The following is a 57671-nucleotide window of genomic DNA, read 5'->3' on the forward strand; positions in this document are numbered from 1 at the left end:
TGCGCAGCACTGCTCCCGTCAGCGGCCAGCCCCTGTAGATGCTCATGTTGAGTGGCGCAGGCACAGCCTTTGCAAAGTCCTGCGTATCTGCCCCACAAAAATATTGGCTTACGGAGATCGCACTATGAAGCGTCGCAGTTTGATCAAGGCTTTCACCCTGTCAGCATCGATTGCCGCCATGGGTTTGACCTGGACCGTACAGGCCGCCGAGACCATCAAGGTCGGCATCCTGCACTCGCTGTCCGGGACCATGGCAATCTCCGAAACCTCGCTTAAAGATATGGCGTTGATGACCATCGATGAGATCAACGCCAAAGGCGGTGTGAACGGCAAGATGCTCGAACCGGTGGTGGTGGACCCTGCCTCGAACTGGCCGCTGTTCGCCGAGAAAGGCCGCCAGTTGCTGACCCAGGACAAGGTCGCCGTGGTGTTCGGTTGCTGGACGTCGGTGTCGCGTAAATCGGTGTTGCCGGTGTTCGAAGAACTCAACGGTTTGCTGTTCTACCCGGTGCAGTACGAAGGCGAAGAGATGTCGCCGAACGTGTTCTATACCGGTGCAGCACCGAACCAGCAGGCGATCCCGGCAGTGGAATACCTGATGAGCGAAGAAGGAGGCGGCGCCAAGCGTTTCTTCCTGCTCGGCACCGACTACGTGTACCCGCGCACCACCAACAAAATCCTGCGTTCGTTCCTGCATTCAAAAGGCGTAGCGGATAAAGATATCGAAGAGGTCTACACCCCGTTCGGCCACGCCGATTACCAGACCATTGTTGCCAACATCAAAAAGTTCTCCGCTGGCGGCAAGACTGCGGTGATCTCAACCGTGAATGGCGACTCCAACGTGCCGTTCTACAAAGAGCTGGCCAACCAGGGCTTGAAGGCGACTGACGTACCGGTGGTGGCCTTCTCCGTCGGTGAAGAAGAGCTGCGCGGCATCGACACCAAGCCGCTGGTGGGTAACCTCGCGGCCTGGAACTACTTCGAGTCGGTGGAGAACCCGGTGAACAAGAAGTTCGTCGCCGACTGGAAGGCTTACGCCAAGGCGCACAACCTGCCAGGCGCGGATAAAGCCGTGACCAACGACCCGATGGAAGCCACCTACGTAGGCATCCACATGTGGGCGCAGGCGGTTGAGAAAGCCAAGTCCACCGACGTCGACAAGGTGCGCGAAGCCATGGCCGGCCAGACCTTCGCCGCGCCGTCGGGCTTCACCCTGACCATGGATAAAACCAACCACCACCTGCACAAGCCGGTGATGATCGGCGAGATCCAGGCGGATGGGCAGTTCTCTGTGGTGTGGCAGACCGAGAAACCGATCCGCGCCCAGCCGTGGAGCCCGTACATTCCAGGCAATGACAAGAAGCCGGATTACGCCGTGAAGAGCAACTGATCCGAGGGGTGTCGACACCAGAGTGTCGACACAAACCCTGTAGGAGCTGGCTTGCCTGCGATGCAGACGACTCGGTGTATCTGAAACACCGCGATCGCAGGCAAGCCAGCGCCCACATTTGTCCGCGTAAGGCCGACCAATATGCCCACTGCCCTTTACCGTTTCATCGTCACGGCCTTGCTGTTGCTGCCTTTCGCAGCACAGGCAGGCGACGCCGACGACTTCCTCGCTGCCAACCCGACGCAACAAGCCAAGCTGCTCCAGGATTGGGCCGCCCAGCCCGACCCCGCGCGCATCGAACTGGTAGACGCCCTGCAACGAGGCCAGCTCACGCTCAACGGTGAAACCAAAACCGTACGCCTGAACAACCGCCTGCGCGGCCTGATCGACAACGTCCAAGCCAGCCAGCAACTGCTCGCCGCCGACCCCAAGGTGCGCTTGGCAGCCGCCAAAACCCTGCAAAAAAGCGCGCAACCTGCGCAACTCAAATTCCTCGACCAGCAGGTCGCCGCCGAAACCAACGAGGACGTGCACAGCGCCCTCAGCCTGGCGCTGGCCAACCTGCAGTTGGTCGACACCGACCCCGCCGTGCGCCTCGCCGCCGTGCGTTTGCTGGGCGGCACCGGTGACCCGCTGGCCCGTACGCGTCTTGAGGCGTTGCTCGCGCCAGGTGTCGAAACCGACGCCGCCGTGCACACCGCTGCCGAGACCAGCCTGGCGCAGGTCAAACGCAAACTGATGTTCGGCGAGATCCTCGGCCAGGCCTTCAGCGGCATGTCGCTGGGTTCGATCCTGCTGCTCGCGGCCCTGGGCCTGGCAATCACCTTCGGCCTGCTCGGCGTGATCAATATGGCCCACGGCGAGATGCTGATGCTCGGGGCGTACTCGACTTACGTGGTGCAGCTGATGATGCAGCGCTACGTGCCCGCCGCCATCGAGTTCTACCCGTTGATTGCGCTGCCAGTGGCGTTTTTTGTCACCGCTGCCATCGGCATGGTCCTGGAGCGTACGGTGATTCGCCACCTGTACGGCCGGCCGCTGGAAACCCTGCTCGCCACCTGGGGCATCAGCCTGATGCTGATTCAGTTGGTGCGCCTGGTGTTCGGTGCGCAGAACGTCGAAGTGTCCAACCCCGAATGGCTGTCCGGCGGCATTCAAGTGCTGCCCAACCTGGTGCTGCCGTACAACCGCATCGTGATCATCGCGTTCGCGCTGTGCGTGGTGGTGCTGACCTGGCTGCTGCTGAACAAGACCCGCCTGGGCCTCAACGTGCGCGCCGTCACCCAGAACCGCAACATGGCGGCCTGCTGCGGCGTACCCACCGGGCGGGTGGACATGCTCGCGTTTGGCCTGGGTTCCGGCATCGCCGGGCTGGGTGGCGTCGCGCTGAGCCAGATCGGCAACGTCGGCCCGGACCTGGGCCAGAGCTACATCATCGACTCATTCCTGGTGGTGGTGCTCGGCGGTGTCGGCCAACTGGCCGGTAGCGTCATGGCCGCCTTTGGCCTGGGCATCGCCAACAAAATTCTGGAACCGCAGATCGGCGCCGTACTCGGCAAGATCCTGATCCTCGCGCTGATCATTCTGTTTATCCAGAAACGCCCGCAAGGACTCTTCGCACTGAAAGGACGGGTGATCGACTGATGAACCAGCCATTGATGCTTACCGCCACGCAAAAGGCCGGGCCCAAAGTCACGATAGCGGTCGGCGCGGCCATCCTGATCCTGCTGCTGGCCCTGCCCGTGTGCTCGCTGCTGTCACCTGAACATCCGCTGCATGTGTCGGCCTACACCCTGACGCTGATGGGCAAGATCCTCTGCTACGCCATCGTCGCCCTGGCCCTGGACCTGGTGTGGGGTTACGCAGGAATGTTGTCCCTCGGCCACGGCCTGTTCTTTGCGCTGGGCGGTTATGCGATGGGCATGTACCTGATGCGTCAGGCGTCCGGGGACGAGTTACCGGCGTTCATGACCTTCTTATCGTGGACTGAGCTGCCCTGGTATTGGATGGGCACCGAACACTTTCTCTGGGCCCTGTGCCTGGTGGTGCTGGCGCCGGGTTTACTGGCCCTGGTGTTCGGGTTCTTCGCCTTCCGCTCGCGGATCAAGGGCGTGTATTTCTCGATCATGACCCAAGCCCTGACCTTTGCCGGGATGCTGTTGTTTTTCCGCAACGAGACCGGCTTTGGCGGCAACAACGGCTTTACCAATTTTCGCAGCATCCTGGGCTTCGGCATCACCGAGCCCGGCACGCGGGCGGTGTTGTTTTTTGCCACGGTGCTGTTGCTGGTCGCCAGCTTGTACACCGGCTGGCGCCTGGCGCAGAGCAAGTTCGGCCGTGTACTGACGGCATTGCGCGACGCCGAAAACCGCCTGATGTTTTGCGGTTACGACCCGCGCGGTTTCAAGTTGTTTGTGTGGGTGTTGAGCGCCGTGCTGTGTGGCTTGGCGGGGGCGTTGTATGTGCCGCAAGTGGGCATCATCAACCCCAGCGAAATGTCGCCGACCAACTCCATCGAAGCCGCTGTGTGGGTGGCCTTGGGTGGGCGCGGCACCTTGATCGGGCCGCTGCTCGGCGCCGGTGTGGTGAACGGCATGAAGAGCTGGTTCACCGTGGCGTTTCCGGAATACTGGCTGTTCTTTCTCGGGGCCCTGTTCATCATCGTCACCCTGTATTTGCCCAAGGGTGTCATCGGCCTGTTGAAGAAACGGGGTGAACAATGAGAGTCACTGCGACGGCGGAATTTATGCTCGAACCTATTCTTGAGCCGAACAAAGATGCGGGCAGCAGCCGCGATGCGATCGGCATCGGCCAGGCCGCAGGCAAGGGCCTCAACACCCGCCACGGCACCCTCCTGACCCTGGAAGACATCAGTGTCAGCTTCGACGGTTTCAAGGCGCTCAATGACCTGAACCTGTACATCGGCGTCGGCGAACTGCGCTGCATCATCGGCCCCAACGGCGCAGGCAAAACCACGCTGATGGACGTGATCACCGGCAAGACCCGTCCCAGCCACGGCAAGGCCTGGTTCGGCGAAACCCTCGATTTGACCAGCATGAGCGAAGTGCAGATCGCCCAGGCCGGTATCGGCCGCAAGTTCCAGAAACCCACGGTGTTCGAAGCCCTGAGCGTGTTCGAAAACCTGGAGCTGGCGCAGAAAACCGACAAGTCCGTGTGGGCCAGCCTACGCGCACGCCTGAGCGGCGAGCAGAAAGACCGTATCGATGAAGTGCTCGAGACCATCCGCCTGACGGCGTCGGTACAGCGCCCGGCCGGGCTGCTGTCCCACGGTCAGAAGCAATTCCTGGAAATCGGCATGTTGTTGATGCAAGACCCGCAGCTGTTGCTGCTGGACGAACCCGTAGCGGGCATGACCGACGCCGAAACCGAGTTCACCGCCGAACTGTTCAAGCGCCTGGCGGGCAAGCACTCGCTGATGGTGGTGGAGCACGACATGGGCTTCGTCGGCTCGATTGCCGACCACGTGACGGTGTTGCACCAGGGCAGCGTGCTGGCCGAGGGGTCGCTGGAACAGGTGCAGGAAAATGAGCGGGTGATCGAGGTTTACCTCGGTCGCTGACGCTGACGTGAACAGCTTTATGTGGGCGCTGGCTTGCCTGCGCTACAGGCGACTCGGTCTCCCCGTGGGACCACGGTGATGCCATCGCAGGCAAGCCGGCGCCCACATTGATCCGGTTCCCACAGGGAATTGAGGAGAACTCCAGAATGCTGCAAGTCGACAAGTTGCACCAGTACTACGGCGGTAGCCACATCCTGCGCGGGCTGTCCTTCGACGTGAACGTCGGCGAGGTCACCTGCCTGCTCGGCCGTAACGGCGTGGGCAAGACCACCCTGCTCAAATGCCTGATGGGTTTGCTGCCCGCCAAAGAAGGCGCGGTGAACTGGGAAGGCAAGGCCATTACCGGGCTCAAGCCGCACCAGCGCGTGCACGCGGGCATCGCCTACGTGCCGCAGGGCCGGGAGATTTTCGGCCGCCTGACCGTGGAAGAAAACCTGTTGATGGGCCTCTCTCGGTTTCCCGGTGCCGAGGCCAAAGCAGTCCCGGAGTTTATCTACGAACTGTTCCCGGTCTTGCTGCAAATGAAGCACCGCCGTGGCGGTGATTTGTCCGGCGGCCAGCAGCAACAGTTGGCAATCGGCCGCGCCCTGGCCAGCCGCCCGCGCCTGTTGATTCTCGACGAGCCCACCGAGGGCATTCAGCCGTCCGTGATCAAGGAAATCGGCATGGTGATCAAAAAGCTCGCCGCCCGTGGCGATATGGCGATCCTGTTGGTGGAGCAGTTCTACGACTTCGCCGCCGAGCTGGCCGACCAGTACCTGGTGATGTCCCGTGGCGAAATCGTGCAGCAAGGCCGTGGAGAAAATATGGAAAGTGAGGGTGTGCGTGGCCTGGTTTCTATATAAGTAAGAATCTAATCTTTAGCGTCCGAAGATAAGCCCAAAGCCATGAACCTGCCCGTTATCCCCGCCCTGTTCACCCCCAGCTGGCATGCCGAGCTGGAACTCGGCTACGCGCGTTTCGGCGACACCACGCGCCCGGTGATGCGCCGCCACCTTGGCCCGCTGCGCGTGCAAAAACACCTGTACGCCGAAGGCCCCGAGGTGTGCCAACACATCATCGTGCACCCGCCCGGCGGGATTGCCGGCGGTGATCGCCTGGACATCCGCGCCCATGTCGGCGCCAATGCCTGGGCGCAATTGACCAGCCCCGGCGCAGCCAAGTGGTACCGCGCCAATGGCCCGGCCTTTCAACAGCTTGAACTGACGGTAGAAGCCGGCGCCACCCTGGAATGGCTGCCCCAGGAAACCATCGTGTTCAGCGCCGCCCAGGCGGAACTCACTACGCGCGTAGCGCTGCAAGGCGACGCCCGGCTGTTTTATTGGGACGTGGTCGCCCTCGGCCGCCCCGCCAGCGGCGAGCGTTTTGACCTCGGCCACTTTCAATCGCACCTGGATATTCGCCGCGACGGCCAGTTGCTCTGGCACGAGCGCCAGCGCATTGTGGGCGCCGACGGTTTACTCGACTCCCCCATCGGGCTGGACGGCCAGCCGGTGTTTGCCACGCTGTTGCTCACCGGTGATATCGAGCCCGAATTATTGGAAACCTGCCGCGCCTTGCCCCATACGGTGCGCGGCGACCTGACCCAACTGCCCGGCTTGCTGGTGGCCCGCTGCCTGGCCAGTGAAGCGCTGCTGGCGCGGGCCTGGCTGATTGATTTATGGCGGCTGTTGCGCCCGGCGGTGCTGGGCCGTGAAGCCGTTTTACCGCGAATCTGGAGCACCTGAAGCATGGATTTAACCCCACGGGAAAAAGACAAACTGCTGATCTTCACCGCCGGCCTCGTGGCCGAACGCCGCCTGGCGCGGGGCGTGAAGCTCAACTACCCGGAAACCATCGCCTATATTTCCGCCGCGCTGATGGAAGGTGCCCGCGATGGGCGCACCGTCGCCGAACTGATGCACTACGGCACGACCCTGCTCAGCCGCGAGCAGGTGATGGAGGGCATCCCGGAAATGATCCCCGATATCCAGGTGGAAGCCACCTTCCCCGACGGTACCAAACTGGTGACCGTTCACCAGCCCATCCCGTGAGGCGCGGCCATGATTCGTGATGCAACCTGGCAAGACCTGCCGGCGATTCGTGACATCTACAACGACGCGGTACTCAACACCACGGCGATCTGGAACGAACAACCGGTCGACCTGGCTAACCGCCAGGCCTGGTTCAGTGCGCGCCAGGCCCAGGCCTATCCGATTCTGGTGGCGGTGGAAAACGATGAAGTCATCGGCTACGCGTCGTTCGGCGACTGGCGCCCTTTTGAAGGCTTTCGCTACAGCGTCGAACACTCGGTGTATGTGCGCAACGACCAACGTGGCAAAGGCCTCGGCCCGCACTTGATGCAAGCACTGATCGAGCGTGCCCGCAGCGGTGGCAAACACGTGATGGTCGCGGCCATCGAAAGCGGCAACCAGGCGTCCATCCGTCTGCATGCGCGCCTGGGTTTCATCAGCACCGGGCAGATGCCGCAAGTGGGCATCAAGTTCGGCCGCTGGCTGGACCTGACTTTTATGCAACTGACATTGAACCCGGGCGCCGAACCGCCCAAGGAGTGAGATCAATGAGTGCTGCACAACTGCGTCGAGTGAATGCTGAAAGTTTTGCCCATTACCGCCTGGGCTTGATCGAGCTGTTGCTGGACGCGGTGCAGCATGGCGCCTCGGTTGGCTTCATGGCTGACTTCGATGAGACCCAGGCGCGCGCCTATCTGAAAGGCGTGCAAGCCAGCGTGGAAGACGCCAGCCTGTTGCTGTGGGTGGTGGTGCGCGACGAGCAAGTCATTGCCAGCGTGCAATTGGCGCTGTGCCAGAAAGCCAACGGCCTGAACCGTGCCGAGGTACAAAAGCTGCTGGTTCACAGCAGCGCCCGCCGCCATGGCCTCGGCCAGCAATTGATGAACGCCCTGGAACTCGCCGCGCGCCAGCACAAGCGCGGCCTGCTGTACCTGGACACCGAAGCGGGCTCCGGTGCCGAGGCCTTTTACCAGTCGCTGCGCTACACCAAAATCGGTGAGTTGCCCGACTACTGCCAAAGCCCGGACGGGCGCTACACCCCGACCGCCATCTACTTCAAGACCCTGGGGCAACCTGCATGATTCCTGGTGAATACAAGATCCAACCTGGCGACATCGAGCTCAACGTCGGCCGGCGCACCATCACCTTGAGCGTGGCCAACAGCGGCGACCGACCGATTCAGGTGGGCTCGCACTATCACTTTTTCGAGACCAACGACGCGCTGACCTTTGATCGCGCTGCGAGCCGTGGCATGCGTCTGAATATTCCGGCGGGCACGGCGGTGCGGTTTGAGCCGGGGCAGAGTCGCGACATCGAGTTGGTGGATTTGAGCGGCGGGCGCCGAGTATTCGGCTTCGCCGGGCGGATTATGGGTGACCTTTAGGGCCTCATCGCGAGCAAGCCCGCTCCCACAGGGGAATGCATTCCAAATGTGGGAGCGGGCTTGCTCGCGAAAACGATTTCACATTCAACACATTTTTTCTCAGGGCTCACACACATGAAAATCAGCCGCCAAGCCTACGCCGACATGTACGGCCCCACCGTCGGTGACAAGGTCCGCCTGGCCGACACCGAGCTGTTCGTCGAAGTGGAGCAGGACTTCACCGTCTACGGCGAAGAAGTGAAATTCGGCGGCGGCAAGGTGATTCGCGATGGTCAGGGCCAGAGCCAGTTGCTCGCCCATGAAGTGGTGGACACGCTCATCACCAACGCGCTGATCATCGATCACTGGGGCATCGTCAAAGCCGACGTCGGCCTGAAGAACGGCCGCATTCACGCGATCGGCAAGGCCGGTAACCCGGACATCCAGCCCGGCGTGACCATGGCCATCGGCGCCAGCACCGAAGTGATTGCCGGTGAAGGCATGATCCTCACCGCCGGCGGTATCGACTCCCACGTGCACTTCATCTGCCCGCAGCAGATCGAGGAGGCGCTGACCAGCGGCGTCACCACCATGATCGGCGGCGGCACCGGCCCGGCAACCGGCACCAATGCCACCACCTGCACCTCAGGCCCATGGCATTTGGCGCGCATGCTGCAGGCCAGCGACTCGTTCCCGATGAACATCGGCTTCACCGGCAAGGGCAACGCCAGTTTGCCGGAGCCATTGGTCGAGCAGGTCAAGGCCGGCGCCATCGGTTTGAAGCTGCATGAGGACTGGGGCACCACACCGGCCAGCATCGACAACTGCCTGAGCGTTGCCGACGCGTACGATGTGCAGGTGGCGATCCACAGCGATACGCTCAACGAGTCCGGCTTCGTCGAAACCACCCTCGCCGCGCTCAAGGGCCGCACCATTCACACCTACCACACCGAAGGTGCCGGTGGCGGCCACGCGCCGGACATCATCAAGGCCTGCGGTTTCCCAAACGTACTGCCCAGCTCCACCAACCCGACCCGGCCGTTCACCCGCAATACCATCGACGAGCACCTGGACATGTTGATGGTCTGCCATCACCTGGACCCGAGCATTGCCGAAGACGTGGCCTTCGCCGAAAGCCGCATCCGCCGTGAGACCATCGCCGCCGAAGACATCCTGCATGACCTCGGTGCGTTCTCGATGATCAGTTCCGACAGCCAGGCCATGGGCCGCGTCGGTGAAGTGATCACGCGCACCTGGCAGACCGCCGACAAGATGAAAAAACAGCGTGGCGCCCTGCCCGGTGACGGCCCGGGCAATGATAATTTCCGCGCCAAACGCTACATCGCCAAGTACACCATCAACCCGGCGATCACCCATGGCATCAGCCATATTGTCGGCTCGATCGAAGTGGGCAAGTGGGCCGACCTGGTGCTGTGGCGCCCGGCTTTTTTCGGCATCAAGCCGACCCTGATTCTCAAGGGCGGCGCGATTGCCTCAAGCCTGATGGGCGACGCCAATGCGTCGATTCCCACGCCGCAGCCGGTGCATTACCGCCCGATGTTCGCCAGCTTCGGCAGCGCGTTGCATGCCACCAGCCTGACCTTTATCAGCCAGGCGGCGCAGGACGCCGGGTTGCCCGAGGCCCTGGGCTTGAAGAAGCAGATTGCGGTGGTCAAGGGCTGTCGCGACGTGCAGAAAACCGACCTGATCCACAACGATTACCTGCCGGATATCGAAGTGGACCCACAGACTTATCAGGTCAAGGCCGATGGCGTGTTGCTGTGGTGTGAGCCCGCCGAGGTGTTGCCAATGGCCCAGCGCTACTTTTTGTTCTAGCGAAGACAATTCAGCCCCGAAGACGAACATGACGGTTCTTCTGCGGGGCTGAATACACCGCGCCTGGCTCAAGTATCCAGCGCGCGCGACAGCCTTACACGACCTGTGCTTTGATCATGGATTCGGTGTATCCATAATCCATTCGCAACTCGGTGCCCGCCGGAATGTCTTCAATCGCAAATACCGCCGTCAAAACAAACCCCTTTCGCCGGGTTGTCGCTTCAGGTCCCATGCCCAGCCACATATCCGCCTCGACATTGAATGGCACGGCCTCGACGTTATAACCGCCCGAGGCCTGACGCAGCGGCTTACCATCCGCATCATATTCAAAGTTGGTGTTGATTCTGGAGATAATGTTATCCCCAGACAGGTGAACCAGCGGCTCGCCAAGCGCCAGATCACCGAGCGCCGGTCGACTGCTCACGAGCATGGTGTAGGTCTGACCGCCCGGGCCAAAAAAACCAGAGGGCAGCACCGTCCCGCCGTAAACGCCGACTATTTCTCCTTTGCCGATACGCCTGTTGGCCACCACCATGTTCTGCCCGATCAGCGACTTCTCTTCAGGCACCTTCATATCCTGTGCAGTGAACGTACGCAGTTGCAGCTTCTCTTCATAACGTGCGCCCACCTCCTCATACCCTTCAAACTTGATGTAAGGCTTGACTTGATCGGAGGTGTATTTAGTAGCGGAATCCACCAGTTCAACGCGGCTTTGCAGTTTTCGAATGCGTATCGGCCTGCCCTGATAGTCCCTGAGTGGGTACTTACCGTTATTCGCTCGGTTATAACTGCCGATGGGATTGGGGGCGGCCGTGAAATGAACTTCACGCCTCATGAACCTGAGTTCGGCCGCCGTGTAAGGCACCATAGGCAAGGACTCGGCCGCGTCTTCAAACTCATCCTCGGAACCACCCGGTTTCATCCCGCCCGCCGTGCGTGGTCGCTTCCAAACCCCCGCGCTATCGGGCTTGGCGATGATCGCGCTGCTGACCAGCACAAACGGATTATCCGGCGCCTGCACCCACAACAGGTAATGCTCGCCTTCCCCATCGGGCATGCTCGCAACAAAGTACTGTTTGCCCTCGAACTCGATGGCGCGTGCCTGTGAGAGCTGCAACGCGCGCGCGCTGCTTTTGCCGGGTTCAACCAGCACTTCAAGCGGTTCGCGTGGCAACAGAATCTGTGCGACCTCGCGTCGGCTCAGTGTGTCGATCAGTGCGCTTTCCTTGATCGCGAGCTGTGCCTGCAGGTCATCGGCTTTCGCCCTGTAGATCTTCTCGGACAAGGTCTCGGCCACGCGACGCTCATGCAGCGCGGCCAACTGCTGATGATAGGGCTCGCTCTGTGCATCAAATTGCGCGCGGTACTTGTGGGTGACGTAGTCCTGCCAGAACTCTCGGGACAACAGCGCCTGATACTCCTGGGTAGAGTTATCCCGTTTGATGATCTTTTCATACGCGGCATCCAGCATCTGCGGTGTGACCCCGCCCAGGTCGGTGAACCTGACGCTCTGCGGCTGCCCCGGCAATTGCAGCCGGTCCTTGAGGCCGTAGCGATACGCCAGCCTGATCTCCACCTCTTCAGAGAGGCGTGTGACATGGGGCAACTTATCGGTCATCGACACCGTTGGGTCATTGACGATGGCCTCGCTGCGCTGGATGTCCTGAGACGCAAGCGTGTCGACTTCATGCAAACGGAACAAGCCTTTGGACAGGTTCGACAGCTGCGCCGCTTGCGCCTGCCCCGTGGCCTGTGTACGCGCCCTGTAGATCAGCGTTGCGACTTCCAGGTTGCTGAACGAGAACGCCGCGCGATCACAACAACCGGGCTCGCCGGCCCGGTCGAACAACTCGTTGCGGTGGTTTTCCGATTCCGGGGTGTTTTCGCTGATGCTGTCGATCACCTCCCAGACGCGACGTTGCAAGTCGGCATGCCCCGGGCCCGCAGGCTCCAGCCGGTTGAGAATGTCGAAGAACGGCCCTGCGCGCTCATTGTCGTGCAGCACCTGCCACTGGGCTTTTTTGGCTGACACCTGGTCCTCGCCGAACCCTTGGGTCCAACGCAGCAGCGGCTGCTGCGTACCCGCGTCGCGCACACGCGGGGTGCGAGTGGTGAGCGCGGTGGTCACCAGGGTGTTCGGATTGCTCGCAGAGGCCAGCCCCGCCCGTTCAAGGCGCTGGTTGTAGGCCCTGACCTGTTGCAGGGTGTCCGGGGTCAGAGGGTTACGGGAGACCCTCGTCAGGTTATTAATACGGGCCGTTTGCGCCAATTGATCATCCGGTGGCGCAATGACTGAGGCCGGGATAGTGGTGATGTTGTTATTACTGAGTTCGATCTGATCCAGCAACGGTTGCTCACCCAAGCCGGTAGGCCAGGTATCGATGCCGGCGTTTCCCATACTCAGGGAACGCATGTCAGTGATCAGGCTGAAGTCGGGCGCAATGCCCAGCGAGTTATCGTGCAGCCATAACGCGCGCAGCCTCACCCGTTGCGACAGGATCCGCGCCGTTTCCGGGGTGAGGCGAATCCGGTTGTTATGCAAAAACAAGCGGGTCAGGTTGTGCATTTCATCCAGGGCCGGCGGCAGCACCCTGAGCTGATTATTCGACAGGTCCAGCCACCGCAGATGCCGATAGCGTGTCAGGAAGCCTTCCGGCGAAGCGCTGAGCCCCATGTTGCTCAATTTCAGCGAGCCAACATGGCTGAAATCAACGTCCAGGTCCGGCAGGCTCGGCAACATCAGGCCGCTCAGGTCCAGCTCCACGCCAATCTGCTCTCCGTCATTGGCAAGCATTTGCGGGGTCTCGCGTCGCCAGCACGCGAGAATACGCTGCTGAGCCTGATAGCGGTCCTCAAGGCCGCCTGCGTTGACCTGTCGCTGGCCCGCACGAACGTAGCGTTGGTGTTCGCCACCCCCCGAAAACGCCCAGGCATTCAACTGCTGTTGCAAGGTGTTGAACGCTTGTTCGAGCCTGTCCAGTTCTGCGTCGGCACCGGCCCCCAAGCTCCAGACCCACTTTCTGGCCTCTTGCGTACGCTTGTTTGGGTACAGCCGTCGGAGTTTTTCGAGCCTTGGGTTACCGCTGTCAAATGCGCCATCACGGGCGCTTTTCACCAAGTCAGGTAGGGCCTGATTCACACGTTGCCAGTAACCATCAAATTTCTGCCAGTAATCAGCCGCAAATCGATTGCCCTCAAGCAGGGTGACGCCATTGAGTTGGGCACTCGCCTCTAGCTGCTCATCTGCCGGGTTGAGGAGTTCCTCGGGCACTTCGCGTAAAAGGTTATGGCTCAAGTCGACAACCTCCATCCCCGCGCGGGCCCGCAGTCCCTCTGGCCACGCATCCAGCTGCGTATTCCTCAGGTTCAGGCGTCTCAATCGAGGCATGGCACTCACATCCGGTGCAATGCTCAGCGGGTTATTGGCGAGGTAAAGCGTTTCAAGGTTGCCCAGGGTACTCAGTGTCCTGGCGCTGTGTGGGGTTAAGCGGAGGGTGTTGGACGTCAGGTCCAACGACGTCAGATTGTTCATTGCACCAATAGCGCCGGGCAGCTCGGTCAGCCTGCACCGGCTGATGACCAAGTCGTTGAGCCGGGTGAACTTTGTAAGGAAAACATCAGCGCTACCCGACCACTTGACGCCGACGAGCTCAAGTTTTTCGATAGAGCTGAAATCGGCGCTCAGTGTCGGCAGCTCCATCGCGCCATCCATCAGCAACCGCATGGGGCCCTCAGCCGTACGCTGCCAATGACTCAAGATCTGCCGGGCGATGCCAGACGCTCGGGCATCCACCGGGCCCGCAGCGGGTTGCGGTGTGTTCGCCTTAACCCAAACCTTCAAGTCCCTCTCCAGCGTCTTGAGCTCAGCTTCCCGAAGCGTCAGCCCACCTCGCACATCCGCACCCAATGAGGCAATCAAGGCAGTGACCTCGCTCTCTCCCATCGCGGGGTACAACTTATGGATCCGGGCCTTTACCGACGCCTCTGAAGGAGCAAAAACACCGGCCACCCGTTGCCGAAAACCACGACCACCGCCCAACAGGCGCAGCGTAGGGTCCACGGTCGGTTTGCGCACCGGGTGCTCCAGCAACACCGTACGCAGCTGCGCACGTGACAGCGGCGCTCGTGCAATCGCAGCTTTCATTTGCAGCGCGTCGGTGAACCCCAGGGCCTGGCGTTCAGTGGCAGACAACAGGTCCCAGGTCGCAGCAAAGAAGTCCCGCGGCTGGGTCGCCTGGAACAAACCGTTATCCATCTGTATCAGGGACCTGGCCATTCCCTCCGGGGCGCCAATCGCATCCAGCAGCAGCCCCTGCGATGAATACTGGCGCAGTTCCACCCGTGTCCCCCGGTGCCAACCGGGCAAGGTTTCCAGCGTGCGCAACGCCAGGCGCTGGCTGTCGAGGTTCGCCAGAGTGTCCAGTTGCAGCCCTTCATAAGCACGGGCTACGCGAGTTTCCTGTTCACACCATTTCGCCTGTTCGGCCTGTGCTTCGGGCAGCAGCCCGGTATTGCGCAAGGTCTGCACTTGCTCGGTGCTCAGGCTCTTGAGCAAGTGCGCCGCCATCGAGGTGGGCAAATCCGGATAGTCCGCCTGTAGTCGCTGCACATCGGGATCAGCCGATGCGGTCAACGCCCGGTAACGCTCCTCCGCCAGTGGACCTTTATAGGTGTCCACCGTGTCGCCCAGGTACTGGCGTAGCTTGCCCGCCCGCACATGCAGTGAGTCTTCGGCACTTCCAGGGATGTCGTTAAGCGTCGGGTCAACGCCTTGCAAGGTGTTCAACACCTCTTTAAGCAACTCGCCACGCGCCAGTTGGTCATCGTTGAAAACGACCACCCGCGTCGCAGTGTGCGGCTCCGTTTCCCAGAGTACCCTGGCGCCGCTGCCGAGCACGCGAAAACCGAGGTTTTGCGGCAACATGCCTCGGCGACGCATCATGTTCATTTGCAGCGCCAGATCAGCCTTGGCGTAGATGGCCGGGTCGCTGCTGCGCATCTGTTCAACAAAGGTCGTGAGCGCCTGATGGGCCTTGAAGTGCTGAATCGAATCCTCCAACAGCAAGGGTACCGGCTCATGCTCCACAAAGGTCTGGCGCAATGTGTCCTCTTCGACGCCGCTGGCCAGCCGGGCCTGCTCCAGCGTTTCGCGGCCAAGCCCACGCTGCTCCAGCCCCAGGCGCCTCATCAGGGTCGGTTTGTCCCAGGTCAGGGGTTCCTCGACTTCATGGCTCCAGGCGCCGGCGTCGTTATGTTCCAGTTGCGGTTCATACGCCCCCGGCCGATTGGGGTGCTGGATCCGGTACTGGCCGGTGTCAGGCTCTTGCCGAACCTGATAATAGTCACCCTCATGGGGCAACACTGTTTGCCCGTTATGCTGATACAGGCCCAATGCGTCTGGCTGGGCGTCTGGCCCCAGGTTGACCGGCACCTTATAGGGCGCCATATCCGGGTTCCACAACACCTGTTTACCGCTCGGCAGCGTGACCGGCTTGAGGTTGTCGACGATGCTCGCCCATTTGATTGCGGGCAACACCTTCGCGCCGGTGCCCAGCATCGCCGCATTGAGTGCCAAGCTGGACAAGTGCGCCCACAATGTCTTCAGATCGTTTCGCTCGTAGGCTTCGATGCCTTCATACACTTCAGTGCACATCTGCGCCGCGCCCACCGCCAGCATGATCGGCCCCAGCCCCGGCACCACGAAGGCGGCGAGGTTGAACACGCTGATCACCGCGTCCAAATAACTCGACAGTCGCTCCATACGCGCCTGACGGTCCTCATCCCCGGTGGGCACCGCCACGGCGCGGGCGTCCGATAAAATTTTGCGCACCTGGGCCGCGCGCAGTTGCTCCCATAGGTTGCCGTTGATTGCCATCTCATCCAGCGGCAACTTCACCGGCCTTGATGCCAGCGGGTAATCGCCCGCTGCGCCATTGCCGTTGGCGGGTTTGTACAACACATCAAATTGCTTAAAAACGATGCCCTGCTCGCGCTGGGGCACGAACCGGCTGAAGAAGCGTCGATACGAAGCACTGTGCAGGCGGGCCCTGAGGTCCGCCATAAACTCCGCACTGGAGGCGTACTCCCTGAGTGGCTGCTGTGGGTCGTTGGGGATGAACACGACCAGGCGCTCGACACTGTCACTGCCTTTACGCGCCGGGCCGATCAGCACTGGCCCCACCAACACACTGCCAAACACCTTCAATGCGGCAAACGTCACAGGTTTACCGTCGAGTGTGGCACTGGCGGGGTTAGTGATGACCTGTTTGATCATGCGGTACGCGTCAGCGCTGATGCCCCACTCGGTCTGGTGAGCCGCCACCTCTGCGCTCAGCGCCAATTGCTGGCGTTGGTGCTCTTGCAGCTGCGTTTCAAGTGCGCTGCGCTGGGCCGTGTCGTCCGGTTGGACAATGGCCTTGATGTGCTGCTGATACAAATTGCCTAAGTCCAGGCTGCGGCACACTTGGGCAAATTCATGGGGCGCGATGGACAGGGCCTGGGAATTGACCGCGTGGAAGGTCGGGATGACTTCGCCGTCGTACGAACTCCAGCGCGTTATGACCTGGCAATCGTTGCAGGCACTGGCGTGCTCTTCATCGGGCGCGAAATTGGCCAAGGCCGCCTCAAGTAAAGAAACACCACGGTACTCATAACTCAACGCCGAGTCGTTCTGCTGCTCAAAAACAAACGCACCGAACAGGTCGTCGCGACTTTTAAACCCATACTTGCGGGCGAAATAGACGTTCTTGACGTCCACGTCCAGGTTGAAGCGTTGTTTGATTGCGTCTTTAAGCAGCTGCTCGGCAAAGGCGCACGCGTCCTTGATGTCGCCGAGGGTGTTGTCCACCTGGTTCAAGGTTTCGCGGTAGCGGGTATGGCGGGCGGCCAGCTCAGCCTTTTGCTGAGCCGTGGCGGTCAGGTACCAGCTGGGCAGTTCCGTATCATGGTTGGCGAGTTCTTCCTGGCGCTGGGTGGAACCCTGGGTGAACCACGCGGGTACACGGTCCTTGAGGAAGTCGTAATGCACGCCCCGAAGGTCAGCGTTGAAGGTGCCTTCGGGGGTTGAGGTAACGGGTTGTTCTGACATATCGGGCCATCCGTGACGGGTTTGAAAAAACCAGCCTATCGAATGGCACTTGCGGTGACGCCTTAGGTATTTATCGCCTTCTCAGAAATACTCACGCGCATTGAATGCCGCCGGCACCTTGCCAATATCCCTGTTTCAATTCGCGGGTAAAAGGCTGCTGATCGCCTGATCGGTGAAGGTACTGAGCAGGCGCTGGTACTGCGCATCGATACTGGCAAACGCCCTGTCGTATTCCTGTTGGGTCATCACATACCCCGGTTGGCTCGCAGGGCCCGTGCGCCCCAGTAGCGCGGATGTACGCTGGATGGTTGCGCGCAGCGCCTCGCGCGCCTGCGCCGACAACGCGCCCGTATCGAGCCACTTCGCCAAGGCCGTTTCCAGGTCAATCAACGCTTCGAATTTGTCGCGTACCGACGAAAACGCTTGCTGGTGGGCGCGTTGCAGATAGTCGACCCACATGGGTTGTTCCAGCAGATTGCTCCGCAGCAGTTCACCCTGCTCCAGTGCCGTCACCCGTTTGAACGCATTTTCGACCATCTGCGCTGTGACATAGTCCTCGCGAAACGCCATGCTTTTGGCTTGCCACGGCAAGTTCAGTCGAGTGGCCAAAGGCGCGGTATAGGCCAGATAAATTTCAACCTCATCTATCGGCAGAATTTCGAGACCATCGGCACCGTACTGAATAATCGGAGCCCCGGCGGCGTCATATTGCGGGTACTGCACGCCTTGCGCCTTGAGCTGCTCGACCCGGTCATGGGCAATCCTGCTCAGCTCATCCAATCGCCATTTGCCTCTGGCCAGGTTGAACACACTCCGTTGCACGACACTGGCATCTTCACTTTCATACGCAGCGCGCAGCAGCACTTCAACACCCATGGCATTAAACAGCTGGGCGCCCGCGTCCACACAGGCCGAGGGATTTCTCGCCATACGGAACAACTCGTCACGCAACTCGGCGTCTTCGCCCATGGCTTCCAGCATTCGCCAGACCTTTGCAGTCAACTCCGGCAGTAACCGGCCGCTATCGACCTTTGCATCCCCCGAACGCCTGAGGAGGCGCAACTCATTAAAAAAACCCTCGGAGCCGAATGTCTGCTCAAGGTGGTCCCATAGCCGTTGTTTGGAGCGCCACTCGTCCTGCGGCACACCGGTGTTCCACAAACGACGATCAAATTCACCCCGGGCAGGAAACTGGCGCTCCGGGTCGTAACCCGCCGCTTCGATGTACTGCTTGAATTGCGCCAGCAGATCGGGGGTAACCAACCTCTCGCGACTGAGTAAGGTTCGCGCGACAATCAGGGCATTGTCTGAACCCGGAGCAAACACCGGAACCCGGTTGATTGGGTTATCCCTCAGGTCAAGGTTGAAGTCACGCGGGCGCGGAACGCGAAAGACTCCGGCGGGCCATTCATGAAGGCCGGTGTTGCTCAACCACAGAGTGCGCAGATTCTTCATACCGCTGACATCCGGTGCCCGCTCCAGGGGGTTGTCTCTCAAGGACAGCGCCTCCAGCCGAACGGCCTTACCCAACAGCACAACGTCTGCGGGCTTCAACGTGATCAAATTGCTTGCCAGATCCAGGCTGCGCAAATGCGGCATATCACCAATGGCCCGGGGCAACTCGGTCAACTCACCGCCATCCAGGCTAAGCACGCGCAAGCCACGGAAGTTGACGAGCAAACGGCCGATATCAGCATCGGTCACATGGCTGGAGATCAGTGTTAATCGAGTGACGCGGTCAAAATTGGCCGGCAGGTCCGGCAGCGTACGCAGTTGCTGCTGCAAGTCGGCTTCGACCCACTCTATTCTCTGCCCCACATATTGACCGTTAGCGTCGTAATGACGCGGGCCGACTTCTTTCAGTGCGTCGTGCAGGGTGTCATAAATGGCGCGCTTGGCTTTCAAGGCTTTGCGATCCGCTTCGCTGAACGGCTCGACCCCTTCCGTGTGCGTGGACAGCCACCGGCTCATCGTCGACTTAAAGTCCGTGCGCTCTCGCTCCAGGCGCTTGAGCCACTGCTCATCGAACCAACCTTGGCGCTGGCGCAGGGCAACGACTTCGTCCACGGTCAAATCGGGGTAAAGCGACAGAATGCGTTCTCGAACGATCTGGTCCAACACGTTCCCCCCACGCCCGGATAATGGATAGCCTCGACGACCAGCGGCCGACAATGTCGGATAGCGCGGCTGTTTTTTCGACTGCATGCCTAACACGTTGCGCAATTGCGCGCGCGACAGGGCTTTTTCGGTGATCAACGCTTTGAGCTGCTCGCCCTGCCCCACGTCAGGTAAACCGATTGCATTGCGATGAGCGTCGGGCAACGCATGCTGCAGTGACCCATACAAGCCGTTGATGCCATGCAGGTCCTGCCCTCGTTCATCCTTGGCTTGATACTGCCCCTCGTCCACCCGCACCAACACCTTGCGCTCGGCGGCATCGGCCGATCCAAAGCTGGCGCGCAACTCACCTTCCAATCGTCCCTCACGCACTTCCAGCCGCAAGCCATTACTCCAGCCAGGCACGTTGGCCAGGCTATTGAGCACCAGGGCCTCGGTGTCCTTGTTGGCCATGTCATCGAGATAGAGCCCTTCATAGGCGTGGCTCAGGCGCATCTGCTGTTGCGCCAGTCGGGCTTTCTCCAAAAGGCGAAACGGTAGGTTTTGGGTGCGCTTCATGGTCGCCCGTTCGGACGGTGTCACGTCTGCCAGCAGTTCTCGCGCCAGGCCGCTGGGTATAGAGCTGAACTGGTTCTGGACCAGCATGATCGCGGTGTCCGACGGCGGCTGCTGCTCAAGGTAGATACTCTTCATCAGACGCGAACGAACGTTGATCGCATGCTGTTCAAGCCGTGACCGCAAGGACGCGGTGCGTGATTCGGGCGTGCCGTCAGAGCGACCCACCAAGTCCATGAGCTGGCGCTCACTCAAAAACTCGATAACGCGCTTGGGCAACTGCCCGTTCATTAGCTCGCCACGGTGGATACGCAACGTGTCGGACGCTAGCGCCTGGCCATTGCCGTACTTGATCGATGGCCCATCCAACGCGGCATTCGAAAAAGCCTCTATCGCCACGTTTGAAGGCCACCTCGGCATCTCCACCATCAACGACGCGGCATAGCCGCAAAGGTCGCTGCTGAGCGAACCCAGGCGTATGCCCTCGGCAACGTTCACCGCATCGCGATACGCCCTGAACTGGCGCAAGGTGTCGAGCAAAATCGCGGGCGTCGCCTCGCCCTCTACATGCACACGACGCAGCACATCTTCACTCACATCCGCGACACGTCGCACCTGTTCCAGTTCAGCATCGCTGAAACCGTCTGCCAACGGGCCCAAGCGCTGCATCAGCGATGCGCCTTCCCAGGTCTGCGGGCGCTCCAGCTCATGGTTCCAGAGGCCGCCGCCATTTTCCGTGAGGGTCGGCTGATAGGCCTCCGGCCGCGAGGGGTGGACGATGCGGTACGCCTCGGTCACCGGGTCCTGGCGAACAGCGTAGCGCCGGCCCTGCAACGGCAAGACCGAGGTACCGTTGACCTGGTACAGACCCCGTTCGTCGACCGCAACGCCGGAAGGTATCGGCTGACGGTATTCGTAGGAGGACACATCAGGTTTCCATAATCGCTGTTCGCCGCTCGGCAGCGTGACCGGCTTGAGGTGGTCAATGGCGCTCACCGATTTGATCTCGGGCAACACCTTCGCGCCTGCCCCCAGCATCGCCGCGTTGAGGGCTACGCTGGACAAGTGCGCCCACAGCGTTTTCAGGTCGCTTTGCTCGTAGGCTTCGATGCCTTCATACACTTCAGTGCACATCTGCGCCGCGCCCACCGCCAGCATGATCGGCCCCAACCCCGGCACCACGAAAGCGGCGAGGTTGAACACGCTGATCACCGCGTCCAAATAGCTCGACAGTCGCTCCATACGCGCCTGACGGTCCTCATCCCCGGTGGGCACCGCCACGGCGCGGGCGTCCGATAAAATTTTGCGCACCTGGGCCGCGCGCAGTTGCTCCCATAGGTTGCCATTGATAGCCGTCTCATCCAGCGGCAACCTCACCGGCCTTGATGCCAGCGGGTAATCGCCCGCCTCGCCATCGCCGTTGGCGGGCTTGTACACCACATTAAATTGTTTAAAAAAGACCCCCTGCTCGCGCTGGGGCACGAACCGGCTGAAGAAGCGTCGATACGAGGCGCTGTGCAAGCGGGCCCTGAGGTCCGCCATAAACTCCGCACTGGAGGCGTACTCCCTGAGCGGCTGCTGTGGGTCGTTGGGGATGAACACGACCAGGCGCTCGACACTGTCACTGCCTTTACGCGCCGGGCCGATCAGCACTGGCCCCACCAACACACTGCCAAACACCTTCAATGCGGCAAACGTCACTGGTTTACCGTCGAGTGTGGCACTGGCGGGGTTAGTGATGACCTGTTTGATCATGCGGTACGCGTCAGCGCTGATGCCCCATTCGGTCTGGTGAGCCGCCACCTCTGCGCTCAGCGCCAATTGCTGGCGTTGGTGCTCTTGCAGCTGCGTTTCAAGTGCGCTGCGCTGGGCCGTGTCGTCCGGTTGGACAATGGCCTTGATGTGCTGCTGATACAAATTGCCTAAGTCCAGGCTGCGGCACACTTGGGCAAACTCATGGGGCGCGATGGACAGGGTCTGGGAATTGACCGCGTGGAAGGTCGGGATAACTTCGCCGTCGTACGAACTCCAGCGCGTTATGACCTGGCAATCGTTGCAGGCACTGGCGTGCTCTTCGTCGGGCGCGAAATTGGCCAAGGCGGCCTCAAGCAAAGAAACACCACGGTATTCATAACTCAACGCCGAGTCGTTCTGCTGCTCAAAAACAAACGCACCGAACAGGTCGTCGCGACTTTTAAACCCATACTTGCGGGCGAAATAGACGTTCTTGACGTCCACGTCCAGGTTGAAGCGTTGTTTGATTGCATCTTTAAGCGGCTGCTCGGCAAAGGCGCACGCGTCCTTGATGTCGCCGAGGGTGTTGTCCACCTGGTTCAAGGTTTCGCGGTAGCGGGTATGGCGGGCGGCCAGCTCAGCCTTTTGCTGAGCCGTGGCGGTCAGGTACCAGCTGGGCAGTTCCGTATCGTGGTTGGCGAGTTCTTCCTGGCGCTGGGTGGAACCCTGAGTGAACCACGCGGGTACACGTTCCTTGAGGAAGTCGTAATGCACGCCCCGAAGGTCAGCGTTGAAGGTGCCTTCGGGGGTTGAGGTAACGGGTTGTTCTGACATATCGGGCCATCCGTGCAGGTTGGAAAAAACCAACCTATCGAATAGCCGTAGCTGAAAAGCCCTAGATAGTTATGCGGCTCAGAAATGTTCACGCGGGTTGAACGCCGCTTTCTGCGCCAGTTCCTGCCACAACGCCTTGACCTCCTCGTCGCTGCTTTTGGGCATCACGGCCTTGAGCTGCACGAACAAATAGCCGCGCTGCCCGGCCTTGTTCAGCAAGCCATGGCCCTTGGCGCGCATGCGCTGGCCGTTCTGGCTGCCCGCCGGCACCTTGAGGTTGATCTTGCCGGTGAGGGTTGGCACCGCCACTTCCGCGCCCAGCGCCAATTCCCACGGCGCCAGAGGCAGGTTGATGATCAGGTTTTCGCCATCCACCTCGAACTTGGGGTGCGACGCAAACTTGATGATCAGGTACAGATCGCCGTTGGCGCCACCGCCAATACCCGGCGCCCCCTGACCTTTGAGGCGGATGCGCTCGCCGTCGGCCACGCCGGCGGGGATCTTCACGTTCAGGCTCTTGGTGGTGTTGCTGACATGACGACCCGAAGCGTCATATTGCGGCACCTGGAAGCTGATCTGCTTGGACTCGGTGGACAGCGTCTCTTCGAGGAGCACCGTCAGTTGCATCTCCACGTCCTGGCCCTTGCGCCCGGTCGGACGGCGCTGGCCGCCACCGAAGGCATCGCCACGGCCGCCGAAGATCGAACTGAAGAAGTCAGAAAAGTCTTCAGTACCCGCACCACCGCCAAAGCCGCCACGGCTCTGCCAGCCCGGTGGGCCCTGGAACGGCTGGCCATGCTGGCCGTATTTGCGCAGTTCGTCGTATTCCGCGCGCTTATCGGCGCTTTTAAGCGCTTCATAGGCTTCGGACGCGTCCTTGAATTTTTCTTCGGCGTCTTTTTCCTTGCTCACATCCGGGTGATATTTGCGTGCGAGCTTGCGATAGGCGGCCTTGATTTCCTTGTCATCAGCCGTCGGCTCGACACCCAGTATCTTGTAGTAGTCTTTGAAATCCATCGGCGGTTCACCATCCTTAATCGAGATCGCACAACCTGAGGCACAACGTGCGCTGCTTTGCACTTGTTGAGTCTTGTGGCCTGGGGGTGCGTCAAAGTGTTATCGGCGCTAGCCGTATGCATCAGATGTGGGGGCGAATCCCTCACTTTCAAGCACGATTTAACGGATGGTTGGCCTACGCATCCGCCTTCGACTGGCATACACTGCGCGGCCGTTTTGCAACCGGAACCCGATAGACATGAAAAACCCATCCCCAGCCCGTGCCTGCGGCATCGACTTTGGCACGTCCAACTCCACCGTCGGCTGGATCCGCCCCGGCGAGGAGACGCTTATTGCGCTGGAGGACGACAAGATCACATTGCCGTCGGTGGTGTTCTTCAACTTCGAGGAGCGTCGCCCGGTGTACGGTCGACTGGCGCTGCACGAATACCTGGAAAACTACGAAGGCCGGCTGATGCGCTCGCTCAAGAGCCTGCTGGGTTCCAAGCTGATCAAGCACGACACCAGCGTGCTCGGCACGGCCATGCCCTTCACCGACCTGCTGGCGCTGTTTATCGGCCAACTCAAAAGCCGCGCTGAAACCACCGCCGGCCGCGAGTTCGAAGAAGTGGTCCTGGGCCGCCCGGTGTTCTTTGTCGATGACGACCCGATGGCCGACCAGGAAGCGGAAAATACCCTGGTCGACGTGGCGCGCAAGATCGGCTTCAAGGACATCTCGTTCCAGTACGAACCGATTGCAGCGGCCTTCGACTACGAGTCCACCATCGAGAAAGAAGAGCTTGTGCTCATTGTCGACATTGGCGGTGGTACGTCCGACTTCTCGCTGGTGCGCCTGTCCCCGGACCGCCGTCACAACGACAACCGCCAAAGCGACATCCTCGCCACCGGCGGCGTGCACATCGGTGGTACCGACTTCGACAAACAACTCTCGCTGGCCGGCATGATGCCGCTGTTCGGCTACGGCAGCCGCATGAAAAGCGGTGCCTACATGCCGACCAGCCACCACATGAACCTGGCCACCTGGCACACCATCAACTCGGTGTACTCGCAAAAATCCCAGCTGGCCCTGGGCAGCATGCGCTACGACATCGAAGACACCGGCGGCATCGACCGCCTGTTCAAGCTGATCGAACAGCGCGCCGGGCACTGGCTGGCGATGGAAGTGGAAGAAACCAAGATCCAGCTGACCCACGAAGACAGCCGCCACGTGCTGCTGGACCGGGTTGAACCCGGGTTGAGCGTGGACCTGAGCCGCACACTGTTCGAGTCCGCGATTGATGGCTTGCTCGAGCGCGTGCGCAACAGCGTCACGCAATTGCTGACCGACGCCTCGGTGGACGTTGCCCAAGTGGACACGGTGTTCTTCACCGGCGGTTCCAGCGGCATTCCGGCACTGCGCCACAGCATCTCGGCGATGTTGCCGAATGCCCGGCATGTGGAAGGGAACATCTTCGGCAGCATTGGCAGCGGTTTGGCGATTGAAGCGAGCAAGCGCTACGGCTCCTGACGTGCCCCACTCTCACCAACGCTGAAAAACCAAATGTGGGAGCGGGCTTGCTCGCGAAGGCGGTGGTTCAGTCGATACTTACTTCGACTGACACTCCGCTATCGCGAGCAAGCCCGCTCCCACATTTAGACCTGCTTACACGCGAAATCCCGGTCGCCACAAAGGCCGTCTTCCACACACTGACTTCGCCTTACCCTGAATGTTGTAACGAGCCCATCCGAGGCCTTGCACCATTTGATCAATAACGCCAACAGTCCGCCCGTCGCCCAAAAAGCGACCCGGTTTGGCGACCTGCCAAATCACGGTTCAGAAGGCCTCTGCACATTCAGCAGCCTGCCTGACGATGCGATTGCGTCAAACCATCCCGCCGAGCTTCAGCTCACTCTTCAAATACGCATAATAAATCGGCCCCGCCACCACGCCTGGCAGACCGAATGCGGCTTCAAACACCAGCATCGCCAGCAACAACTCCCACGACTTGGCACTGATCTGCCCGCCCACGATGCGCGCGTTGAGGAAGTACTCGACCTTGTGGATCACGATCAAATACCCCAGCGCCGCCACTGCCACCCAGATCGAAATCGACAGTGCGACGATGGTGATCAGCGTGTTCGACATCAAGTTGCCGATCACCGGCAGCAGGCCGAGCAGGAAGGTCAGCACAATCAGGGTTTTGGTCAACGGCAGGTGAATCCCGCACAACGGCAGCACCACCGCGAGGAAGATCGCCGTGAACAGGGTGTTAAGCGCGGCAATCTTGATCTGGGCGAAGACGATGTTGCGAAACGCCTGGACCAGCAGGTGCAGGCGGTCGAACAGTGCGGCGGCCAGGGGTTTGCGCTTGGTCAGGTCGGGCACGCGCTGCAGGGCGATGATGGCGCCGAGCACCATGCCGATCAGCAGGGTGACGAACATGTGGGCGGCGTCTTTGCCGACCAGTTGCAACTCGCTCAAGTGCTTGCTCAGCCAGTCGCCGATGGCCACGCGAAACTCGGCGGCGCTGGCGGGCAGGTAGGCGTCGAGGAACGGCGGCAACTGGCCGCGCGCGCGGTCGACCACGCCCATGAATTTGTCGAGGGAGGCCCCAGGGTTTTCAGCTTCGTGGAGCAGGAAGCTGATGGCGCCGGCAAAGATCAGGGTCAGCACACTGACGATCAAGGTGCCGAGCAATGCCACCGCCAGCCAACGCGCGCGCCGGCCTTCGATCAGCCGTTGCAACTGCGGGGTGAGCATATTGACCAGCTCATAGACCAGCAAGCCGGCCAGCAGGCTGGGCAGCAGCTTGAGCGGCAAGACCAGCAACAACCCACCGAAGATGATGACGCAACTGACCAGCAATAACACGTGACGCTGAGAAAACGTTGGCATACAGCCTCAAAACGAACGGCGTTAAAGGATGGGCAGTCTGCCAGCCTTGAGGGAATCAAGCGAGAGGCCAGGTTGTGAATGCGATCAAGTGTGGGAGCCGGGCTTGCCCGCGATGCAGGCGCCTGGGTTTACCTGGCCTACCGAGGTGATGCTATCGCAGGCAAGCCAGCTCCCACATTTGAGCTCCAGCGTTGGCGAAATCGTGGTCAGCCTTTGAGGCAAGTGCTCATAAAGGTCTTACGCGCATCGCCGGTCAACGCCTTGGTTTTCGCCGTGGCATTGCAGTCCTTCATCTTCTGCTGCTGTGGGGTCAAGGTCTTGGCGTCGTTGGCGGCGGGCGCCGACAGGCAGGTCTTCATGAAAGCCTTGCGGTCATCGCCTTTAAGCGTCTTGGTGGTGGCTTCAGCATTGCAGGTGGTCATTTTATTTTGCTGGGCGGTAGCGGCGAAGCCTTGGGAACACAGCAGCAGGCCCATCATCAACAACGGAATACGCAGCATCTTCATGGAGTTTTCTCCCTGTTACCGTGCCAAAAGGGCACGGCCTACGCAGCAGTGTAGTCAAAACCTGTTACATGTCAGCGGCCGCGAATATTCGACCGGCGATACTGCTCCGGGGTGCAGCCCGCGTGGCGTTGGAACATGGCGATGAAGGCCGAGGCGGTGCTGTAACCCAAGTCGAATGCCACATGTTGCACGCTGCGCTCGCTGTCGAGGGCCTCAATGGCGGCGAGGTAACGCAGGCGTTGGCGCCATTCGCCAAAGCTCATGCCCAGCTCCCGCACAAATTGCCGGGCCAGGGTGCGTTCGCTCACGTGCACGTGCTCCGCCCATTGCGCCAGCGGGCGGTTGTCGCCGGGCTCGGCCTGCATGCCTTCGAGCACACTGAGCAGCCCGGGGTGGCGTGCATAAGGCAGAAAGCAATCGTGAATCGGCGCTTGCTTGAGTTGGTCCACCAGCACTTGGGCCAGGCGGATATCCGCCTCGGTTTGCGGGATGTTGACATCGCGCAGCGCAAAGTCGCCGAGGATCGCCTTGAGAATCTCGCTGATTGCCAAGGTGCACGGCGCCTGTGGTAACTGCTCGCAGAGATTCGGGGCGAGGCCCACCGAGCGATACACAATCGCTTGGGCGTTGTAGGAGCTGTGCTCAGTGTTCGGCGGGATCCACACTGCGTACTGCGGCGGCGACATAAAGCGGCTGCCGGCCACCTCCATGCGCATCACGCCGTTGGCCGAATAGTCCAGCGAGCCCCAGAAATGCCGGTGCGGCGTGCACTCGGTATCAGGCGCGAAATCGGAGTAACGGAAGTAGACCGGGCTTGGCAGGCGCGGGAAATCCGCGAGGCGTACGGTGTGTCTGGGCATATTGTCTGGATATAAAGGTCGGTTGTCTGGATCGCAGTATAGGCTTCGATCCAGACAGGGGATAATCCTGCCTCATCAACACACTTGGTTTCTTTCGATGCAATTTGCGTATCCCCTGCTGGCCATCTTTATCTGGGCCGGCAATACCGTGGTCAACAAATTGGCCGTGGGCACGATCTTCCCCGCTGAAATCGGCTTTTACCGCTGGTTGCTGGCTGCGCTGCTGTTTACCCCGTTCATGCTCAAGCCGGTAATTGCCAATTGGCCGCTGATTCGCCCTAACCTGGGCAAGATCTTCATCCTCGGCGTGCTCGGCATGGCCGTGTATCAAAGCCTGGCCTACTACGCCGCGACCCTGACCAGCGCCACCAACATGGGCATCATCCTTTCGCTGATGCCGTTGATGGCGCTGACCGCTGCGATTATCAGCCTCGGCCAGCGCCTGACCTTTGGCGCACTGACCGGCGCGGTGCTGTCGTTCGCCGGCGTGGTGGTGGTGGTGTCGGCCGGCAGCCTGGGCGCGCTGCTGCAACACGGGGTCAACCTGGGCGACGGCATGATGCTGATCGCCACCCTGGCCTACGCGGTCTACAGCACGCTGCTGAAAAAATGGCAGCTGCGCCTGCCGCCGCTGGTGTTGCTGTATCTGCAGGTGCTGGTGGCCGTGGTGGTGCTGTTTCCGCTGTTCCTGTTCTCGACCAAAGCGGGCCTGGGCTGGGCGAATATTCCGCTGGTGCTGTACGCCTGCTTGCTGGCGTCGATGCTCGCGCCGCTGGCGTGGATGCACTCGGTGAAGACCCTGGGGCCAAGCCGCACCACGTTGTTTTTCAACCTGCTGCCGTTGATTACCGCGTTGATTGCTGCGGTGGTGTTGAAGGAAGAATTGGCCATGTACCACCTGGTCGGCGGCTTGCTGACGCTGGGCGGGGTGATTTTGTCGGAGCGCTGGACCACGCCGGTTCGCCGCCAGGTCCGTGTTGCCGGATAGGCCGCCTTCGCGAGCAAGCTCGCTCCCACAGTCGATCACATTCCAACTGTGACACTCGGTCGAATGTGGGAGCGGGCTTGCTCGCGAAGAACGATAACGCGGTCCACCGGCTAAACCCCGGCAGCCTTCAACCGCTGCGCATGCTCGACAAACAACCGAATCGGCTCGGCGCCCTTGCCCACCAGCCCCAGCGACTGGTTGACGATATCGAAGTGGTCCAAGGCGTAGTCATCACCAATCACTACCCCCAGGTGTGAGCTGTAGCGCCCGACCATACCGTCGCACTGGCCCTTTTCGCGCACAAAGCTGCGGGCGAACAACCGGCAACTGCGGTTCGTGCCGTCCAGCAGGTTACGCCCGCGATCGGTCTTGCCCGGCTGCAAGGTGCCGGACCACGAGTAATAACGCACACCGCTGACCACTTCGGCGCCCTGCCCGCCCCACGTCTGCGGCAACCCTTGAGGAAACTGGCGATTGAACAGCGCCACACCTTCGCAGGTCAGGGACTGGTGCGAGGCCTGCAAGTCGGCCTTGAAGCGCGGCCCGCGATAGCCGGTTTCCAGCACCCCCATCACCCAGGCAGCCAGATGAAACAGCGCGCTCACAAGCCGGCCTTTCCAACTGGCCGGCGGGTAGTGGCTATGGAAATAGTCCGCCAATTCCGAACCCTGGTTAGGCCCGGCCACCGACGTCACCGACGCTACCCATTCCGGGCGCTTGGCCGCGGCATACCGCGCCGTCAGCGAGCCCTGGCTATGGCCGATCAGGTTGACCTTCTCAGCACCGGTGTCCCGACGAATCCGCTCGATCTGCAGCAACAATTGTTCACCGCGCACTTCGCTGGAATCCAGCGGTGCCACCTGCACGGGAAACACCTGCGCGCCACCCGCTTGCAGCGCCGGGACGATGCCGTACCAGTAAGGAAACAACCCCAGGCGCACGAAGCCGAGCATACCGGGCACCAGCACCAGGGGATAACGCGTGGCGAGAGACTCGGGCATGCGGCAGGCATCCTGATCAGGCAAGCGATACCGCCATCCTAGCCCACTGGACGTGACCGCCCCATGACCGAGGCCGGTTAAAAATGCCCTGCCAAGTCACGTAACTGACGCTCGGCCTCGTCACAGGCGCGCAGGAACACGCTTTTGTCCGACTCCTCACCCTCGGCGGCAATCACCCGAACGTCATCGATGCCGATGTAACCCAGCACCGTACGCAGGTGCCGGTCGGCATGGTTCATCCCTTCGTTTTCGCCGCCGGGGCCGAACCCGTTACCACCACGGCTGGTGATGATCAGTGCGCGCTTGCCGTTGAGCAACGCCTGGTATTGCGCGATGCCCTGGCTGTCTTGGCGGATGTCGAAGGTCAGGCCCAGGCGTACGATCTGGTCGATCCAGGCCTTGAGGCCGCTGGGCACGCCAAAGTTGTACAGCGGCATGGAGATCACCAGCAGCTCATGTTCGATCAGCTCGCCGACCAGCTCATCGCTCAATTGCAGGTCGGCCTTCATGACCTTGGGCAGGGATTGCGGTTCGGGGTAGAAATTCGCTGCGACAAACGCCTCGGTCACATGCGGGATGAAGGCGCGGCCGACTTCGCGCCGGGTGATCTGTGCATCGGGATTAGCCGCCTGCCAGGCCTCGAGAAACGATTCGGCCAGGCGCCGAGAGTGGGAGCGCTCGCCGCGTGGGCTGGCATGAACCACTAGCATTTTTTTCATCTGTTCAACCTTCAGGGGATACACTCAGGCAGCCTGGATGGCCGCCGCTCTTGCTTATGAATCTAGAGTTGCTCGCCCTGACCGACAAATGAGCAATAGTTAACTTGGATGAATCTATTTCATCCGTGGAGACAACATGTTTGCCTCGCTGCCCCTAACCGCCCTGCGCACCTTTGAGTCAGCCTCACGCCTGTTGAGCTTCAAGGCTGCGGCCCAGGAACTGTCGGTGACGCCCACGGCGGTATCGCATCAGATTCGCGCCCTGGAAACCTGGCTGGGCGTGCCGCTCTTCGAACGCCTGCCACGCCAGGTGCGCCTGACCGAAGGCGGCGAACGGCTGTTTCACAGTGTGCATGGTGCCTTGCTGGACGTGGCGCAAAGCCTCGACACCCTGCGCCCGCAACGCAGCGCCGGGCACCTGACGGTCTCCACCACACCGGCGTTTGCGGCGCTATGGCTGGTGCCACGGCTGGGTCGCTTCTACGCGGCCCACCCGGACATCAACCTGCGCCTGGACACCCAGTGCGAGGTCGTCGACCTCCAGCAGGATGCCAGCGTCGATCTGGTGATTCGCTACAGCATTGGCGACTACCCCAACCTGTATGGGCAATGCCTGTTCGACGAGTGTTTTGCGGTGTATGGCTCGCCCGAGCAGGTCGCGCGCGCCAGCACTCAGGTGCCGACGCTCATCAGCGTGCGCTGGCACAACGCGCAGCTTTACGCCCTGGGCTGGCAGGCCTGGTGCGACAAAGCCGAGGAGACGTGGCTGGACCACACGCTGCCTGTGCGTGAATACGATGAGGAACACTACGCACTGCAGGCGGCGATTGCCGGCCAGGGGCTGGTGCTGGCGAGCAACATTCTGGTGTCGCAAAGCGTTGCCAGCGGTTTGCTGGTGCCCTATCGGCCGCAGATCAGCGTCGGCGGCGCCGGCTACAGCGCGCTGTGTGTGCCGGGGCGGGAACGGCATCCCCCGGTGCGAGCGTTTTTCCAGTGGGTACAGGAGGAGGCGAAGCGGTCCGGCCACACGTTGTGAAATCCGATAAAACTTTTTGCGTCGTCGAACACTCACAACTTGGAGCGATCACGCCGGCAGAGCGTGGCGCAAAACCGGATTAGCACCAGGAGATTGAGATGACTGAAGCACATTTGACTGACGTTGCGACCCTGCGCTCACGCGCCCGTCAAAACGTCGAAAACGGCGCCGTGACCGAAGGCTACGACGCTGATCGCGAGGAAATTATCCGCCTGCTCAACGCGTCGCTGGCCACCGAACTGGTCTGCGTGCTGCGTTATAAGCGTCACTACTTCATGGCCAACGGCCTGAAAGCCAGCGTCGCCGCCGATGAATTCCTCGAACACGCGACCCAGGAAGCCGAGCATGCCGACAAACTGGCCGAGCGCATCGTGCAGCTGGGCGGCGAGCCGGAGTTCAACCCGGACCTGCTGTCGAAGAACTCCCACGCACAATACGTGGCCGGCAACAGCTTGAAGGAAATGGTCTACGAAGACTTGGTTGCCGAGCGGATTGCGGTGGACAGCTACCGTGAAATCATCCAGTACATCGGCGACAAAGACCCGACCACGCGTCGCATCTTCGAAGACATCCTGGCCCAGGAAGAAGAACACGCCGACGACATGGCGGACATTCTGCAGGACCTGTAGGTCGTCACACCGCAAGCCCCATGTGGGAGCGGGCTTGCCCGCGATAGCGGAGTATCAGTCAACGAAGATATCGACTGATGCCTCCCCTTCGCGAGCAAGCCCGCTCCCATTTTTTTGCTGACTGTTGCGTCAATCAGCCTTTCACCGTCTTCGGCGCCTTGCCTTCCTTCATCTGCTGCAACAGCGGTGCACACTGGTTCGGCGCATCGCTACTCGGTGCCACCAACGCCAGCAACCCGGCAGCCGGGCCGGCGATCACACCCAGCGCGACCATGCCTGCCCCGCGCAGCATCAGCGGTACCGCTTTCACACCCGCATTGGGCTTGATAAACGGGCCGTTGACGTACAGCGGCGAACGCAGGGAAAACAGGCGAAAGCCCTTGGACTCCGGCGTGATGGTCAGGTCGAGCTGTTCGGTCGCCATGTTCGCGGTGCCATCGATGTAGATGATCGCGTTCTCGGTATCGAATACAAACAGGCGAGTGGTCGCCAGGCCGGTCTTGATGCCGAAATCCGCAGCCGCGCAGTTGATCTTCACTTCTTTGTCGCCGAACAGGCGGCCCACCACGTAGTTGCCCACGTTGAGCCCGGCGATTTCCATCAGGCCACGGCTGATTGCACCGTCGTTGATGAGCATTTTCAGGTCACCGTTGGAGGAGCCCAACAACGCCGCCACGGAGTTGCCGCGCCCGGACACATCGGCATCACCGTTGAGCTCACCAAAGCTGGTTTTCATCGGTTCAAAGGTCGGGAACAACTGCTTGAGTTTGAAGTTGCGCGCAGTCAGTTTCGCGCGGCCTTCCATCGGCGTGATGCGCCCGTTGAGACGAATCTGTGCGTCCAGTTTGCCGCCGGCCACCCCAAAGCGCAGGGGTTCCAGGCTCAGTTCGCCGTCGTTGAGGATCAGGTGGGTATAGAGGTCTGTGAACGGCAACTCGGCGCTGTGCACGATGCGCTTGCCGGTGAACTCCACATCGGCGTCCATGTCGCGCCAGCGCTCGGTGCGGAACTCTTCCACCGGCAACACCTTGGTCGCCGGTTGCTTGCTCTCGCCGCCACGGGCTTTTTGCTTGGCATTGGAGTCGGCACCGATCAATGGGGCAAGGTCGGTCATCAGCAATTGGTTGGAGACCAGTTTGCCACTGAGCTTGGGCCGAGGCTGACTGGCCACATAGCTGAGGTCGCCGTGGATATCACTGTTGCCGATCTTGCCGTTGAAGTTTTCATAGGTGAATGACGCGCCACTGGCTTCGTGCAGCTTGGCGATCAGGTGACCGTCGGTGGAATAGGCCGGCGAGTCGGGCAGCGTCACACCGGTCAGCGGGTAGAGGTTACCCAGGCTGCTGCCAGCGAGCTTCAGGCGCAGGTCCAGGGCACCGAGGTTAAGTGGGTCGGTCAGGGTGCCGGCCAGGGCGATGCTGGTGTCGGCGATTTTCACCTGGGCTTGCAGCGGGAACGGCTTGGCCGCGTCCTGCAAGGCGAGCAGGCCACCGATTTTGCCGGTGCCGTCGAGCTTCTGACCGTGATATTGGCCTTTGACCTTGAGGGCAAACGCATAGTCCTGAGGCGCCGAGCCTTTTTCCAGGGCCTTTTTAGCATCGGCGTCGCCGACGATCGCGCTGAACGGAATGGGCTTGCCCAGCAGGTCGATGATCACATCCAGCTGGGTTTTGAGCGTCTGGTCGTCAAGCGTTACGTGGCCTTTGTCGAAACCGATAGCGCCGATGTCCACCACCCAACTGGAAGGTTCGGCGTTGGGGTCTTTGGGGTCAAACTTGAAGGTCCAGTTGGCGCGACCATCGGCCAGGCGCTGCAAGTCGGCGCTCGGCTCGGTAAGGTCAATACGCGGGATGACCACACGCTGCGCCAGCAGCGCCAACGGCGAAATGCGCAGCTCTACGCGTTTGAGCGTGACCATCTGGGGTTTTTTCGACCAGTCGGGGTTACCCAGGGTGAGGTCCTCGGCAATCACGTGCGGCCAGGGCACCCAGGCCCGCCAGCCCCCTACATCCGGTTCACGGGCCCACACCACCGCCAGGTTGCCATTGATGGCGAAGGGGCGATGCAGCTCTTCGGAGACCTTGGCATTGAGCGGCGGCTTGATGCGGTTCCAGTCGAAAAATACCAGCACCAACACCACCACGGCGATTAACAGAACGAAGCTGGCGCAGCTCCAAACAACAATTTTACGAGTGCGCGTCATTGCACAGGACTCCTGGTTACGACTGAGGGTGCGCACTGCCGCGCACCTTTTGACTGCAGCTTATAAGGCTACGACTGACAAATGGTCTGTGGGTTTAGCCTGAGTTCGAATTCATCGCAAAAAAAGCGATTCCTCCTACGGCTTGTATCGACCAGACCATCAACAATGCACCAGTGTTACCCGTAAACGGGTCGAAAATACCCACCATGGTGCAAAACCGCGGGCTTGAGAGGTCCGTTCTAGAGCCTCTGCCGAGAACAATCAATTCTGTTGATTATTACCATTGTGTTTATGAACTTTTATATCGACTTATCGAGAGTAGCATTAGCCCTGTACCCACTTTATCGCCCTCCCAAGGAGCAACCATCATGAAACGCCAATTACTCGCTACCGTTCTGCTGTCTGTCCTGGCTTCCAGCGCTTTTGCCCTGCCAGCCGCTGAACAAGCCACCCCACAGAACAAAGCCCAAGCCGTGCAGTCCAGCCAAACCCTGGCGCGCAGCGGTTCGCAAGAAGATGAAAACCGTGATTACGCCAAAGGCGCTGTTGCAGAAAATGGCTCGGAACACGCCAACAAACGCGCTTACACCGAAGGCGTTGCCGAAGGTGGCCGTGATCGCCTGGAACAGAAAGGTCTGGTAGAAGGCGGTGCTGAACAAGCCAACGACCGCGCTTACACCCAAGGTGTTGCCGAAGGCGGTGCTGACCGTCTGCAAGAACTGCATCAAGCACAGAGCTAAGCCTGTGCCGGCCCAGAAAAAAGCCCGATCGGCCGATCGGGCTTTTGCTTTTATATAGACCACGTCACGCTCAGCCCCCGCCAAGTTCGACGCCGATGAAGCTGTTTTGCTAGAGTGCGTCGCTGTACTTGCCGACAAAGCCCGCCCGCCGATGCTGCCCCGCGCCGAACAGAAGCAACAAACCCGCCTCGCCTTGATGGACGCAGCCCGCCATCTGATGGAGTGTGGCCGTGGGTTTGGCAGCCTGAGCCTGCGCGAAGTGGCCAAGACCGCCGGGATCGTGCCGACCGGGTTCTATCGTCACTTTGACGACATGGACCAGCTTGGGCTCGTCTTGGTGAGCGAGGTCGGCCAGACCTTCCGCGCCACTATCCGCCTGGTGCGTCACAACGAGTTCGTCATGGGCGGCATCATCGATGCGTCCGTGCGGATCTTCCTGGATGTGGTCTCGGCCAATCGCTCGCAATTCCTGTTCCTGGCGCGCGAGCAATACGGCGGTTGCCTGGCCGTGCGGCAAGCCATCGGTGCGCTGCGCGAAGACATCACCAGCGACTTGGCGGCGGACCTCACACTGATGCCCAAGCTCCAGCACCTGGATGCCGAAGGTCTGCACGTGATGGCCGACCTGATCGTCAAGAGCGTATTCGCCACCCTGCCCGATATCATCGACCCTCCCGCCCAGGCGCTGCCTGCCCACCTTACGCCTCAGGCGAAAATCACCCAGCAACTGCGCTTTATCTTTATCGGCCTCAAGCATTGGCAAGGGCTGGGCAGTACCGAGTAAGCCCGTCAGCCTGGCATGTGGAAGCCCAGTTCCTGACCCCGCGTAGGCCAGGTTTCTAAAAACGCCAGCAAGAAACAGATGAAAGAAACTTCATACAGAACAGGGCGAACCTCAACGCAAAACGCCCACATCCAGTGCTATAAACCCCATCACGCACCAAATTGAACCACTCCCGCAATCAACGCATGCCCTATTCGGTGGCACGACGATGCCTGCTTACAGGGATTTCCTACTCACGGGTGTGGTTGGCAAGCCCCTTGCTCTAGCTCTCTCATCGCTCATAGCTGGAAGCCTTCTGATGCTGGTGATCCACCGCCGAATCGCCCCCCAAGCCCTCTGGGCTGCCGAACTGCTGCTGAATTTCGAAGCGCGCAGTAAAAGCCGGCTGCGCTGTTTCAGTGCCGATGGCGAAGACGTCGGCCTGTTTTTGGAGCGCGGCCAGCCGCCGCTGCACGATGGGGAATTCCTACAAGCTGAAGACGGACGCGTCGTACGCGTCTGTGCTCGCCCTGAACAACTGCTGCACGTCACCTGCAGCAACGCGTTTGAACTGACCCGCGCGGCTTATCACCTCGGTAACCGCCATGTCGCCCTGCAAGTGGGCGACGGCTGGCTGCGCCTGCTCGATGACTACGTGCTCAAGGCCATGCTCGAACAGTTAGGCGCCCATACCGACACCATTGAAGCGCCGTTCCAACCGGAACACGGCGCCTACGGCGGTGGCCATCATCATTCACGCCACGGTGATGAAGACTTCAATTACCCGCCCAAGCTGCACCAGTTCGGCGTACGCCTATGAACCCAGCCTGGGCGCTGCTGCGTCTGGCCAGTCCGCAGTTGCCGATTGGCGGCTACAGCTATTCACAGGGCCTGGAAATGGCCGTGGACAATGGGCGCGTAAATGACGCCGCGAGTGCGCGTCGCTGGATCAGCGACCAACTGCTGCTCAACCTCGCGCGTTTCGAAGCACCGCTGTTGCTCGCCCACTGCCGCGCCGCCGCCGCACAGGATTGGCCGCGCCTGGCGCAATTGTGCGAAGAGCATCGCGCCAGCCGCGAGACCCGCGAGCTGTATCAGGAGAGTCGCCAGATGGGCTACTCCCTGCAACAACTGCTCAATGGCTTGCCGGAACTGGACGCCGCCGCGCGTGCATTTCTGGAGCCATGCGCCGAACCGCACCTGGCTCTGGGCTGGGCCCTGGCCGCGCGCGCCTGGCACATCAGCCCCGACGACGCCCTCGCCGCCTGGTTATGGAGCTGGCTGGAAAACCAACTCGCGGTATTGATGAAGACGCTGCCCCTGGGCCAGCAAGCCGCCCAGCGCCTGACCAGCGAACTGCTGCCGCTGCTGCAACAAGCCCAGCAGGACGCCGGGCGAATCGACCCCAACCATTTCGGCAGCGCCGCGTTCGGCCTGTCCCTGGCGTGCATGGCCCACGAGCGCCAGTACAGCCGACTGTTCCGTTCCTAGCCCTTTAACGTTGTCGCCTTTTACTTGGAGAAGCACATGAACACACAACCCCTGCGTGTCGGCATCGGCGGCCCGGTGGGCTCCGGCAAGACCGCCCTGACGCTGGCGCTGTGCCTGGCCTTGCGCGACCGCTACAACCTGGCGGTGGTGACCAACGACATCTACACCCGTGAAGACGCCGACTTCCTGGTGCGCAACCAGGCCCTGGCGCCGGAACGCATCATTGGCGTGGAAACCGGCGGCTGCCCGCACACCGCGATTCGTGAAGACGCCTCGATCAACCTGGAGGCGGTGGATCAGCTCAACCGCCGGTTTCCGGGCCTTGACCTGATTCTGGTGGAGTCCGGCGGTGACAACCTGTCGGCAACGTTCAGCCCGGAGCTGTCGGACCTGACGATCTATGTGATCGATGTGTCTGCCGGCGACAAGCTGCCACGCAAAGGCGGGCCCGGTATTTGCAAATCCGACCTGCTGGTCATCAACAAAATCGACCTGGCGCCGCTGGTGGGCGCCTCCCTGGAATTAATGAACAGCGACACCCAACGCATGCGCAACGGTAAACCCTTTGTGTTCAGTAATCAGAAAACCGGCGTCGGCCTGGATGAAATCGTCGCCTTTATTGAACGTCAGGGCTTGCTGACCGCCGCCTGATCTCACCCTAAAAAAGGAGCCTGTCCATGGGCCTCAACAAACTTCTCGCAACCGCCGCTCTGCTGCTCGCTCCGGCCCTCGCCTTCGCTCACCCCGGGCATGGGGACAATGGGCTGGTGGCAGGCATCAGCCACCCGTTGGGCGGCATCGATCACTTGCTGGCCATGGTCGCAGTCGGCCTCTGGGCGGCGCAGCAAAAAGGCAACGCGCGCTGGGCACTGCCTTGCACCTTTGTCGGCGTCATGTTGATTGGCGGCCTTTTGGGCTTTGAAGGCCTGCAATTGCCGGCACTTGAGAGCGGGATTGCCGCGTCAGTGCTGGCGCTGGGCCTGGCAGTAGCGCTGGCGGTGCGGCCGCCGTTGTTTGTGGCGGTGGGTGCGACGGGGTTGTTCGCGCTGTTTCACGGCGTGGCGCATGGCTTGGAGCTGCCGGAGATGTCCAGCCCGTGGGCGTATGCCGTAGGGTTTGTCGGCGCAACGGCGGTGTTGCATGCGGCCGGGTATGCGGTGGTGCGTTTCCTGCCGGCGGCGGCTGCACCGTTGGTGCGGGTCGCGGGTGCGGCTTCGGCGGCGACTGGGGTCTGGTTGCTGGCGGGCTGATTTTCAGCGCTGCTGAGGGCCTCTTCGCGAGCAAGCCCGCTCCCACATTTGACCGCATTCCAATCGGAGGACGCGGTTAAATGTGGGAGCGGGCTTGCTCGCGAAAGCGGTCTCAAAACCACCATCTATCCCAAGCCTGCTACCATGCGCGCCTACACCCCTGCCGTGACGACGCCAGCCGATGCCCATCGCTCCAAGCTCCGCCCCCAAGCCTTCGTTGAATGCCGTGCTCACGCACTTCCATGACCTGATCGTGCCGCTGTGGCAGGGCCCGGGCTGGAATGCCGAGTTGGCGTTGCCGTACGAGGCGCTGGACGCCAATCACACGCCATTGCCGCCGCAACGCTACCGCGCCATGGCGTGTGCCCGGCAGCTGTACCTGTTTGCCAGCCTGATCGGTGAACCCGGCTCGGCCTTCGCCGAAGAGCGTGCGGCGGCGCTGTTTCGTTCACTGCAACGGCACTTCCATGACGCCGAGCACGGTGGCTGGTTCTACAGCATCGACGCCCACGGCAAGCCGCTGGACAAGCGCAAAGACCTCTACACCCACGCCTTCATCATCTTCGCCTGCGCCCACTACTGGGCCAAAGTGCGTGAGCCGCTGGTGGAGTCGGTGCTCGATGCGGCCCTGGAAGTGGTCGCCGAACGCTTCGCCACCGGCGACGGCCTGTACGAAGCGGTATTGGAACGCAACTGGTCGTCCCTCAAGTCCGGCCCCCTGCAAAACCCGCTGATGCACCTCGCCGAAGGCTTCCTCGCCACGCTGGCCGTGCGTGAGGACGCCATTACGCAAGATGCGCTGCTGGACCTCGCTAGCGCGATGCAGAAGCGCTTCATCGACCGCCAGCACGGCGTGATGATGGAGAAACCGCTGGGCGCTGTGGATAACTGGTTTGAGCCAGGCCACCAGTTCGAATGGTTCTTTTTGCTGGAATCGTCAGACGTACTGCGCAGCACACCGTTGCATGCGTCGCTGACGCGGGCGTTTGCCTACGCCGAGCGCAAGGGTGTGGATAAACTCAGCGGTGCGGTCAGCGGCATGCTCGCCCTGGATGGCAGCGTGCGCGACGGTACTCAGCGAATCTGGGCCCAGGCCGAATACCTGCGCGCACTGACCTTGCGCCCCGGCAGTGAGGCGGTGCTGCAACGCCAATTGCTGGCGCTGCAACAACGATTCCTGCATGACAAAGGCTGGCACGAATGCCTGGACGCCGAGGGCGCCGTGAGCCGACGGGATATGCCGTCGACCACGCCGTATCATTTGGCGACCTGCTATCAAGGCCTGATCCAGCATCTCGGCTGATTTTCAGGGCCTCATCGCAGGCAAGCCAGCTCCCACATTGGACCGCATTCCAACGGTAGAACGCGGTTAAATGTGGGAGCGGGCTTGCTCGCGAAAGCCTCCCCTCGGTCTAAATGACTGTCACGCAATCCACTTGCGATCCCCGGTAAAACTGATCGTCAGCCAGCGCGCCGCATCCGGCGTGCCGAGCCCTGTGGATATCTCTTCACGCAGCCCATCCAGGGTCGCGACGTTATCCACCGGGTAGTTCGCCGGCAATACCACATGAATCTCGATAAACCGCGCCCGCCCGTGTTTTTGCACGTACGACACGTAGTCGTCGAAACCATGCCTGGCCTGGGCCGCGTCCATGACCTCGCGCACCTTGTCGTCCAAGTGGTCCGGGGCAATCCCCAGCACTTCGCGCAATGCCGGGCGCAGGATCTTGAACGCCGGCGCCAGCATGCTCAGGGCCAGCAGGATCAGGATCAGCGGGTCGACATACACCGCCCACTCGCCATACCCCTGAGACTTGAGCAACAGCGCGGCGAGAAAGCTGATCAGCAAACCCACCGAGAGCATCGCGTCCACCATCCAACTGATGTTGTCGAACTGGATCAGTGAGGATTTCAGTGTGCGATTGCGATAGCGCACGTAGAAGAAGTAGGCAAATTCAACGACGGTGAACACCGCCGCATAAATAATCACCAGCCCCAACTCGATTTCGCGCCCGCCGTTGATAATGCCGAACACACCGTTGAGAAACGCGTAGATCGCGATCAACAACAGGAAACTACCTTCGATCAGCAACACCATGGGTTCCAGGTGCCAATAGCCGAACTGGAAACGCTCGTTGCTTTTCTTGGCGATCAGCTTGGCCGTGATCAGCATCAACACCTTGATGGCGGTGGCGATCAGCGAGAAAAAGCCGTCGAATAGAATGGATTGGGCGCCAGAAATAACACCCGTGACAATCCCGGCGATCGCGACGGCGAACATCAGGATGGTCGATTGTTTGAGCAGTGCCTGCTCACCTCGGTTACTCACATTTCCTCCCGTCAAAACCTTTAAACCGCACAGTGCGGAGGGGTTTTACGGGGTGGAGTGTACCTTATGTCGTGTTTTGGCCGATTTGACGCCATCGCTGGCAAGCCAGCGCCCACATTTGATCGGGTTCACACGATCAACATGTGGGAGCTGGCTTGCCTGCGATGGCCGCAACTCGGTCTTAGCCTTTAGCCCCGCGCTCAATCGCAAACCCAGCCCAGGTCTGGCTCACCGGCATCAACTCAAGACGATTGATGTTGACGTGCGCCGGGGTGTTGAGCACCCAGAAGATGGTGTCGGCGATATCCTGCGGCTGGATCGGCTCGGCGCCGGCGTAGGTGGCGTCGTAGCGCGCCTGGTCACCGCCGAAGCGCACCAGCGAGAACTCGCTCTCGCACAAGCCGGGCTCGATGTTGGTCACACGCACGCCGGTGCCTTGCAGGTCGCAGCGCAGGTTCAGCGAGAATTGCTTCACGAACGCCTTGGAGCCGCCATACACGTGGCTGCCCGGATACGGATAGCTACCGGCGATCGAACCCAGGTTGATGATCCCGGCGCCACGGCCGTGAGCGATCAGGCGCGGCAACAGCAGGCTGGTGGTGGTCAGCAGGCCTTTGATGTTGGTGTCGACCATGGTTTCCCAATCGTCGAGGCTGCACTTGGGCGCAGGGTCGGTGCCCACGGCCAGGCCGGCGTTGTTGATCAGCCCGCGCAGCTTGGCGAACGATGGCGGCAGATTGGCAATCGCGTCTTCCATGCCCTTGCGGTCACGCACGTCCACGACCAGGCCGTGCACTTCAGTCTGCTTGGAAAGCTCTTCAACCAAGGCATTCAATCGGTCGGCACGCCGACCGGTGAGCACCAGTTTCCAGCCGGCTTCGGCAAAACGACGGGCGCAGGCTTCGCCGAAGCCTGAGGTTGCGCCAGTAATAAACAGCGTGTCGGACATGGTGTTCTCCTTGCGGGCATCGGGAAAAAAAACAGCCAGCAGAATGCCCTTACGCCGTCGTTGCGGCAACCGCTAAGCACACACCTTCATCTACGACTGATCAATTTTTAACCATTCACATCTAACCCATGTAAACCGGGCCTTGCAGCCATATGCGCGCAGGTTATCCACAACTGCGCCCACAGTCTTTGGGGGCAAGTGCAAAACGGCTCAAGCCGCTATGTACAAGGCTTGCAGGCAGTTTTAGAAAGTTTTTTGCTTGACCTTGGACGGGGCGTATGTAGGCCCATGCACACAGGCGAAATCCGAACGATGGCTCCAGGCCAGTCATTCCGGCCTCTGCGGCCGTCTTTCCAGAGTTTAGTCACAGACTTATCCACAGGCTCAAGGGACATAAATCGGTCATATACCTGTGTCTTTAAACAGGTTGACAAATCCCTTGCGTGGTCACGAAAAACCCACTGATCATAAAACAACCACCGCGCTACAGCCCGCGCCGTTAAAGGCTTTCAGCCAGCTACTCCCACGTTACCCACAGCCGGTTCCACAGTGAATGGGGACAAGTCAAAACTGTGACAAAACAGGGATTTGCGGCGGCTATATGTCGCGCTTTAGAGGGCGGCTGGATTTGTTTTCCACAATTTCGAAAGCGACCCAAAAACAAATGTGGGAGGGGGCTTGCTCCCGATAGCAATGTGTCAGCCCGCACTTCGCAAACTGACACTCCACTATCGGGAGCAAGCCCCCTCCCACAGGGGTCATGCGTCAAAATTTGCGATCAGTGACCGCCCAGATAGGCGTTACGCACCTCTTCATTCACCAGCAGCTCCTTGCCGGTGCCTGTGAGGCGAATCTCACCGTTGACCATCACATACGCTCGGTCCGACAGGCGCAGTGCGTGGTTGGCGTTCTGTTCCACCAGGAAGATGGTCATCCCAGTGGCCGCCAGCTCGCGCAGGGTGGCGAAGATCTGCTTCACCACAATCGGCGCCAGGCCCAGGCTTGGCTCATCCAGCAGCAACAACTTGGGCCGGCTCATCAGTGCACGGGCAATGGCGAGCATTTGCTGCTCCCCACCGGACATGGTCATCGCCCGCTGGGTACGCCGCTCCTTGAGGCGGGGGAACAGCTCGAACATGCGCTGCATGTCTTCCTGGGCGAATTTATCGCCAATCGGGATGGTGCCCATCAGCAGGTTTTCCTCGACGGTCATGTCGGGGAACACCCGCCGCCCTTCCGGCGACTGCGCAATGCCGTTGGACGCGATGTAGTGGGACGACTTGTGGGTAATGTCGACGCCGTTGTAGATGATTTGCCCCGACTCGGCCCGTGGCTGGCCGAAGATCGACATCAGCAGCGTGGATTTACCCGCGCCGTTGGAGCCGATCAGGCTGACGGTTTCGCCTTCGTTGATGTGCAGCGAGACTTTTTTCAGGGCCTGGATCGGGCCGTAAAACACGTCCAGGTCTTTCATTTCGAGGATAGGTGCACTCATACCAACTCCTCTTCGTCTGCGCCCAGGTAGGCGGCAATCACTTTTGGATCATTGCGGATCGCTTCCGGGCCGCCTTCGGCGATGACGTTGCCGTGGTCAAGCACCACGATGTGGTCGGAAATACTCATTACCATGCCCATGTCGTGTTCGATCAGCACCACCGTGAGGTCGTGTTCGTCGCGCAGCAGGCGAATCATCGCGCTGAGCGCTTCGGTTTCCTGGGGGTTGAGACCCGCTGCCGGTTCGTCCAGGCAAATGATCTGCGGCCGGGTGCACATGGCCCGGGCGATTTCCAGGCGGCGCTGCTGGCCGTAGGAAAGCTCACCGGCCAGGCGGTTGGCGCAGTCCACCAGGTCGACCACTTCCAGCCAGTAGAACGCGTGGTCGAGGGCGTCGCTCTCGGCCTTGCGATAGCCTTTGGTGTTGAGGATGCCCGCAAGCATGCTGCGGTTGACCCACATGTGCTGGGCCACCAGCAGGTTTTCCAACACCGACATTTCCTTGAACAGGCGAATGTTCTGGAAGGTCCGCGCCAAGCCTGCGCGGTTCACCAGGTGGGTGCCACCGAACATCTTGTAGTAGACACGGCTGAGGAAGCTTTTCGGCGACACGAAGTCCACCGCTTTAAAGCGCTCACCGAGCAGTTGGATCACGTTGGTCTGTTTACCCCGCACGTTGAGTTCGATTTTGCCGCCACTGGCTTTGTAGAAGCCGGTGAGGCAGTTGAACACGGTGGTCTTGCCGGCGCCGTTGGGGCCGATCAGGGCGAAGATCGAGTTGCGTTCGACCTTGAGGCTCACATCGCTCAAGGCCTTGATGCCACCGAAGTGCATCATCAGATGTTCCACGGACAGCACGACTTCCTTGCTCATGGCGCCACTCCTTTACGTGGGGTCACACCGGTTCGGCTGATCCGAATCAGGCCGCGCGGTCGCCAGATCATCATCACCACCATCAACACGCCAAACAACAGCACGCGGTACTCGGAGAAGCTGCGCAACAGTTCCGGCGCCACCGTCAATACGAACGCCGCGATCACCACGCCGACGGTCGACCCCATGCCGCCCAACACCACGATGGCCAGGATCAGCGCCGACTCGAAGAAGGTAAACGACGACGGGTTGACGAAGCCCTGGTAGCTGGCAAAGAACACCCCGGCCAGACCGGCCGTGGACGCACCGATGGTGAATGCCGAGAGTTTGACCAGTACGTGGTTCAGGCCCATGGAACGGCAGGCGATTTCATCTTCGCGCAAGGCTTCCCAGGCGCGGCCGACCGGCATGCGGGTCAGGCGATGCTTGATGTACAGCACGGCCAGCACCACCAGGAACAGCACGATATAGATGAACATGAACTTGATGTTGGGGTTGTAATCGATGCCGAAGAACTCATGGAACGGAATCCCGCCATCCTTTGCTTTACGCCCGAACTCCAGGCCAAGGAAGGTCGGCGAAGGCACCGGCATGCCGTTCGGCCCACCGGTAAACGACAGCCAGTTGTTGAGCACCAGTCGAATGATTTCACCGAAGCCCAAGGTCACGATGGCCAGGTAGTCACCGTGCATTCGCAGCACCGGGAACCCGAGTATGCACCCCGCCAGCGCCGCACAGATGGCCGCCAGTGGCAGCACCGTCCAAAAGCCCAGGCCGAGGTACTGATAACCCAGCGCCAGGCCGTAGGCACCGATGGCGTAGAACGCCACATAACCCAGGTCCAGCAGACCGGCCAGGCCCACCACGATGTTCAGGCCCAGGCCGAGCAGCACGTAGATCAGCCCGAGGATGACCACGGTCAGCAGGTACTTGTTGGCGAAGATCGGGAACACGATGGCGATCACGATCAGCGCCGGGATGATCCAGCGCAGCCGCGACTTGTAGTCCGGCGGCAGCACGTGCACGCCGGAGCCACTGGTCTCGAAACCCTGCAGAATCTTCGCCCCTTTGGGCGTTTGCAGGAACAGGCTCATGGCAAAGCGGCCGACCATCACGATGGCGACCAGGACGGCCACACGGGCCGGTTGCAGGTTGAAGCCGTAGCCGTCGAGGACCACGCCGACGATCGGACCGAACACGATCAACGAAATCAGCCCGGCAAGGACCGTATCGACGACACTTTTCTTGATATCGATAGATTTGGCAGCAGACATGTTTACACCTTCGCCACGAGCGGACGACCAAGCAGGCCCTGAGGACGGAAAATCAGAATCACCACCAGCAGGGAGAAACTGAACACGTCTTTGTAGTCAGAGTTGATCAACCCCGAGAACAGCGACTCGGAGATACCCAGGATGATCCCGCCGAGCATGGCCCCAGGCAGGGAACCGATGCCGCCGAGTACCGCTGCGGTAAACGCCTTGATGCCGATGATGAAGCCGGCGTAGAAGTCGAACGTGCCGTAATTCAGGGTAATCAGCACGCCGGCCAGGGCCGCCATGGCTGCACCGATCACGAATACGTAGGAGATCACCCGGTCGGTGTTGATACCGAGGATCGACGCCATCTTGCGGTCTTGCTGGGTGGCACGGCACATGCGGCCGAGCTTGGTGTATTTGATGATGTAGGTCAGCAGCCCCATGCCGAGAAACGCGGCCACCAGGATGAACACCTTGGTGTAGGTCAACTGCACGAACCCGCTGCCGATATCGACGCGCCAGGCGCCGGCCAGCAGGGTAGGAATACCTTGTTGTTTCGCGCCCTGAGCAATCTGGGCGTAGTTCTGCAGGATCAGGGAGATACCGATGGCGCTGATCAGCGGTGCCAGTCGGGTGGAGTTGCGCAACGGTTTGTAGGCGACACGCTCGATGACCCACCCGTAAACGCCGGTGACGACTACGGTGAATATCAAAGTGCCAAGAATGAGCAACGGGAAGGATTCGATGCCGAAGTAGGCCAGCAGTGCCAGACTGATCGCCGCGAGGTAAGCGGAAATCATATAAACCTCGCCATGGGCGAAGTTGATCATGCCAATGATGCCATAGACCATTGTGTAGCCGATGGCGATCAGGCCATAGACCGACCCGAGGGTCAGGCCGTTGACCAGTTGCTGCAGGAAGATACCATCCATAACGCAATCTCACGCGGTGAGAACCTGCACACCGGTGGGTGTGCGGCCCTTCTGGAGGAAAAGACAGACTTGATGCCTGACACGATGGGACGGGCAACCACGCCCCCCGAGGGAAACGGGCCGGCCGGCGATAACGGACTGACAACCAACAGCTGTGTTGAATGTGCAACCGCTCTCGCAGGCGAGCCAGCTCCCACAGGGGACCGAGGCGCTTAAACGATCGTGTTTGTTCTTACTTCTGCTTTTCCAGCTGGTGGTATTTGCCGTCTTTGTCCCACTGGTAAACCACGTAGTCGGAGATTTTCAGGTCGCCCTTGGCGTCCCAGGTCTTCTCGCCCATAACGGTTTTAACCGGGTGAGCTTTCAGCCATTTGGCTGCGTCTTCGCCCTTGTCGGACTTGGCACCGTTGAAACCGGCTGCCAGGGCCTGGATCGAAGCGTAGGCGTACAGGGTGTAGCCTTCAGGTTCGGTGCCGTTTTTGCGGAACTCTTCCACCACGGTCTTGCTGTCCGGCAGCAGGCGCGGGTCAGCGCCGAAGGTCATGTACACACCATCGACGTACTGCTTGCCGCCGGCGGTGGCGACCAGTTCGTCGGTGACGATGCCGTCATCGGACATGAACTTGACGTCTTTGAGGCCGGCTTCACGAATCTGCCGAACCAGTGGACCGGCTTCCGGGTGCAGGCCGCCGAAATAAACCACGTCAGCACCGGTGGAGCGGATTTTGGTGACCAGGGCGCTGAAGTCTTTCTCGCCACGGGTCAGGCCTTCTTCCAGCACCGGCTTCACGCCGCGCTTGGTCAACTGCGCAGCGGTAGCGTCAGCCAGGCCTTTGCCGTAGGTGTCTTTGTCGTTGATAACAGCGACCTTCTTACCTTTGAGCACATCGACGATGTAGTCGCCGGCGACGATGCCTTGCTGGTCATCACGGCCGCACATGCGGAACACCGCCGACAGGCCGCGCTCGGTGACGGTCGGGTTGGTGGAGCCTGGGGTGATCATGATGATGCCTGCGTCGGCATACACCTCGGAGGCAGGAATGGTGTTGGAGGAGCAGAAGTGCCCGACCACGCCGATGACTTTGTCCTGGTCTGCCAGGCGGTTAGCCACCGCTACGGCCTGCTTTGGCTCACAGGCGTCGTCGCCGGCCACCAGTTTGATCTGCTCGCCGTTGATCCCGCCGGCCTTGTTGATCACATCGGCTGCCGCTTGGGCACCCTTCATGTACTGCTCACCGAAAGCTGCGTTGGCACCCGTCATCGGGCCCGCCACGCCAATCTTCACATCAGCTTGAACAAACGTAGAAACACCCAGCGCCGTTGCAACGGCGAGGGCCAGAAAACCTTTCTTGTAAAACGTCTGGGACATGAGTGGTGCTCCGAGGTTTTTGTTTATTGGCACTACGAATTCAATGCAAACCTTCAACTGAAACTTTCAGAGAAAGCCAAGAGCAAGGCGCGTGCCATTACGTTTTTATTCTTCAAAAAGACACGGTGTCATTGTTATTACAGGCGTTTCGACTCCTTTTGCCAGGACGTGCAACCGTCTAGCGTCGGAAGGTGCAACCAATGGACCCAAAAAGTACAACCCTGGCAGGTCGCACCTGCAACCAGGCGGATAAACGGTCGTTCCTGCACCTGTAACAACGTGCGTAACGGAACTGCACATTTACAGTGCGTGATTGCTACGACTTGCACCAATACAGATTAGTAGCCTGCTAAGAAAATGCAGGCTTCTGAACGGTATTTCGCTGATCAGATCACGATCCGCAGGCATTGCCCGGCGTGATACAGCGAAAATCCTGCTTCATAAAGACAGCTGCGCAGGCCCACCCCGGCTAACGGCTGCATCGGCGCGAAGGGGATCGGCAACGCCTGGGGATTCTGGTGACACAAGTAGTCGGCAAATGCTTTGCCCACGACGCTGCCGGTGGTCACACCACGTCCGTTATAGCCCGTTACGGCGACCAGGCCCGGCGCTGGCTCGAACAGGCGCATCAGGTGGTCCGGGGTGAAGGCAATACAACCGGTCCAGGTGTATTCCCACTGCACCGATTTGAGGTATGGGAAGTAATGCTGCTGCACCCGATCAGCCCACGCCTTGAGGAACCACGCCGGTTTTTGGTTACCGTTGCCCAGGCTGCCGAGCAACAGGCGGCCATCAGCGTCGCGGCGGATGCTGCTGAGTACCTGACGCGTGTCCCACGAGCCCTGCCCGCCGGGAAGGATCTGCTCGGCGGCGGCGTCAGTAAGCGGGGCTGACGCAACCTGGTAGTAGTAGCCGGGGAAGAAATTTCGGCGAAGCTCGGTCCACTCACCTTCGGTGTAGGCATTTGAGGCGATCACGACTTGTGCCGCCTGCACCGAGCCCTGGGCGGTCTGCACTGACCAGTGCGCACCTTGGCGTTCAAGCTGGGTGACCGGGGAATGGTCAAACAGTTGGCCGCCAAGGCCGACGGCGGCATTGGCCAGGCCAGTGGTATAAGCCATCGGGTTCAAGGTGCCGGCACGCCGATCCAGCAACGCCGCGGCAATTTTTTTCGTGCCCGTGGCGTCCTCGCAAGCCTGGCCGGTCAGCAACTCCACTGGCGCACCACGGCGTTTCCATTGTGCTTCACGGCTGCGCAAATCCGCCTCGCCACGGGCGTTGTGCGCCATGTGCAAGGTGCCCTCGCGGCGCAATTGGCAATCGATGTTGTACTTGTCGATAAGGCTGAACACCAGCGACGGCGCCGCCCCCAACATGCGGTTGAGCTGGCTGCCCACCGCTTCGCCGAAACCGGCTTCGATCTCATCCGGGGGAATCCACAGGCCGGCGTTGACCAGCCCGACGTTACGCCCCGAACCGCCATGGCCGGTGCGATGAGCCTCCAGCAGGGCGACGCTTTTGCCCTGTTCCAGCAAGTGAATGGCCGCCGACAAACCGGTGATACCGGCGCCGATCACGCACACATCCACCTTGACCTCGCCCTTGAGCGCAGCCCGATCCGGCCGGCCAGGGGTGAGGTGTTCCCACAAACATGTTTCGCGTAATGGCATTGCCAGACTCCGGAGAGGACCTAACAAACAACAATTATTTTGAATTGCAAACACCCTCAAATGTGGGAGCTGGCTTGCCTGCGATAGCATCACCTCGGTGTTCCCGGCACACCGAGGTGTCTGCATCGCAGGCAAGCCAGCTCCCACATTGACTGCACTGCGACGTGAGGGATCAGTCGAACGTAATACCCTGCGCCAGCGGCAGTTCCAGCGAGTAGTTCACGGTGTTGGTCTGGCGACGCATGTACCCGCGCCACGCATCCGAACCCGACTCACGCCCGCCACCGGTTTCTTTCTCACCGCCAAACGCACCGCCGATTTCCGCGCCGCTCGGGCCGATATTGACGTTGGCGATGCCGCAGTCACTGCCCACCGCCGACATGAACTGCTCGGCTTCACGCACATCGGTGGTAAAGATGCACGAAGACAGGCCTTGTGGCACGGCATTGTTCAGGCGCAGTGCCTCGGCGAAGTCGCTGTAGCCAATGACGTACAGAATCGGCGCGAAGGTTTCGGTGCACACCACGTCGCTTTGTTCAGGCATTTCTACAATCGCCGGCGACACGTAGTAGGCGTTCGGGAATTTATCTTCCAGCTGACGCTTGCCGCCGAACACCTTGCCGCCCTCGCTCAAGGCCTGTTCCAGGGCGTCCTGCATGTTTTCGAAGCCGTGTTTGTCGATCAGCGGGCCGATCAGGTTGCCTTCCAGCGGGTGGCCGATGCGCACCTTGGAATAGGCGGCCTTGAGGCGGGTAACGATTTCTTCTTTGACCGACTCATGGGCGATCAGCCGACGCAGGGTGGTGCAACGCTGGCCAGCAGTGCCCACGGCGCTGAACAGGATCGCGCGTACGGCCATGTCCAGGTCGGCGCTTGGGCCGAGGATCATCGCGTTGTTGCCGCCCAATTCAAGGATGCTGCGGGCAAAGCGTGCGGCGACTTTCGGCGCCACTTCGCGGCCCATGCGGGTGCTACCGGTGGCGCTGATCAGGGCGACACGCGGGTCATCCACCAGTGCGGCACCGGCGTCGCGGCCGCCGATGATCACTTGGCTGAGGTACTCGGGGGCATCGGTGAATTTCTTCAGCACGCGCTCGAACAGCGCCTGGCAAGCCAATGCGGTGAGCGGGGTCTTTTCCGACGGTTTCCAGATCACGGCGTTGCCGCACACCAGCGCCAGCGTGGTGTTCCACGCCCATACGGCGACCGGGAAGTTGAAAGCGCTGATCACGCCGACCACGCCCAGCGGGTGCCAGGTTTCGCGCATGTGGTGGCCTGGGCGCTCGGAAGCGATGGTCAAGCCGTACAACTGGCGGGACAGACCTACAGCGAAGTCGCAGATGTCGATCATTTCCTGCACTTCACCCAACCCTTCCTGGGTGATTTTGCCGGCTTCCCAGGACACCAACTCGCCCAGGTCGGCCTTATATTCGCGCAGCACATCACCGAACTGACGCACCAGCTCGCCGCGACGCGGTGCCGGTACTTTGCGCCAGGCGTCAAATGCATGCTCGGCGCGACTGACCTGTTGCTCCACCTCGGCGGCACCTTCCCAGTGCACACTGCCAATACGGCTGCCATCAATCGGCGAATGCACGGGTTGTTTACCCGACTGGTACAGCGCCGGGTTTACCCCGAGACGGTCAAGCAATGCGGCAACCATGGGTCACTCCTTCAATCTACAAACAAAAAAATTGCGCCGCGGCCCGCACGGCGATCCAGACCTTATTTGTAGCTGGCCCAAGACTTGCCAACAAACGACGATTAGGCGAGATATCATTCCGTTTATTCATGCAAAGAATAAAAAGAGGCGTGCCGTGCTGAACAAAAGACATTTGCCCTCAATCACCGCCCTGCAGTGTTTCGAAGCCGCCACCCGCCACCTGAGCTTCACCCGCGCCGCCGAGGAACTGAACCTCACGCAAAGCGCGGTGAGCAAACAGGTCGCCCAGTTGGAAGAATTGCTGCAGCACCTGCTGTTTCGCCGGGTACGCCGCCGCTTGCAGATGACCCCAGCAGGCGATTTGTACTTGGTGGAAGTGCGAAAAATCCTCACACAGGTGGAGATGTCCACCCATTACCTGCGCTCCTACGGCGGCGAGACCGAAGTGCTTCGCGTGTCCACGCCCTACACCTTCGGCGCGCGCTGGCTGGTGCCACGCCTGAAGGGCTGGCGCTTGCGCCATCCGCAAATCCATCTGGACCTGTGCAATGAACAGGAACCGGACGAGTTGCTGCAAGGCAAGGCGGACATGGCGTTCTATTTCGGCCAGGGTTCCCGGCCCGGCACGGAAAGCCTGAAACTGTTCAGCGAGGAATTGGTGCCTGTGTGCGCGCCGGAAAGCCTGCCCGCGCAGCCATTCACCGACCCCACGCAACTGAGCGACCTGGTGCTGCTGCAAAACGCCTCGCGCCCCCAAGGCTGGCATGACTGGTTCGCCAGCCAGGGCTTTCACACCGAGCACAGCTACCACGGGCCGCGTTTCGACACCTTCTATATGTGCATTCGCGCGGCGCAGGTCGGCTGTGGCGTGGCCCTGCTGCCCCGCTTCCTGGTGGAGGAAGAACTGGCCGACGGCAAGTTGGTGATTCCTTGGCAGCACGCGTTGCCGAGCCAGGATGCGTATTACCTGGCGTATCCGGAGCATTCGGTGGAAGTGCCCAAAGTGCGCGACTTTGTGAAGTGGATGATGGAGCAGGTTGAACCTGTTTGAGCCACGTCGCCTGACATGCCGCCTTCGCGAGCAAGCCCGCTCCCACATTGGAATGCATTTCAAGTGTGGGAGCGGGCTTGCTTGCGAAGGCGCCAGTGGCCACAACAAAGGCCCCAATATGAAAAAACGCTGGCAAAACCCCACAGGTCTATGCGCCACTAGCGCCATTCCTTAATTGTGCGTAAAGGTCGGCGCCCATCGCCGATCCGTCTGGAGATTCCCGTTATGAGCGAGAGTGTGTTTGCCGATCGCATCGTGCAGAACCTGCTCGACACCGACTTCTACAAGCTGACCATGATGCAGGCGGTGCTGCACAACTACCCGAATGTGGAAGTTGAATGGGAGTTTCGTTGCCGCAACAGTGAAGACCTGCGCCCCTACCTGGCGGAAATCCGCTACCAGATCGAGCGCCTGGCCGAGCTGAGCCTGAGCCCGGATCAACTGGGCTTCCTGGAACGCATCAGCTTCATGAAGCCGGATTTCTTGCGCTTCCTCGGGCTGTTCCGCTTCAACCTGCGCTATGTGCAAACCGGCATCGAGAATGGCGAGCTGTTTATCCGCCTGCGCGGGCCCTGGCTGCATGTGATCCTGTTTGAAGTGCCGATGCTGGCCATCGTCAGCGAAGTGCGTAACCGCTACCGCTACCAGACCGTGATTCTTGAACAGGCCCGCGAGCAGCTGTACCGCAAGTTCGATTGGCTGACCGCGAACGCCAGCAGCGATGAGCTATCGGAGCTGCAAGTGGCCGACTTCGGCACGCGCCGGCGCTTCTCGTACCGGGTGCAGGAAGAAGTGGTGAGCGTGCTCAAGCATGACTTCCCCGGCCGTTTTGTCGGCACCAGCAACGTGCACCTGGCCCGCGAGTTCGATATGAAGCCGCTCGGCACCATGGCCCACGAATGGATCATGGCCCACCAGCAACTCGGCCCGCGCCTGATCGACAGCCAGATCGCCGCCCTCGACTGCTGGGTCCGCGAATACCGCGGGCTGCTGGGGATCGCCCTGACCGACTGCATCACCACCGATGCGTTCCTCAGCGACTTCGACTTGTACTTCGCCAAGCTGTTCGATGGCCTGCGCCACGACTCCGGTGACCCGGTGCAATGGGCCGAAAAAGCCATTGCCCACTACCACAAGCTCGGTATCGAGCCGATGAGCAAGACCTTGGTGTTCTCCGACAGCCTGTCGCTGCCCAAGGCCCTGGAGATCTTCCGCGCCTTGCGGGGTCGCATTAATGTGAGCTTTGGTATCGGCACCAACCTGACCTGTGACATTCCAGGTGTTGAGCCGATGAGCATCGTGCTTAAAATGACCGCCTGCAATGGTCAGCCCGTCGCGAAAATCTCTGATGAAGCGGGCAAGACCCACTGCACCGACCCGAATTTCGTCGCCTATTTGCGTCACGTCTTTAAAGTACCTGCCCTACCTAGCAAGGAGTGAATCATGCAAGCCGTACAGCGTGAGATTGCGCAGCAGCTCAAGGTCCAAGCACCGTTCAAGGACCAGGCCGCCCTGGAGGCCGAAGTTGCCCGCCGCGTAACTTTTATCCAGGACTGCCTGCGCAATTCCGGGCTCAAGACATTGGTGCTGGGCATCAGCGGCGGCGTCGACTCCCTGACAGCTGGCCTGTTGGCCCAACGCGCGATGCAGGCACTGCGCGCCAGCACCGGTGATGAGGCCTACCGCTTCATCGCCGTGCGCCTGCCCTACGAAACCCAGTTCGATGAAATCGACGCCCAGGCCTCGGTGGACTTTATCGAGCCGGACGAGCGCCACACGGTGAACATCGGCCCGGCGGTAAAAGCCCTGGCCAGTGAAGTCGCTGCGTTTGAAGGCAAGGCCGCCGTGTCCCGCGATTTCGTGCTGGGCAATACCAAGGCGCGCATGCGCATGGTGGCGCAGTACACCATCGCTGGTGCGGCCAGTGGCCTGGTGATCGGCACCGACCACGCGGCGGAAGCAGTGATGGGCTTTTTCACCAAGTTCGGTGATGGTGCCTGCGACCTGGCACCGCTGAGCGGGCTGGTGAAAAACCAGGTACGGGCGATTGCTCGGCACTTTGGTGCGCCGGAATCATTGGTCGAGAAAATCCCGACGGCCGACCTTGAGGATTTGTCGCCTGGTAAGCCGGATGAAGCCTCCCACGGCGTGACTTACGCAGAGATCGACGCCTTCCTGCACGGAGAGCCGGTGCGTGAGGAAGCATTCCGAATCATCTGCGACACCTATCGCAAGACCGAGCACAAGCGGGTCATGCCATTCGCGCCGTGAGGTAGATCGCCATCGCAGGCAAGCCAGCTCCCACATTTGAGCGCATCCTCAGGCTGGAACTCGTTCAAGGGTGGGAGCGGGCTTGCTCGCGAACAACGATCACGCAGTACGACAGACCGCCCACAAAAAAAGCGCCCCGCAAGGCGCTTTTTTTCGACCGGAACCGACTTACTTGACGGTCACAGTGCCTTTCATCATCGAGATGTGGCCCGGGAACGAGCAGAAGAATGCGTAGTCGGTACCGGCAGCCAGCTTCGATACGTCGAAGGTCACCGAATCTTTCTCGCCGGCACCAATGATTTTGGTGTGGGCGATGACGCGGGTGTCGCCTTCTTTCAGGTAGTTTTTATCGATACCGGCGGCCATGCCGTCGCTGGCGATGCCAGGCATGTCGGCGGCGGAGCTCAGCACCCAGTTATGGCCCATGACGTTCTTCGGCAAGCTGCCGGAGTGGGTCAGTTCCACGGTGAACGTCTTGCAGCTTTTATCGATTTCAATGGCCTTGGTGTTGAAGGACATTTGGTCAGTGGAGTCGACAGTGACCTTGCACTCTGCAGCAAGCAACTGGCCGCTCGCCAGAGTCAGCAGGGAAACAGCAACGAGTTTGGCAAACATGTGAATCTCCAAGGCAGGGTTTAAAAACGCGAATTGCGACAAGGGTGCCTCAAGCAGGCTGGAATTCTTATGATCTGCATCAACAGATTGTATACAACTTTAGGCTATCAGACTGATCAACACAATCTACCAGCCAAAGATCTGCCACCCGCCTATGATCGGCCCATACCCCATTGGAGCCCGCGCTATGCACCTCAATCAACTGTTCAACGGCCTGCTGGCTGCGTATGCCTGCGGTAAGTGAAGGCAAAGCGCGTCGCTAAGCTGCTACCATAGCGTCCCAAGGCAGCTGCGCGCCGCCACCCTCACCTTCGACCCTAGAGGATCGCCCATGGCCAAACCTAATTACTCCTTCGCCAAACGTCAGAGAGACTTGGCCAAGGAGCAGAAGAAAGAGGAAAAGCTGCAACGTAAGAAAGCCGCTGCAGATGAAGAAGCAGGCGCACTGAACCCGGATGCTGAAGGTGAAGTGGCGACAGACGAAACCGAAGCACCGAAAGACCCGGCTGAATAAATTCTGTTGGGGTGAGCAGGCCCTCCCTGCTCACCCCAACCCACCTTCATTCCAGCGGCATCACCGTCACCCGCACCTCCGGGTCATGGCTCCCTCCCCCCAGAATCACCCCGCGCAACGGCGACACATCCGAGAAATCACGGCCCCAGGCCAAGGTGATGTGCTCCAGTGCCGGCTGCACATTGTTGGTCGGATCGAAATCTACCCAACCCGACTCCGGGCAATACACCGAAACCCACGCGTGGGACGCATCGGCGCCGATCAGCCGTGGCTGGCCGGGCGGTGGCTGGGTGAGCAGGTAGCCACTGATGTACCGCGCCGCCAGGCCCCGTGAGCGCAGGCAGGCGAGCATCAGATGGGCGAAGTCCTGGCACACGCCACGACGGCGCTCGAGCACTTCCACCAGCGGCGTGGCGACCTGGGTGGCTTCGGCATCGAACGTGAACTCGCTGAAAATCTTCTCCATCAACGCCTGCACACCCAACAGCAATGGCTCGCCGGGCGGAAAACAGCTTTCGGAAAACTCGACGAAGGTTTTTTTCAGGTGCACGTAGGGTGATTCAAAACGATAGCGACAGGCCTCGACCCGTTCCGCAGACACCGGCTGGCTGCTGTAGGTCAGGCTGTCGCGGGTCTGGTCCCAGGCGGGCGACTGCTGGAAATCCAACAGCGGCCGCGCCAACACTTCGACGGTCAGCCCGGCATTCACCAGCAACTCATCGTGGGGCCGCTCAAAGGCCAGGCGGGTGATGGGGTTACCAAACACGTCCAGTTCATCGCGACGCGAAGACGGCTCCGGGCTGACATCCAGTTGCTGCAAGGTGCAACGCTGCCAGGCACACGGCCGTGGCCACAGGTGCGCCAGTTGCTGGGCCAGGGAGACCGGGCTGTCGTAGTGGTAGTGGGTATCGTGGAAAATCTGGTAGCGCGCACTCATCACACCGACACCGTTTGCTGGCTGACATCATCCACATGGGCAAAATGGCGCAACGCCAGGCGATCCGACACTTGCCCACTCTCATCGGCGACTGCTTGCAGCAAGTCAGCCAGGCCATCCAGCGCGGCACGCACACTGGACTCGCCAAACAACGGGTTCTCCAGGCAACCCAGGTCGAAACGCGCCAGGCACTCCACCAACGGCGCCAGCCCGGTTTCACGCGGCACAGCAAAGTCGTCGTTGAGGCGACGCAAGGTACGGCTGACCAGTTTCAGCTGGAACAGCACTGCGTGCGGGTTCTGCTCGTCCAGCAGCAACAGGTCGAGCACCGGGATCAACTGCGGCACCGCCAGGTAACGCGAGCGATAGGTGATGCTGCTGTTGCCCAACTCCAGCAACCACTCAAGCCCCGCTTGATCGAACACCGCCACGCCACGCAGAAACGCCGCAAGGCTGCTGCTCAGAAATTGCAGGCGCTCGATGCGCCGGCCCATCATCAAAAAGCGCCAGCCTTCGTCGCGGGTCATGTCGTCCAGGGCAAAGCCGGACAGCGCCGCCAGGGACATCACCAGGCGGTTGAGAAAATCCAGCAACTCGCCAAAATCCGGGGTTTCGCGTTCCAGCTCCAGGGCTTCACGTTGCAGTTCGACCAGGGCCTGCCAGTTTTCCCGGGACAGTTTGCCGCGCACCTGGGACGCCGCCCACTGCAGGCGCTGCAGGTTGGCGCGCAGGCTCGACGGCCAATCATCGCCGAGCAAGGCGGCGAGCAGGCGCTCGGGCAACTCGCCCTCCTCCGGCAACAAGCGCAAGCTCTCGCCCAGCTCGATCGCCGCCTGCAAGGCCAGCGGATCGTCGCCATCGACATACCGCGCGAGCACGATACGCAGCCAACGCGCGCTGTCGTCACAGCGCTCGCAATAGCGGCCAAACCAAAACAGGTTTTCCACCACGCGAGAGGGCAGATAAGGATCGCGGCGCACCAGGTCATGGGCGCCAATCGCACGTTGTGCACGCCAGTGCTCACCACCGGCAACACGCTCGCTGAGCACCCAGGTGTCTTTGCTCGCGCCACCGCGTTGCATCGACACCACTTCGGCATCCGCCTCGGCAGCCACGCGGGTCAGGCCGCCAGGCAACACACGGTAGCCGTCGGCGCTG

At 60.7% G+C, this 57671-nt stretch carries 47 protein-coding genes (1 of these 47 running past the window's edge); 26 read left to right on the top strand and 21 right to left on the bottom strand.

Annotation, left to right across the window (positions count from 1 at the left end; genetic code table 11):
• Positions 1-124: 124 nt before the first annotated feature.
• The 11 genes from urtA (at position 125) to ureC (ending at position 10181) form a co-directional block, all read left to right on the top strand.
• Complete coding sequence (gene urtA / locus JFT85_RS13020) at positions 125-1390, top strand: urea ABC transporter substrate-binding protein (protein ID WP_053254109.1); 1266 nt, start codon at positions 125-127, stop codon at positions 1388-1390.
• A 141-nt stretch (positions 1391-1531) separates the two neighbouring features.
• Positions 1532-3034, top strand: a complete 1503-nt coding sequence (urtB, locus tag JFT85_RS13025; RefSeq protein ID WP_078827679.1) for an urea ABC transporter permease subunit UrtB — start codon at positions 1532-1534, stop codon at positions 3032-3034.
• On the top strand, positions 3034-4113 hold the full coding sequence (gene urtC, locus JFT85_RS13030; RefSeq protein ID WP_053254107.1) for an urea ABC transporter permease subunit UrtC: 1080 nt from the start codon (positions 3034-3036) through the stop codon (positions 4111-4113). The genes urtB and urtC overlap by 1 nt, the downstream gene beginning before the upstream one ends.
• Positions 4110-4970: an urea ABC transporter ATP-binding protein UrtD gene (urtD, locus tag JFT85_RS13035; protein ID WP_053254106.1), complete on the top strand. Its 861-nt coding sequence runs from the start codon at positions 4110-4112 to the stop codon at positions 4968-4970. Before urtC ends, urtD begins: the two co-directional genes overlap by 4 nt.
• Positions 4971-5116: 146 nt before the next feature.
• Positions 5117-5815, top strand: coding sequence for an urea ABC transporter ATP-binding subunit UrtE (gene urtE / locus JFT85_RS13040; RefSeq protein ID WP_069550911.1), 699 nt, complete (start codon positions 5117-5119; stop codon positions 5813-5815).
• A 42-nt stretch (positions 5816-5857) separates the two neighbouring features.
• The gene (locus JFT85_RS13045) at positions 5858-6697 is read left to right on the top strand and encodes an urease accessory protein UreD (protein WP_078827677.1); all 840 of its coding nucleotides are present in this window, start codon (positions 5858-5860) and stop codon (positions 6695-6697) included.
• A 3-nt stretch (positions 6698-6700) separates the two neighbouring features.
• Positions 6701-7003, top strand: a complete 303-nt coding sequence (gene ureA / locus JFT85_RS13050; protein ID WP_053254103.1) for an urease subunit gamma — start codon at positions 6701-6703, stop codon at positions 7001-7003.
• Positions 7004-7012: 9 nt separating this feature from the next.
• Positions 7013-7525, top strand: a complete 513-nt coding sequence (locus JFT85_RS13055; protein ID WP_073638893.1) for a GNAT family N-acetyltransferase — start codon at positions 7013-7015, stop codon at positions 7523-7525.
• A 5-nt stretch (positions 7526-7530) separates the two neighbouring features.
• Positions 7531-8064, top strand: a complete 534-nt coding sequence (locus tag JFT85_RS13060; RefSeq protein ID WP_053254101.1) for a GNAT family N-acetyltransferase — start codon at positions 7531-7533, stop codon at positions 8062-8064.
• Positions 8061-8366, top strand: coding sequence for an urease subunit beta (locus JFT85_RS13065; RefSeq protein WP_053254100.1), 306 nt, complete (start codon positions 8061-8063; stop codon positions 8364-8366). The genes JFT85_RS13060 and JFT85_RS13065 overlap by 4 nt, the downstream gene beginning before the upstream one ends.
• 114 nt (positions 8367-8480) lie before the next feature.
• The gene (gene ureC / locus JFT85_RS13070; RefSeq protein WP_053254099.1) at positions 8481-10181 is read left to right on the top strand and encodes an urease subunit alpha; all 1701 of its coding nucleotides are present in this window, start codon (positions 8481-8483) and stop codon (positions 10179-10181) included.
• Positions 10182-10275: 94 nt separating this feature from the next.
• Here the strand turns inward: ureC and JFT85_RS13075 are convergent, their stop codons facing one another.
• The 3 genes from JFT85_RS13075 to JFT85_RS13085 form a co-directional block, all read right to left on the bottom strand.
• Positions 10276-17268: an NEL-type E3 ubiquitin ligase domain-containing protein gene (locus JFT85_RS13075; protein WP_201229953.1), complete on the bottom strand. Its 6993-nt coding sequence runs from the start codon at positions 17266-17268 to the stop codon at positions 10276-10278.
• 135 nt (positions 17269-17403) lie between these two features.
• Positions 17404-22509 (bottom strand): NEL-type E3 ubiquitin ligase domain-containing protein, encoded by a 5106-nt coding sequence (locus tag JFT85_RS13080; RefSeq protein ID WP_201229955.1) that lies wholly within the window; start codon positions 22507-22509, stop codon positions 17404-17406.
• A gap of 78 nt (positions 22510-22587) precedes the next feature.
• A complete protein-coding gene (locus JFT85_RS13085) occupies positions 22588-23526 on the bottom strand; it encodes a DnaJ C-terminal domain-containing protein (protein ID WP_069550907.1) in 939 nt (312 codons plus the stop codon).
• Positions 23527-23764: 238 nt separating this feature from the next.
• Between JFT85_RS13085 and JFT85_RS13090 the strand changes: the two genes are divergently transcribed.
• Positions 23765-25033 (top strand): Hsp70 family protein, encoded by a 1269-nt coding sequence (locus tag JFT85_RS13090; protein ID WP_069550906.1) that lies wholly within the window; start codon positions 23765-23767, stop codon positions 25031-25033.
• Positions 25034-25387: 354 nt separating this feature from the next.
• Here the strand turns inward: JFT85_RS13090 and JFT85_RS13095 are convergent, their stop codons facing one another.
• From JFT85_RS13095 to JFT85_RS13105, 3 genes are all read right to left on the bottom strand, one after another.
• A complete protein-coding gene (locus tag JFT85_RS13095) occupies positions 25388-26401 on the bottom strand; it encodes an AI-2E family transporter (protein ID WP_053254094.1) in 1014 nt (337 codons plus the stop codon).
• Between the two features lie 206 nt (positions 26402-26607).
• Complete coding sequence (locus JFT85_RS13100) at positions 26608-26907, bottom strand: PsiF family protein (RefSeq protein ID WP_053254093.1); 300 nt, start codon at positions 26905-26907, stop codon at positions 26608-26610.
• Positions 26908-26978: 71 nt separating this feature from the next.
• A complete protein-coding gene (locus JFT85_RS13105; protein ID WP_053254092.1) occupies positions 26979-27767 on the bottom strand; it encodes an AraC family transcriptional regulator in 789 nt (262 codons plus the stop codon).
• 97 nt (positions 27768-27864) lie between these two features.
• On the opposite strand from JFT85_RS13105, the gene JFT85_RS13110 reads away from it, so the two are divergent.
• Positions 27865-28755, top strand: a complete 891-nt coding sequence (locus tag JFT85_RS13110) for a DMT family transporter (RefSeq protein WP_069550905.1) — start codon at positions 27865-27867, stop codon at positions 28753-28755.
• Positions 28756-28865: 110 nt separating this feature from the next.
• Here JFT85_RS13110 and JFT85_RS13115 read toward each other — a convergent pair whose 3' ends face one another.
• Together JFT85_RS13115 and JFT85_RS13120 are read right to left on the bottom strand one after the other, a co-directional pair.
• Positions 28866-29756 carry an esterase/lipase family protein gene (locus tag JFT85_RS13115; protein ID WP_201229957.1) on the bottom strand — a complete coding sequence of 297 codons (891 nt, stop codon included), beginning with the start codon at positions 29754-29756 and terminating at the stop codon, positions 28866-28868.
• Between the two features lie 77 nt (positions 29757-29833).
• Positions 29834-30475 carry an FMN-dependent NADH-azoreductase gene (locus JFT85_RS13120; protein WP_169875709.1) on the bottom strand — a complete coding sequence of 214 codons (642 nt, stop codon included), beginning with the start codon at positions 30473-30475 and terminating at the stop codon, positions 29834-29836.
• 136 nt (positions 30476-30611) lie between these two features.
• Between JFT85_RS13120 and JFT85_RS13125 the strand changes: the two genes are divergently transcribed.
• A complete protein-coding gene (locus tag JFT85_RS13125; RefSeq protein WP_073638716.1) occupies positions 30612-31511 on the top strand; it encodes a LysR substrate-binding domain-containing protein in 900 nt (299 codons plus the stop codon).
• Between the two features lie 98 nt (positions 31512-31609).
• The gene (locus JFT85_RS13130; protein WP_053254087.1) at positions 31610-32140 is read left to right on the top strand and encodes a ferritin-like domain-containing protein; all 531 of its coding nucleotides are present in this window, start codon (positions 31610-31612) and stop codon (positions 32138-32140) included.
• Positions 32141-32273: 133 nt separating this feature from the next.
• Here JFT85_RS13130 and JFT85_RS13135 read toward each other — a convergent pair whose 3' ends face one another.
• Complete coding sequence (locus tag JFT85_RS13135; protein ID WP_187602124.1) at positions 32274-34343, bottom strand: AsmA family protein; 2070 nt, start codon at positions 34341-34343, stop codon at positions 32274-32276.
• Between the two features lie 368 nt (positions 34344-34711).
• On the opposite strand from JFT85_RS13135, the gene JFT85_RS13140 reads away from it, so the two are divergent.
• The 7 genes from JFT85_RS13140 to JFT85_RS13170 all read left to right on the top strand — a co-directional run bounded on the left by JFT85_RS13140 (position 34712) and on the right by JFT85_RS13170 (position 39890).
• A complete protein-coding gene (locus tag JFT85_RS13140) occupies positions 34712-35083 on the top strand; it encodes a hypothetical protein (protein ID WP_053254085.1) in 372 nt (123 codons plus the stop codon).
• A 151-nt stretch (positions 35084-35234) separates the two neighbouring features.
• Positions 35235-35867, top strand: a complete 633-nt coding sequence (locus JFT85_RS13145) for a TetR family transcriptional regulator (protein WP_053254084.1) — start codon at positions 35235-35237, stop codon at positions 35865-35867.
• A 298-nt stretch (positions 35868-36165) separates the two neighbouring features.
• On the top strand, positions 36166-36666 hold the full coding sequence (gene ureE / locus JFT85_RS13150) for an urease accessory protein UreE (protein WP_053254083.1): 501 nt from the start codon (positions 36166-36168) through the stop codon (positions 36664-36666).
• Positions 36663-37337, top strand: a complete 675-nt coding sequence (locus tag JFT85_RS13155; RefSeq protein WP_053254082.1) for an urease accessory protein UreF — start codon at positions 36663-36665, stop codon at positions 37335-37337. Before ureE ends, JFT85_RS13155 begins: the two co-directional genes overlap by 4 nt.
• Before the next feature lie 36 nt (positions 37338-37373).
• Positions 37374-37988: an urease accessory protein UreG gene (ureG, locus tag JFT85_RS13160; RefSeq protein ID WP_017849719.1), complete on the top strand. Its 615-nt coding sequence runs from the start codon at positions 37374-37376 to the stop codon at positions 37986-37988.
• Between the two features lie 26 nt (positions 37989-38014).
• Entirely contained in the window at positions 38015-38587 is a 573-nt protein-coding gene (locus JFT85_RS13165; protein WP_053254081.1) for a HupE/UreJ family protein, read from the top strand.
• Positions 38588-38768: 181 nt separating this feature from the next.
• Entirely contained in the window at positions 38769-39890 is a 1122-nt protein-coding gene (locus tag JFT85_RS13170; RefSeq protein ID WP_201229959.1) for an AGE family epimerase/isomerase, read from the top strand.
• A 120-nt stretch (positions 39891-40010) separates the two neighbouring features.
• Here the strand turns inward: JFT85_RS13170 and JFT85_RS13175 are convergent, their stop codons facing one another.
• From JFT85_RS13175 to amaB, 9 genes are all read right to left on the bottom strand, one after another.
• Positions 40011-40916, bottom strand: a complete 906-nt coding sequence (locus tag JFT85_RS13175) for a cation diffusion facilitator family transporter (RefSeq protein WP_053254079.1) — start codon at positions 40914-40916, stop codon at positions 40011-40013.
• Between the two features lie 181 nt (positions 40917-41097).
• Complete coding sequence (locus JFT85_RS13180; protein ID WP_053254078.1) at positions 41098-41865, bottom strand: SDR family oxidoreductase; 768 nt, start codon at positions 41863-41865, stop codon at positions 41098-41100.
• Between the two features lie 778 nt (positions 41866-42643).
• Positions 42644-43360, bottom strand: a complete 717-nt coding sequence (locus JFT85_RS13185) for an ABC transporter ATP-binding protein (protein WP_053254077.1) — start codon at positions 43358-43360, stop codon at positions 42644-42646.
• Positions 43357-44232: an ABC transporter ATP-binding protein gene (locus tag JFT85_RS13190; protein ID WP_053254076.1), complete on the bottom strand. Its 876-nt coding sequence runs from the start codon at positions 44230-44232 to the stop codon at positions 43357-43359. Before JFT85_RS13190 ends, JFT85_RS13185 begins: the two co-directional genes overlap by 4 nt.
• Positions 44229-45506 (bottom strand): high-affinity branched-chain amino acid ABC transporter permease LivM, encoded by a 1278-nt coding sequence (livM, locus tag JFT85_RS13195; protein WP_053254075.1) that lies wholly within the window; start codon positions 45504-45506, stop codon positions 44229-44231. The genes JFT85_RS13190 and livM overlap by 4 nt, the downstream gene beginning before the upstream one ends.
• A 2-nt stretch (positions 45507-45508) precedes the next feature.
• Positions 45509-46423 carry an ABC transporter permease subunit gene (locus JFT85_RS13200; RefSeq protein ID WP_053254074.1) on the bottom strand — a complete coding sequence of 305 codons (915 nt, stop codon included), beginning with the start codon at positions 46421-46423 and terminating at the stop codon, positions 45509-45511.
• A 232-nt stretch (positions 46424-46655) separates the two neighbouring features.
• Positions 46656-47792 carry a branched-chain amino acid ABC transporter substrate-binding protein gene (locus JFT85_RS13205; protein ID WP_053254073.1) on the bottom strand — a complete coding sequence of 379 codons (1137 nt, stop codon included), beginning with the start codon at positions 47790-47792 and terminating at the stop codon, positions 46656-46658.
• Positions 47793-48178: 386 nt separating this feature from the next.
• A complete protein-coding gene (gene amaA / locus JFT85_RS13210; RefSeq protein ID WP_078827672.1) occupies positions 48179-49462 on the bottom strand; it encodes an L-pipecolate oxidase in 1284 nt (427 codons plus the stop codon).
• 172 nt (positions 49463-49634) lie between these two features.
• Positions 49635-51125, bottom strand: coding sequence for an L-piperidine-6-carboxylate dehydrogenase (amaB, locus tag JFT85_RS13215; protein WP_053254071.1), 1491 nt, complete (start codon positions 51123-51125; stop codon positions 49635-49637).
• 154 nt (positions 51126-51279) lie between these two features.
• On the opposite strand from amaB, the gene JFT85_RS13220 reads away from it, so the two are divergent.
• The 3 genes from JFT85_RS13220 to nadE all read left to right on the top strand — a co-directional run bounded on the left by JFT85_RS13220 (position 51280) and on the right by nadE (position 54447).
• A complete protein-coding gene (locus tag JFT85_RS13220; RefSeq protein WP_053254070.1) occupies positions 51280-52176 on the top strand; it encodes a LysR family transcriptional regulator in 897 nt (298 codons plus the stop codon).
• A gap of 225 nt (positions 52177-52401) precedes the next feature.
• Positions 52402-53616: a nicotinate phosphoribosyltransferase gene (pncB, locus tag JFT85_RS13225; protein WP_053254069.1), complete on the top strand. Its 1215-nt coding sequence runs from the start codon at positions 52402-52404 to the stop codon at positions 53614-53616.
• A gap of 3 nt (positions 53617-53619) precedes the next feature.
• Positions 53620-54447, top strand: a complete 828-nt coding sequence (nadE, locus tag JFT85_RS13230; protein WP_053254068.1) for an ammonia-dependent NAD(+) synthetase — start codon at positions 53620-53622, stop codon at positions 54445-54447.
• Between the two features lie 168 nt (positions 54448-54615).
• Here the strand turns inward: nadE and azu are convergent, their stop codons facing one another.
• Positions 54616-55062 carry an azurin gene (gene azu, locus JFT85_RS13235; RefSeq protein WP_053254067.1) on the bottom strand — a complete coding sequence of 149 codons (447 nt, stop codon included), beginning with the start codon at positions 55060-55062 and terminating at the stop codon, positions 54616-54618.
• A 331-nt stretch (positions 55063-55393) separates the two neighbouring features.
• On the opposite strand from azu, the gene JFT85_RS13240 reads away from it, so the two are divergent.
• The gene (locus JFT85_RS13240; protein WP_053254066.1) at positions 55394-55576 is read left to right on the top strand and encodes a hypothetical protein; all 183 of its coding nucleotides are present in this window, start codon (positions 55394-55396) and stop codon (positions 55574-55576) included.
• Between the two features lie 46 nt (positions 55577-55622).
• Here JFT85_RS13240 and JFT85_RS13245 read toward each other — a convergent pair whose 3' ends face one another.
• Both JFT85_RS13245 and JFT85_RS13250 read right to left on the bottom strand, forming a co-directional pair.
• Positions 55623-56513, bottom strand: a complete 891-nt coding sequence (locus tag JFT85_RS13245; RefSeq protein WP_078827671.1) for a transglutaminase family protein — start codon at positions 56511-56513, stop codon at positions 55623-55625.
• A protein-coding gene (locus JFT85_RS13250) for a circularly permuted type 2 ATP-grasp protein (RefSeq protein WP_053254064.1) crosses the window boundary here: on the bottom strand, positions 56513-57671 show its 3' portion. 1328 nt of this gene lie beyond the right edge of the window; the window shows 1159 of its 2487 coding nt (coding positions 1329-2487); its start codon lies beyond the right edge, outside the window; the stop codon is at positions 56513-56515. The genes JFT85_RS13245 and JFT85_RS13250 overlap by 1 nt, the downstream gene beginning before the upstream one ends.

Source organism: Pseudomonas sp. TH04 (genome assembly GCF_016651355.1).
GTDB classification, from domain to species: domain Bacteria; phylum Pseudomonadota; class Gammaproteobacteria; order Pseudomonadales; family Pseudomonadaceae; genus Aquipseudomonas; species Aquipseudomonas fluorescens.

What these genes read in the sequence shown, in the direction of transcription:
- ureA (WP_053254103.1), top strand. Translation starts at nt 6,701, where the DNA reads ATGGATTTAACCCCACGGGAAAAAGACAAACTGCTGATCTTCACCGCC.
- JFT85_RS13055 (WP_073638893.1), top strand. Translation starts at nt 7,013, where the DNA reads ATGATTCGTGATGCAACCTGGCAAGACCTGCCGGCGATTCGTGACATC.
- JFT85_RS13145 (WP_053254084.1), top strand. Translation starts at nt 35,235, where the DNA reads ATGCTGCCCCGCGCCGAACAGAAGCAACAAACCCGCCTCGCCTTGATG.
- JFT85_RS13065 (WP_053254100.1), top strand. Translation starts at nt 8,061, where the DNA reads ATGATTCCTGGTGAATACAAGATCCAACCTGGCGACATCGAGCTCAAC.
- JFT85_RS13110 (WP_069550905.1), top strand. Translation starts at nt 27,865, where the DNA reads ATGCAATTTGCGTATCCCCTGCTGGCCATCTTTATCTGGGCCGGCAAT.
- JFT85_RS13245 (WP_078827671.1), bottom strand. Translation starts at nt 56,513, where the DNA reads ATGAGTGCGCGCTACCAGATTTTCCACGATACCCACTACCACTACGAC.
- JFT85_RS13135 (WP_187602124.1), bottom strand. Translation starts at nt 34,343, where the DNA reads ATGACGCGCACTCGTAAAATTGTTGTTTGGAGCTGCGCCAGCTTCGTT.
- ureG (WP_017849719.1), top strand. Translation starts at nt 37,374, where the DNA reads ATGAACACACAACCCCTGCGTGTCGGCATCGGCGGCCCGGTGGGCTCC.
- JFT85_RS13085 (WP_069550907.1), bottom strand. Translation starts at nt 23,526, where the DNA reads ATGGATTTCAAAGACTACTACAAGATACTGGGTGTCGAGCCGACGGCT.
- JFT85_RS13095 (WP_053254094.1), bottom strand. Translation starts at nt 26,401, where the DNA reads ATGCCAACGTTTTCTCAGCGTCACGTGTTATTGCTGGTCAGTTGCGTC.
- JFT85_RS13090 (WP_069550906.1), top strand. Translation starts at nt 23,765, where the DNA reads ATGAAAAACCCATCCCCAGCCCGTGCCTGCGGCATCGACTTTGGCACG.
- JFT85_RS13170 (WP_201229959.1), top strand. Translation starts at nt 38,769, where the DNA reads ATGCCCATCGCTCCAAGCTCCGCCCCCAAGCCTTCGTTGAATGCCGTG.
- JFT85_RS13045 (WP_078827677.1), top strand. Translation starts at nt 5,858, where the DNA reads ATGAACCTGCCCGTTATCCCCGCCCTGTTCACCCCCAGCTGGCATGCC.
- livM (WP_053254075.1), bottom strand. Translation starts at nt 45,506, where the DNA reads ATGTCTGCTGCCAAATCTATCGATATCAAGAAAAGTGTCGTCGATACG.
- JFT85_RS13240 (WP_053254066.1), top strand. Translation starts at nt 55,394, where the DNA reads ATGGCCAAACCTAATTACTCCTTCGCCAAACGTCAGAGAGACTTGGCC.
- JFT85_RS13060 (WP_053254101.1), top strand. Translation starts at nt 7,531, where the DNA reads ATGAGTGCTGCACAACTGCGTCGAGTGAATGCTGAAAGTTTTGCCCAT.
- JFT85_RS13190 (WP_053254076.1), bottom strand. Translation starts at nt 44,232, where the DNA reads ATGAGCAAGGAAGTCGTGCTGTCCGTGGAACATCTGATGATGCACTTC.
- urtD (WP_053254106.1), top strand. Translation starts at nt 4,110, where the DNA reads ATGAGAGTCACTGCGACGGCGGAATTTATGCTCGAACCTATTCTTGAG.
- urtE (WP_069550911.1), top strand. Translation starts at nt 5,117, where the DNA reads ATGCTGCAAGTCGACAAGTTGCACCAGTACTACGGCGGTAGCCACATC.
- JFT85_RS13205 (WP_053254073.1), bottom strand. Translation starts at nt 47,792, where the DNA reads ATGTCCCAGACGTTTTACAAGAAAGGTTTTCTGGCCCTCGCCGTTGCA.
- JFT85_RS13105 (WP_053254092.1), bottom strand. Translation starts at nt 27,767, where the DNA reads ATGCCCAGACACACCGTACGCCTCGCGGATTTCCCGCGCCTGCCAAGC.
- ureC (WP_053254099.1), top strand. Translation starts at nt 8,481, where the DNA reads ATGAAAATCAGCCGCCAAGCCTACGCCGACATGTACGGCCCCACCGTC.
- JFT85_RS13130 (WP_053254087.1), top strand. Translation starts at nt 31,610, where the DNA reads ATGACTGAAGCACATTTGACTGACGTTGCGACCCTGCGCTCACGCGCC.
- JFT85_RS13180 (WP_053254078.1), bottom strand. Translation starts at nt 41,865, where the DNA reads ATGTCCGACACGCTGTTTATTACTGGCGCAACCTCAGGCTTCGGCGAA.
- ureE (WP_053254083.1), top strand. Translation starts at nt 36,166, where the DNA reads ATGCTGGTGATCCACCGCCGAATCGCCCCCCAAGCCCTCTGGGCTGCC.
- pncB (WP_053254069.1), top strand. Translation starts at nt 52,402, where the DNA reads ATGAGCGAGAGTGTGTTTGCCGATCGCATCGTGCAGAACCTGCTCGAC.
- JFT85_RS13075 (WP_201229953.1), bottom strand. Translation starts at nt 17,268, where the DNA reads ATGTCAGAACAACCCGTTACCTCAACCCCCGAAGGCACCTTCAACGCT.
- JFT85_RS13185 (WP_053254077.1), bottom strand. Translation starts at nt 43,360, where the DNA reads ATGAGTGCACCTATCCTCGAAATGAAAGACCTGGACGTGTTTTACGGC.
- urtA (WP_053254109.1), top strand. Translation starts at nt 125, where the DNA reads ATGAAGCGTCGCAGTTTGATCAAGGCTTTCACCCTGTCAGCATCGATT.
- urtC (WP_053254107.1), top strand. Translation starts at nt 3,034, where the DNA reads ATGAACCAGCCATTGATGCTTACCGCCACGCAAAAGGCCGGGCCCAAA.
- JFT85_RS13155 (WP_053254082.1), top strand. Translation starts at nt 36,663, where the DNA reads ATGAACCCAGCCTGGGCGCTGCTGCGTCTGGCCAGTCCGCAGTTGCCG.
- JFT85_RS13140 (WP_053254085.1), top strand. Translation starts at nt 34,712, where the DNA reads ATGAAACGCCAATTACTCGCTACCGTTCTGCTGTCTGTCCTGGCTTCC.
- JFT85_RS13200 (WP_053254074.1), bottom strand. Translation starts at nt 46,423, where the DNA reads ATGGATGGTATCTTCCTGCAGCAACTGGTCAACGGCCTGACCCTCGGG.
- amaA (WP_078827672.1), bottom strand. Translation starts at nt 49,462, where the DNA reads ATGCCATTACGCGAAACATGTTTGTGGGAACACCTCACCCCTGGCCGG.
- JFT85_RS13125 (WP_073638716.1), top strand. Translation starts at nt 30,612, where the DNA reads ATGTTTGCCTCGCTGCCCCTAACCGCCCTGCGCACCTTTGAGTCAGCC.
- JFT85_RS13120 (WP_169875709.1), bottom strand. Translation starts at nt 30,475, where the DNA reads ATGAAAAAAATGCTAGTGGTTCATGCCAGCCCACGCGGCGAGCGCTCC.
- JFT85_RS13080 (WP_201229955.1), bottom strand. Translation starts at nt 22,509, where the DNA reads ATGTCAGAACAACCCGTTACCTCAACCCCCGAAGGCACCTTCAACGCT.
- nadE (WP_053254068.1), top strand. Translation starts at nt 53,620, where the DNA reads ATGCAAGCCGTACAGCGTGAGATTGCGCAGCAGCTCAAGGTCCAAGCA.
- urtB (WP_078827679.1), top strand. Translation starts at nt 1,532, where the DNA reads ATGCCCACTGCCCTTTACCGTTTCATCGTCACGGCCTTGCTGTTGCTG.
- amaB (WP_053254071.1), bottom strand. Translation starts at nt 51,125, where the DNA reads ATGGTTGCCGCATTGCTTGACCGTCTCGGGGTAAACCCGGCGCTGTAC.
- azu (WP_053254067.1), bottom strand. Translation starts at nt 55,062, where the DNA reads ATGTTTGCCAAACTCGTTGCTGTTTCCCTGCTGACTCTGGCGAGCGGC.
- JFT85_RS13115 (WP_201229957.1), bottom strand. Translation starts at nt 29,756, where the DNA reads ATGCCCGAGTCTCTCGCCACGCGTTATCCCCTGGTGCTGGTGCCCGGT.
- JFT85_RS13165 (WP_053254081.1), top strand. Translation starts at nt 38,015, where the DNA reads ATGGGCCTCAACAAACTTCTCGCAACCGCCGCTCTGCTGCTCGCTCCG.
- JFT85_RS13100 (WP_053254093.1), bottom strand. Translation starts at nt 26,907, where the DNA reads ATGAAGATGCTGCGTATTCCGTTGTTGATGATGGGCCTGCTGCTGTGT.